Origin of the sequence: Levilactobacillus andaensis (assembly GCF_016861695.1) — a bacterium.
GTDB classification, from domain to species: domain Bacteria; phylum Bacillota; class Bacilli; order Lactobacillales; family Lactobacillaceae; genus Levilactobacillus; species Levilactobacillus andaensis.
Genome location: NZ_BOLP01000004.1, coordinates 402543 through 460213, shown reverse-complemented (window position 1 = coordinate 460213; position 57671 = coordinate 402543). Strand labels below are relative to the sequence as shown.

At 51.7% G+C, this 57671-nt stretch carries 51 protein-coding genes (2 of these 51 cut by a window edge); 29 read left to right on the top strand and 22 right to left on the bottom strand.

From position 1 onward, the window contains the following. The 9 genes from JUF10_RS04650 to JUF10_RS04610 all read left to right on the top strand — a co-directional run. Positions 1–1106: the 3' portion of a phospho-sugar mutase gene (locus tag JUF10_RS04650; RefSeq protein WP_203641067.1), read on the top strand. The gene continues 628 nt to the left of window position 1, outside the view; the window shows 1106 of its 1734 coding nt (coding positions 629–1734); its start codon lies off the left edge, out of view; the stop codon is at positions 1104–1106. Positions 1107–1867: 761 nt separating this feature from the next. Beyond that, complete coding sequence (locus tag JUF10_RS04645) at positions 1868–2113, top strand: hypothetical protein (protein WP_048734971.1); 246 nt, start codon at positions 1868–1870, stop codon at positions 2111–2113. A 58-nt stretch (positions 2114–2171) separates the two neighbouring features. After that, positions 2172–3596 carry a glycoside-pentoside-hexuronide (GPH):cation symporter gene (locus JUF10_RS04640; RefSeq protein ID WP_203641066.1) on the top strand — a complete coding sequence of 475 codons (1425 nt, stop codon included), beginning with the start codon at positions 2172–2174 and terminating at the stop codon, positions 3594–3596. Between the two features lie 662 nt (positions 3597–4258). Then, positions 4259–5428 (top strand): galactokinase, encoded by a 1170-nt coding sequence (locus JUF10_RS04635; protein ID WP_203641065.1) that lies wholly within the window; start codon positions 4259–4261, stop codon positions 5426–5428. Positions 5429–6086: 658 nt separating this feature from the next. Then, the gene (gene galE, locus JUF10_RS04630) at positions 6087–7091 is read left to right on the top strand and encodes a UDP-glucose 4-epimerase GalE (protein ID WP_048734977.1); all 1005 of its coding nucleotides are present in this window, start codon (positions 6087–6089) and stop codon (positions 7089–7091) included. A 3-nt stretch (positions 7092–7094) separates the two neighbouring features. Continuing rightward, a complete protein-coding gene (locus JUF10_RS04625) occupies positions 7095–8558 on the top strand; it encodes a UDP-glucose--hexose-1-phosphate uridylyltransferase (RefSeq protein ID WP_203641064.1) in 1464 nt (487 codons plus the stop codon). 555 nt (positions 8559–9113) lie between these two features. Beyond that, positions 9114–10139, top strand: a complete 1026-nt coding sequence (locus JUF10_RS04620) for a LacI family DNA-binding transcriptional regulator (RefSeq protein WP_203641063.1) — start codon at positions 9114–9116, stop codon at positions 10137–10139. Positions 10140–10994: 855 nt separating this feature from the next. Continuing rightward, complete coding sequence (gene nrdJ / locus JUF10_RS04615; RefSeq protein ID WP_203641095.1) at positions 10995–13244, top strand: ribonucleoside-triphosphate reductase, adenosylcobalamin-dependent; 2250 nt, start codon at positions 10995–10997, stop codon at positions 13242–13244. Between the two features lie 584 nt (positions 13245–13828). Continuing rightward, on the top strand, positions 13829–14431 hold the full coding sequence (locus JUF10_RS04610; protein WP_203641062.1) for a cob(I)yrinic acid a,c-diamide adenosyltransferase: 603 nt from the start codon (positions 13829–13831) through the stop codon (positions 14429–14431). Positions 14432–14738: 307 nt separating this feature from the next. On the opposite strand, the gene JUF10_RS04605 is transcribed toward JUF10_RS04610, so the two are convergent. The 4 genes from JUF10_RS04605 to JUF10_RS04590 all read right to left on the bottom strand — a co-directional run bounded on the left by JUF10_RS04605 (position 14739) and on the right by JUF10_RS04590 (position 19935). After that, the gene (locus JUF10_RS04605; RefSeq protein ID WP_203641061.1) at positions 14739–16694 is read right to left on the bottom strand and encodes a M13 family metallopeptidase; all 1956 of its coding nucleotides are present in this window, start codon (positions 16692–16694) and stop codon (positions 14739–14741) included. Between the two features lie 840 nt (positions 16695–17534). Next, positions 17535–18038 carry a MarR family transcriptional regulator gene (locus tag JUF10_RS04600; protein ID WP_203641060.1) on the bottom strand — a complete coding sequence of 168 codons (504 nt, stop codon included), beginning with the start codon at positions 18036–18038 and terminating at the stop codon, positions 17535–17537. A 187-nt stretch (positions 18039–18225) separates the two neighbouring features. Further along, positions 18226–18732, bottom strand: a complete 507-nt coding sequence (locus tag JUF10_RS14085) for a hypothetical protein (protein WP_236008156.1) — start codon at positions 18730–18732, stop codon at positions 18226–18228. A 318-nt stretch (positions 18733–19050) separates the two neighbouring features. Further along, a complete protein-coding gene (locus JUF10_RS04590; protein ID WP_203641059.1) occupies positions 19051–19935 on the bottom strand; it encodes a hypothetical protein in 885 nt (294 codons plus the stop codon). A 215-nt stretch (positions 19936–20150) separates the two neighbouring features. Here JUF10_RS04590 and JUF10_RS04585 point away from each other — a divergent pair, with 215 nt between their 5' ends. The 3 genes from JUF10_RS04585 (at position 20151) to JUF10_RS04575 (ending at position 24100) form a co-directional block, all read left to right on the top strand. Then, entirely contained in the window at positions 20151–20576 is a 426-nt protein-coding gene (locus JUF10_RS04585; protein ID WP_203641058.1) for a universal stress protein, read from the top strand. A gap of 1629 nt (positions 20577–22205) precedes the next feature. Beyond that, positions 22206–23324 carry a YibE/F family protein gene (locus JUF10_RS04580; protein WP_203641057.1) on the top strand — a complete coding sequence of 373 codons (1119 nt, stop codon included), beginning with the start codon at positions 22206–22208 and terminating at the stop codon, positions 23322–23324. After that, positions 23321–24100, top strand: coding sequence for a YibE/F family protein (locus JUF10_RS04575; RefSeq protein WP_203641056.1), 780 nt, complete (start codon positions 23321–23323; stop codon positions 24098–24100). Before JUF10_RS04580 ends, JUF10_RS04575 begins: the two co-directional genes overlap by 4 nt. A gap of 96 nt (positions 24101–24196) precedes the next feature. On the opposite strand, the gene JUF10_RS04570 is transcribed toward JUF10_RS04575, so the two are convergent. From JUF10_RS04570 to JUF10_RS04560, 3 genes are all read right to left on the bottom strand, one after another. Continuing rightward, entirely contained in the window at positions 24197–24379 is a 183-nt protein-coding gene (locus tag JUF10_RS04570) for a PspC domain-containing protein (RefSeq protein WP_203641055.1), read from the bottom strand. Positions 24380–24837: 458 nt separating this feature from the next. Beyond that, positions 24838–25932: a peptidoglycan recognition protein family protein gene (locus JUF10_RS04565; RefSeq protein WP_203641054.1), complete on the bottom strand. Its 1095-nt coding sequence runs from the start codon at positions 25930–25932 to the stop codon at positions 24838–24840. A 979-nt stretch (positions 25933–26911) separates the two neighbouring features. Continuing rightward, positions 26912–27400 (bottom strand): Fur family transcriptional regulator, encoded by a 489-nt coding sequence (locus tag JUF10_RS04560; RefSeq protein ID WP_203641053.1) that lies wholly within the window; start codon positions 27398–27400, stop codon positions 26912–26914. Positions 27401–27689: 289 nt separating this feature from the next. On the opposite strand from JUF10_RS04560, the gene JUF10_RS04555 reads away from it, so the two are divergent. The 5 genes from JUF10_RS04555 to JUF10_RS04535 all read left to right on the top strand — a co-directional run bounded on the left by JUF10_RS04555 (position 27690) and on the right by JUF10_RS04535 (position 33426). Further along, positions 27690–28376, top strand: coding sequence for a VIT1/CCC1 transporter family protein (locus tag JUF10_RS04555; protein WP_203641052.1), 687 nt, complete (start codon positions 27690–27692; stop codon positions 28374–28376). A 13-nt stretch (positions 28377–28389) separates the two neighbouring features. After that, positions 28390–29094, top strand: a complete 705-nt coding sequence (locus JUF10_RS04550; RefSeq protein WP_203641051.1) for a VIT1/CCC1 transporter family protein — start codon at positions 28390–28392, stop codon at positions 29092–29094. Between the two features lie 220 nt (positions 29095–29314). After that, positions 29315–30904: an APC family permease gene (locus JUF10_RS04545; RefSeq protein WP_373301274.1), complete on the top strand. Its 1590-nt coding sequence runs from the start codon at positions 29315–29317 to the stop codon at positions 30902–30904. An 897-nt stretch (positions 30905–31801) separates the two neighbouring features. Continuing rightward, positions 31802–32698, top strand: coding sequence for a hypothetical protein (locus JUF10_RS14080; RefSeq protein WP_236008155.1), 897 nt, complete (start codon positions 31802–31804; stop codon positions 32696–32698). Positions 32699–33231: 533 nt separating this feature from the next. Beyond that, the gene (locus tag JUF10_RS04535) at positions 33232–33426 is read left to right on the top strand and encodes a hypothetical protein (protein WP_203641050.1); all 195 of its coding nucleotides are present in this window, start codon (positions 33232–33234) and stop codon (positions 33424–33426) included. A gap of 167 nt (positions 33427–33593) precedes the next feature. On the opposite strand, the gene JUF10_RS04530 is transcribed toward JUF10_RS04535, so the two are convergent. Further along, positions 33594–34043, bottom strand: a complete 450-nt coding sequence (locus JUF10_RS04530; RefSeq protein ID WP_203641049.1) for a GNAT family N-acetyltransferase — start codon at positions 34041–34043, stop codon at positions 33594–33596. A gap of 139 nt (positions 34044–34182) precedes the next feature. Here JUF10_RS04530 and JUF10_RS04525 point away from each other — a divergent pair, with 139 nt between their 5' ends. Next, positions 34183–35223 carry a lactonase family protein gene (locus JUF10_RS04525; RefSeq protein ID WP_203641048.1) on the top strand — a complete coding sequence of 347 codons (1041 nt, stop codon included), beginning with the start codon at positions 34183–34185 and terminating at the stop codon, positions 35221–35223. A gap of 224 nt (positions 35224–35447) precedes the next feature. On the opposite strand, the gene JUF10_RS04520 is transcribed toward JUF10_RS04525, so the two are convergent. The 4 genes from JUF10_RS04520 to JUF10_RS04505 form a co-directional block, all read right to left on the bottom strand. After that, positions 35448–35702, bottom strand: a complete 255-nt coding sequence (locus tag JUF10_RS04520; RefSeq protein ID WP_203641047.1) for a hypothetical protein — start codon at positions 35700–35702, stop codon at positions 35448–35450. A 248-nt stretch (positions 35703–35950) separates the two neighbouring features. Beyond that, on the bottom strand, positions 35951–36868 hold the full coding sequence (locus tag JUF10_RS04515; RefSeq protein ID WP_203641046.1) for a sce7725 family protein: 918 nt from the start codon (positions 36866–36868) through the stop codon (positions 35951–35953). After that, positions 36865–37557 (bottom strand): hypothetical protein, encoded by a 693-nt coding sequence (locus JUF10_RS04510; protein ID WP_203641045.1) that lies wholly within the window; start codon positions 37555–37557, stop codon positions 36865–36867. Before JUF10_RS04510 ends, JUF10_RS04515 begins: the two co-directional genes overlap by 4 nt. Beyond that, positions 37554–39917 (bottom strand): ATP-dependent DNA helicase, encoded by a 2364-nt coding sequence (locus JUF10_RS04505; RefSeq protein WP_203641044.1) that lies wholly within the window; start codon positions 39915–39917, stop codon positions 37554–37556. Before JUF10_RS04505 ends, JUF10_RS04510 begins: the two co-directional genes overlap by 4 nt. Before the next feature lie 730 nt (positions 39918–40647). Here JUF10_RS04505 and JUF10_RS04500 point away from each other — a divergent pair. After that, positions 40648–40911, top strand: coding sequence for a PTS sugar transporter (locus JUF10_RS04500; protein WP_203641043.1), 264 nt, complete (start codon positions 40648–40650; stop codon positions 40909–40911). Positions 40912–41028: 117 nt separating this feature from the next. Continuing rightward, a complete protein-coding gene (locus tag JUF10_RS04495) occupies positions 41029–41232 on the top strand; it encodes a hypothetical protein (protein ID WP_203641042.1) in 204 nt (67 codons plus the stop codon). A gap of 134 nt (positions 41233–41366) precedes the next feature. On the opposite strand, the gene JUF10_RS04490 is transcribed toward JUF10_RS04495, so the two are convergent. Continuing rightward, positions 41367–41717, bottom strand: a complete 351-nt coding sequence (locus JUF10_RS04490; RefSeq protein WP_203641041.1) for a hypothetical protein — start codon at positions 41715–41717, stop codon at positions 41367–41369. Between the two features lie 281 nt (positions 41718–41998). On the opposite strand from JUF10_RS04490, the gene JUF10_RS04485 reads away from it, so the two are divergent. The 4 genes from JUF10_RS04485 (at position 41999) to pstB (ending at position 45618) form a co-directional block, all read left to right on the top strand. Then, positions 41999–42892, top strand: coding sequence for a phosphate ABC transporter substrate-binding protein PstS family protein (locus JUF10_RS04485; protein ID WP_203641040.1), 894 nt, complete (start codon positions 41999–42001; stop codon positions 42890–42892). A gap of 79 nt (positions 42893–42971) precedes the next feature. Next, a complete protein-coding gene (gene pstC, locus JUF10_RS04480; protein ID WP_203641039.1) occupies positions 42972–43925 on the top strand; it encodes a phosphate ABC transporter permease subunit PstC in 954 nt (317 codons plus the stop codon). After that, positions 43915–44802, top strand: a complete 888-nt coding sequence (gene pstA / locus JUF10_RS04475; protein ID WP_203641038.1) for a phosphate ABC transporter permease PstA — start codon at positions 43915–43917, stop codon at positions 44800–44802. Before pstC ends, pstA begins: the two co-directional genes overlap by 11 nt. A 12-nt stretch (positions 44803–44814) precedes the next feature. Beyond that, complete coding sequence (gene pstB / locus JUF10_RS04470) at positions 44815–45618, top strand: phosphate ABC transporter ATP-binding protein PstB (protein ID WP_203641037.1); 804 nt, start codon at positions 44815–44817, stop codon at positions 45616–45618. Positions 45619–46035: 417 nt separating this feature from the next. On the opposite strand, the gene JUF10_RS04465 is transcribed toward pstB, so the two are convergent. The 4 genes from JUF10_RS04465 to JUF10_RS04450 are packed head-to-tail and all read right to left on the bottom strand — an operon-like array spanning position 46036 to position 49817. Further along, complete coding sequence (locus JUF10_RS04465) at positions 46036–47106, bottom strand: ABC transporter substrate-binding protein (RefSeq protein WP_203641036.1); 1071 nt, start codon at positions 47104–47106, stop codon at positions 46036–46038. Then, positions 47103–47906: an ABC transporter permease gene (locus JUF10_RS04460; protein WP_203641035.1), complete on the bottom strand. Its 804-nt coding sequence runs from the start codon at positions 47904–47906 to the stop codon at positions 47103–47105. Before JUF10_RS04460 ends, JUF10_RS04465 begins: the two co-directional genes overlap by 4 nt. After that, positions 47903–48727: an ABC transporter permease gene (locus JUF10_RS04455; protein ID WP_203641034.1), complete on the bottom strand. Its 825-nt coding sequence runs from the start codon at positions 48725–48727 to the stop codon at positions 47903–47905. Before JUF10_RS04455 ends, JUF10_RS04460 begins: the two co-directional genes overlap by 4 nt. Next, on the bottom strand, positions 48705–49817 hold the full coding sequence (locus JUF10_RS04450; protein WP_203641033.1) for an ABC transporter ATP-binding protein: 1113 nt from the start codon (positions 49815–49817) through the stop codon (positions 48705–48707). Before JUF10_RS04450 ends, JUF10_RS04455 begins: the two co-directional genes overlap by 23 nt. Before the next feature lie 686 nt (positions 49818–50503). Here JUF10_RS04450 and JUF10_RS04445 point away from each other — a divergent pair. The 4 genes from JUF10_RS04445 to JUF10_RS04430 all read left to right on the top strand — a co-directional run bounded on the left by JUF10_RS04445 (position 50504) and on the right by JUF10_RS04430 (position 53574). Beyond that, complete coding sequence (locus JUF10_RS04445; RefSeq protein ID WP_203641032.1) at positions 50504–51496, top strand: ABC transporter ATP-binding protein; 993 nt, start codon at positions 50504–50506, stop codon at positions 51494–51496. After that, positions 51489–52271 carry an ABC transporter permease gene (locus JUF10_RS04440; RefSeq protein ID WP_203641031.1) on the top strand — a complete coding sequence of 261 codons (783 nt, stop codon included), beginning with the start codon at positions 51489–51491 and terminating at the stop codon, positions 52269–52271. The genes JUF10_RS04445 and JUF10_RS04440 overlap by 8 nt, the downstream gene beginning before the upstream one ends. A 2-nt stretch (positions 52272–52273) precedes the next feature. Continuing rightward, on the top strand, positions 52274–53062 hold the full coding sequence (locus JUF10_RS04435) for an ABC transporter permease (protein ID WP_203641030.1): 789 nt from the start codon (positions 52274–52276) through the stop codon (positions 53060–53062). Between the two features lie 182 nt (positions 53063–53244). Continuing rightward, complete coding sequence (locus tag JUF10_RS04430; RefSeq protein ID WP_203641029.1) at positions 53245–53574, top strand: ASCH domain-containing protein; 330 nt, start codon at positions 53245–53247, stop codon at positions 53572–53574. A gap of 57 nt (positions 53575–53631) precedes the next feature. On the opposite strand, the gene JUF10_RS04425 is transcribed toward JUF10_RS04430, so the two are convergent. The 5 genes from JUF10_RS04425 to JUF10_RS04405 form a co-directional block, all read right to left on the bottom strand. Next, the gene (locus JUF10_RS04425; RefSeq protein ID WP_203641028.1) at positions 53632–54354 is read right to left on the bottom strand and encodes an MIP/aquaporin family protein; all 723 of its coding nucleotides are present in this window, start codon (positions 54352–54354) and stop codon (positions 53632–53634) included. Between the two features lie 210 nt (positions 54355–54564). Further along, positions 54565–54984 carry a GNAT family N-acetyltransferase gene (locus JUF10_RS04420; RefSeq protein ID WP_203641027.1) on the bottom strand — a complete coding sequence of 140 codons (420 nt, stop codon included), beginning with the start codon at positions 54982–54984 and terminating at the stop codon, positions 54565–54567. A gap of 141 nt (positions 54985–55125) precedes the next feature. Further along, positions 55126–56283, bottom strand: a complete 1158-nt coding sequence (locus JUF10_RS04415; protein WP_203641026.1) for an MFS transporter — start codon at positions 56281–56283, stop codon at positions 55126–55128. A gap of 6 nt (positions 56284–56289) precedes the next feature. Next, complete coding sequence (locus JUF10_RS04410) at positions 56290–56715, bottom strand: MarR family winged helix-turn-helix transcriptional regulator (RefSeq protein WP_203641025.1); 426 nt, start codon at positions 56713–56715, stop codon at positions 56290–56292. Between the two features lie 80 nt (positions 56716–56795). After that, positions 56796–57278, bottom strand: a complete 483-nt coding sequence (locus tag JUF10_RS04405) for a GNAT family N-acetyltransferase (RefSeq protein WP_203641024.1) — start codon at positions 57276–57278, stop codon at positions 56796–56798. 144 nt (positions 57279–57422) lie between these two features. On the opposite strand from JUF10_RS04405, the gene JUF10_RS04400 reads away from it, so the two are divergent. Continuing rightward, on the top strand, positions 57423–57671 hold the 5' end (the start) of the coding sequence (locus JUF10_RS04400) for a LysR family transcriptional regulator (RefSeq protein ID WP_203641023.1). 642 nt of this gene lie beyond the right edge of the window; the window shows 249 of its 891 coding nt (coding positions 1–249); its start codon is at positions 57423–57425; the stop codon falls past the right edge of the window.

The following is a 57671-nucleotide window of genomic DNA, read 5'->3' as shown; positions in this document are numbered from 1 at the left end:
CTTACCTGAAGAACGTTGAGAGTGTCACCATCAATGCCGACTTAGTTCACAGCGTGGGGAAGACCATGAAATTGATCTACACGCCACTGCACGGGACGGGGAAGGTCATTGGCGAACGTGCTTTACGGGGTGCCGGGTTTGAAAACTTCACCATGGTTCCCGAACAAGCCATTGCCGACCCCGAATTCCCAACCGTTCCGTTCCCGAACCCCGAGTTCTCGCAGGCATTTGATATGGCGATTGCCTTAGGGAAAAAGGAAGGCGCCGACTTGTTAGTTGCGACCGATCCCGATGCCGACCGCTTGGGTGCCGCCGTTCGTGAACCGAATGGGGACTACCAACTGTTGACGGGGAACCAGATTGCCTCGATCCTGTTGGCTTACATTTTGAAGGCCCGCAAGCAAGCTGGGCAGTTGCCAGCTGACGGCCGCGTGGTCAAGTCCATCGTGTCGACCGAACTGGCCACCAAGATTGCGGCCGCTTATGGCGTTGAAACGAAGAACGTGCTGACCGGATTCAAGTTTATCGCCGAACAGATTCACCAGTACGAGACCAACCATGACCACACCTTCCTGTTTGGTTTCGAGGAAAGTTACGGTTACCTGATCAAGCCATTCGTGCGGGACAAGGACGCTATTCAATCGACGGTCTTGTTGGCCGAAGTCGCTGCGGACTACAAGCAACGGGGGATGACCCTCTATGACGGTATCGAAGAACTCTACGCGACCTACGGCTACTTTGCCGAAAAGACCACGTTCGAGGAATTCCCTGGCGTTGACGGTGCCGACCAGATGGCCCACCTGATGAGTGAATTCAGAGAAAACGCGCCGAAGTCCTTTGCCGACACCACGATCGATGCCGTCGAAGACTTCTCGACTGGCGTGAAGACGGCGGCTGACGGGACGACCACAACGATCGACCTGCCACAGTCCAACGTCTTGAAGTACTGGCTGAGCGATGGGACTTGGATCTGCATCCGGCCTTCAGGGACCGAGCCTAAGGTCAAGTTCTACATCGGGACCAGCGACAAGACGGACGCGGCTGCCCACGCACGCTTGGACCGTTTCGAACAAGCCTTGAAGGACTATGTCGGTTCTGTGAAATAAGGTTTAAATTTTGTCGCACTGCGGCTGCCAGGGATTCCGCCTGCTGTGGGGAACGCCTCCAGCCTGGGGTGCGGGCTTCCGGCTCGCCTGAAAGCCACGAAAATCGCGTGTCTCTCAGGTCGTCCCACGATGTAACCCGGGAAAGAACCCCGGCTAACATCGTTGACACAGCTGGCTACATCCCTGGCCGCCTCCGGCTCAGACTGGTTTTTCCTGCAGCTGAAGTGAGGTAAGGCTTGTTCAAACTGGTCAGTTGGTGGCAGGCCTTGTAGTCTAGTTGCCAACTGTTTAGCTGGAATGGGTCAGTCGTGTGACCGCTAATTGTTAAATTAAAATTCGTAAGAGCTCGTCTAACCAGAATATGGTAGGCGGGCTCTTTTCATATCCTTTATGAAAACAGCGATGATGGTTAATAGTAAATATCGTCCAAATATCACTTGCCAAATATGTATTTAGTAAACTTTTAGTCAATAAAATACAACCGTTTGCAATACTGATACAAAGCATGATTAGAAAATACTTAGTAACTATTTACACAATAAAAAAGGTTGCAACTTATGGTCCAGACCGTTATTATTACCAATGTGAAGCGCTTACATTTAAGTAAAACGTTAAGCGTGACTTTACTAGATTAGTTAACTAACAATCAGGATTTGGGTTTAGATCGAGTTGGCGGCGTTTGTACAATCGATTGTATTCGCTGAGCGACAGGGTCGTTAACCCAAGTGGCTGATGAGAAAAAAACTAAGGAGTGTTTCCAAATGGCTAAGAAGGACGAGAAGATTACTTTAGATCCCAAAGAATTTGCTGCGGCTGTTTTGGGTGGCAACGCACAGCGACCGGATGAGGAAAACAAGTTGTACATTAAGCGGCAACTGACCCTCTATTTGGAAGCCACGTTACTTGCACAAGACTTTAACCACCTCGAAGAATCACAATTCGATATGGCTAAGGCCAAGCAACGGGAAGATGTGCTTTCCAAAATCATCGAACACCGGTACCACTAAACATAGTGGCTACTGGGTCGTCAGTTAGGTTTCCCCGTTGAAAGGTGTGGAAAAAATAATGTTTAAGCAATATATCTCATATGCGCTAGGGGCGTTCGGACACGACGCGTTCTACGCAACTCTCAATACTTATTTTGCAATTTTCGTCACGAGTGCCTTGTTCGTCGGCGATGGCGCGGCTGCCGAAGCCGGTATCGTCACCACGATGGTCGTGGTCATTCGGTTGATTGAAATCGCCTTTGACCCAATGATCGGGGGAATGGTCGATAACACCGATACCAAGATTGGAAAATTCAAGCCATGGCTGCTTGCCGGGGCCATCGTCAGTTCCGTGGGAATCATCCTGATGTTCTCCAGCATGTTTGGACTGGCGGATTCCAACAAGACGCTTTACTTCTTACTCTTCGGTATCGTCTTTGTCATTATGGATATTTTCTATTCGTTTAAAGATATTTCGTTCTGGTCCATGTTGCCTGCCTTGAGTGTTGATACCAAGGTGCGTAACAAGTTTGGGACGGTTGGTCGTTTCGGGTCTACCCTGGGTTCTCAAGGGGTTATCATGGCAGTGACGCCATTGGTCATCTTCTTCTCCCAGAAATTCTCTGGGACGCATGGCAGCACGCAGACCCGTGCCGGCTGGTTAGGGTTTGCCATCGTCATTGGGGCCGTTTCCCTGTTGGGGGCCTTAGCGACCTTCTTCGGAACCAAGGAAAATAAGAGTTTGATTCGTGAAAATACTGAAAAGACGCGTTTCCGCGACGTCTTCAAGGTTATCGGTGAAAATGATCAGTTGATGTGGTTGGGGTTGTCTTACCTGTTATTTGCCCTCAGCTACGTGGTCACCAACTCACTGTTGATCTACTACTTCCGTTACGTGATTGGTAACGCCAATGCCTACACCGTTATTGGTGGGGTCACGGCCCTCTTAGGGGTGCTTTCCGTACCATTGTTCCCAGTGATCGTATCCAAGCTTACCCGGCGCGGTGTTTACGTCGGCGGTATCTGCATGATGCTGGTCGGTTACATTTTATTCAACTTTGCTGGGACCAACATCCTCATGATGTATATCGCCGATGCCGTCTTCTTCTTCCCATACCCCATGATCTTCTTGGCCGCTTTGATGACCATTACGGACAGTGTGGAATATGGCCAGTACAAGAATGGTACGCGGAATGAATCCGTGACGTTATCCGTTCGGCCATTGATCGATAAATTAGCAGGGGCCTTCTCAACCGGGATCGTGGTTATCGCCGCTGTCCACGCTGGGATGACTGGGAACGCCAAGCCAAGTGACATCACGGCACACGGCATGTTCATCTTCCATTCCTTTATCTTCTACATGCCAATGATCTTGCTGGTCTTGGCTGCGCTGATTTACCAATTCAAGGTCACCTTGTCAGAAAAGAAGCACGCGGAGATCGTCCGTGAACTTGAAAAGAAACTTGAGACTGAACAGGCTGAGGAAAAAGCTTCGGCTAAGTAAGTCAGCACTAGGGGCCACGGGCAGAAATTGTCTGTGGCCTTTAGTCTAGGGTAAAATTTGCGCACTGCGGCGGCCAGGGATTCCGCCTGCTATGGGGAACGCCTCCAGCCTGGAGTGCGGGCTTCCGGCTCGCCTGAAAGCCACGAAAATCGCGCGTCTCTCAGGTCGTCCCACGATGTAACCCGGGAAAGACCCCCGGCTAACATCGTCGACACAGCTGGCTACATCCCTGGCCGCCTCCGGCTTAGATTGTGTCCTAACCTAATATGAGAATCAGTGAAAATTGCTATCATGATGTCATGTCAGTTTAGCAATCTAACAGACACTCTTTGATGTTGCCATTGACCACCAACGTAAGCCGAGAGGTCGCCAGATATGGGCCCAGGCGCGTCGTTCTACTTAGACAGGGGGTGACCTTCCCACTGACTTAGTAGAAGACCAAGCTTGAAGACTCGTGGGTTGCGAGGCTTCAAGTTGTGTCCGCACCGTTCCGGCCCATATCTGGCGGCCGGTAAGGCGAAGGCAAAGACTATCTTTGCACTGATAACTGAGATGTGGCGTGAAGGAAAGCGCTTTATTAAATGATTGACATAACGGCTAAACGCGGTTATGATGGCTGTAGTAAAAACTTTACTAAAAAATTTATTAAGGAGTTAATCGCCATGGATTTCGCCAGCTTAGCAACTGAATACCAAGAAAAGTTTGATGTCGCCCCCCAACGGGTGTTCTTCTCACCAGGCCGTATCAACTTGATCGGTGAATACACCGACTTTAACGGTGGTCACGTTTTCCCAGCCGCTATTAGCATGGGAACTTACGCCGCATTTTCAGCGCGTGATGACCGCAACTTCCGCGTTTATTCTGCCAATGTGCCGGATGCCGGAATGCTAACGTTCTCACTGGATGATTTGAAATTTGATAAGGCTGATAACTGGGCCAACTACCTTAAAGGGATGTTGTTCGAGCTGGCGAAGCAGAATCTGACCATCGACCATGGCTTTGATCTCTTCGTTCACGGAAACTTGCCAGATGCTTCTGGCCTGTCCTCATCAGCCTCAATGGAAATGTTGATGGGAGAAATTCTTCACGCCGGTTATGGCATGAAGCTCGATGAGGTCGAAATGGTCAAGGTCGGCCAACAGGTTGAAAATGACTACTTCGGTTTGAACACCGGGATCATGGATCAATTTGCTATTGGGATGGGGAAGAAAGACCAAGCCATCCTGCTCGACACGAACACCCTGGATTACCAATACGCACCGCTTGCTTTGGGTGACTACGTGGTCGTTATCATGAACACCAAGAAGCGCCGTGAGTTGACGGATTCCAAGTACAACGAACGCCGCGCCCAATGTGAAGAAGCCCTCCGTCGTTTACAAACGAAGCTGGACATCAAGACGTTAGGCGACCTGAGTGAAGACGAATTCGACGAAAATGCTTACCTGATCAACGATGACGTTTTGATCAAACGGGCCCGTCACGCCGTCTTCGAAAACCAACGGACGTTGAAGGCCTTCGAAGCCTTACAAGCCAATGATTTGAAGCGCTTTGGCCACTTGGTCAACGCCTCCCACGTGTCCTTGCACTACGACTTTGCCGTAACCGGTAAGGAACTCGACACGTTGGTTGAAACGGCTTGGGAACAGCCAGGCGTCCTCGGTGCCCGGATGACCGGTGCCGGCTTCGGTGGTTGTGCGATTGCTTTGGTCAAGAAGACCAATGTCGACGACTTCGAAAGTGCTGTCGGTAAGGTCTACGAAGACACTATCGGCCACCCAGCCGAATTCTACGTCGCCGAAATTGCGGACGGTCCTAAGGAAATCCAAGCTTAACATTTGTGTTAGATTGCTCGCACTGCGGCTGCCAGGGATTCCGCCTGCCATGGGGAACGCCTCCAGCCTGAGAAGCGGGCTTCCAGCTCGCCTAAAAGCCGCGAAAATCACGCGTCTCTTAGGTCGTCCCACGATGTAACCCGGGAAAATACCCCGGCTAACATCGTCGACACGGCTGGCTACATCTCTGGACGCCTCCGGCTTAGATTGTTGGCTGCCATTATGGGCGTTGAGTTCTAGGAGCATCCGCAACTTAGCTGGAGGTAGTCGTAGCAACTTCGCTGGTTGACCTCTCGATTGATATCACATTTCAACCGAGCTATCAGCGTCCAGTTTGACTATAGCCTAACTGGACGCAGCAATCGCATTAGAGATAAGATAAATATAGTAGTAAACGTTTAGTGTTGCCATAGCCGGAGGGGGTCAGGTGCGTAACCCCGTGTCGGTGTTCTTAGACCGGCGGGTTACCGGCCTTAGAACACGGGCCGAGCTTTGAAACTCGGTTTATGAGGTTCAAAGTCGCCCTGAAGCCCGTACCTTGGCTTCAGGTCTGCCCCACCGGGTGGAGCACCTGACCACCGCAGGCGACAAACAGCGACAACCACTAAACATAAAAATAGTAAATGTAAAAAACATTAATTTGAGGAGGAATTGATCAATGACAGTTTTAGTCTTAGGTGGTGCCGGTTACATCGGCTCACACGCCGTCGATCGTTTAGTTGAGAAGGGTTACGATGTTGCCGTCGTCGACAACTTGGTAACGGGACACCGGGCCGCAGTGAACAAGAAGGCGCGGTTCTATGAAGGAGACGTTCGTGATCAAGACTTCCTGAACGGTGTTTTTGATAAGGAAGATATCGAAGGGGTTATTCACTTCGCTGCCTTCTCCGTGGTGCCTGAATCCATGAAGAAACCGCTGAAGTACTTCGACAACAACACGGCTGGGATGGTTTCCTTGCTGGAAGTCATGAACAAGCACAACGTGAAGCGCATCGTCTTCTCATCAACGGCCGCAACTTACGGCGAACCTAAGCAGATTCCAATCAAGGAAACTGACCCGCAGATTCCAACCAACCCATACGGTGAAAGCAAGTTAATGATGGAAAAGATCATGCATTGGTCTGACGAAGCTTACGGCATTAAATTTATTGCCTTACGCTACTTCAACGTTGCCGGTGCCAAGGAAGACGGCAGCATTGGTGAAGACCACCATCCAGAAACCCACTTGGTCCCAATCATCTTACAAGTGGCTGCTGGCGAACGGAAAGAATTGTCCATCTTCGGTAGCGACTACCCAACTAAGGATGGGACTAACGTGCGGGATTACGTCCACGTCGTTGATTTGGCCGACGCCCACATTTTAGCGCTGGAATACCTGAAGGCGGGTCACGACAGCGATGCCTTTAACCTGGGTTCTTCAACCGGATTCTCCAACAAGGAAATGCTGGAAGCCGCACGTAAAGTTACGGGCAAAGAAATTCCCGCAACGATGGCGCCACGGCGTGCTGGTGACCCAAGTACGTTGATTGCCGCTAGTGACAAGGCACGGAAAGTGTTGAACTGGAAGCCACGGTTTGACAACGTTGAAGACATTATCCGGACGGCTTGGAACTGGAAGCAAACGCATCCACAAGGCTACAACGACCGGACTGAGGAGAAGTAAGCTATGGCTGAAGATACAATTCAAAAATTTATTGATCACATCGTGTCTTCACCGGCACCTTACACGGAACTCGACCGGCAGTACGTCACGAACCGCATCTTCGCTTTGGTCGGCGACGGTGAGGCCCAGGCCGCCACGGCGGATACGCCCATCGACCTGGTCAACGCCCTGATTGCCACGGCGATTGCGCACGGCAAGATCGAGGATTCCCCCAGTCCTAAAGAAATTTTGGAAGCACAACTGATGGATCTGATGACGCCGCTTCCTTCCGCGATTAACCGCGGTTTCTGGGACCGGTATCAGGAGAGCCCATCCAAGGCGACCGACTGGTTCTACCAGTTAAGCCAAGACAACAACTACATTAAAACGCGTAACATTGCGAAAAACGTGGTCTTCCCGGCCAAGACGGCGGCTGGTGAGTTAGAGATCACCATCAACCTGTCCAAACCAGAAAAGGACCCCAAGGCCATTGCGGCGGCACAGACACAGAAGCAGACGAGCTACCCCTTGGATCAACTGTGCATGACGAATGAAGGGTACTTGGGCCGACTCGGCTATCCCGCTCGCAGCAATCACCGGATCATCCGGTTGATGTTGGGCGGCGAAACCTGGGGCTTCCAGTACTCGCCATACGCCTATTTCTCAGAACACGCGATTTTCCTTGCCAAGGAACACCGGCCAATGGTCATCAACCAACACACGTTTACCAACCTCTTGGAAATCGTGCGGACGTTGCCGACCTACTTTGTCGGAAGCAATGCCGACCTGCCAATCGTGGGTGGTTCCATGCTGACCCATGATCATTATCAGGGGGGCAAGCATACCTTCCCAATGATGAAGGCGCCGATCGACCGACCAGTCGACTTAGGTGTCGCTGGTGTCACGGCGGGCGTTGTTAAATGGCCAATGACCGACATTCGGCTGACCGGGAGTCAACCGGAAGCGCTGATCAATGCGGCCACGAAGGTCTTGAACAGCTGGATCGACTACTCCGATGAGTCCGTCGATGTGCGGGCCTACACAGACAACGTGCGGCACCACACGATTACGCCAATTGCGTACCGCGATGGCGACGACTACGTCCTGGACCTCGTGTTGCGGGACAACCAGACGTCTGCCCAGTATCCGGATGGCATTTTCCATCCGCATCAGGACGTTCAACACATCAAGAAGGAAAACATTGGCTTGATCGAAGTCATGGGCCGAGCAATTTTACCTGCCCGTCTCAAGACAGAAATGGCCGAAGTCACTAAGTACTTGCTGGATCAACCGAACCAAATGGCTGACATGCACAAGGCTTGGGCCGACAGCATCAAGCAGGATCACCCGTTGACGGCAGAGAACGTCACGCCGGTCTTACACCAAGCAATTGGTGACGTTTTCGCACGGGTCTTAGCCGACGCCGGCGTCTTCAAGCGCGACGCCAAGGGGCAAGCGGCATTAGACAAGTTTATCGCACAAATCTAGTTGTATTCCGTCGGCGGCTGACAGGAACTCCACCCGGTGAGGCAGACCTGGGGCCTGAGAAGCGGTCCCCAGGGCGACTTGAAGCCTCAAAGATCGAGTCTCCAAGTTCGGCCACTCCTCTAAGGCTGAGAAATTCGCTCAGTCTAAGAGGACCAACACGGGGTTCCGTTCCTGTCAGCCGCCGACTACAGCTAGTTCTGGCAATGAATTTATGAATGTAAATGATATTTGCAGGCTGACAGTTTCTGTACAACGTGTAGTTAAGTTTTAAAAAGCTATCAGTCTACAGTAAAGTTCGGATGGCTTATTGGTTTCAGCATATGAAATTAGTGTACACAATCTGAGCCGGAGGATGTCAGGGATGGAGACGGCTGTGTCGACGATGTTAGGCGGGGTTCTATCCCGGCTTACATCGTGGGACGACCTGAGAGACGCATGGTTTTTGCGGCTTTCAGGCGAGACGAAAGCCCGTTCTTTGGCTGGAGGCGTTCCCCATAGCAGGTGGAATCCCTGACAGCCGTAGTGCGGCCCAGTTAGACTAATTTAAAGGAGGTGATGGCAATCGCAGCCACGTTAAAGGATATTGCGAAGTCGGTTGGCGTTTCGCTGGCCACGGTGTCGCGGGTCTTGAATTATGACCGCACACTGTCCGTCAGTGACTCGACGCGCAAGCAGATTTTCGAGGTCGCCGAGGAGTTGAACTATAGTAAGCTCAAGCACCGGGCGGCCGCACCAACTAAACAGCTTAAGATTGCCATCGTTCAGTGGTATTCCAAGACCAAGGAACTAGATGACTTGTACTACATGTCGATTCGCTTAGGCCTGGAGAAGCGGAGTGATGAGCGCCACTTCTTAGCGACCAGAACGTTTCAAAATGACTTGCAGGCCATTGAGCCCGATGTTGACGCCATTATTGCCATCGGTAAATTTAGTGACTCACAGGTTGCGGCGATGGCCCGCCTGACACCGAATTTGGTGTTTGTGGATCAAGACCAGCTTTGCCACGGGTATGACAGCGTCGTCACGGACTTTCGATTTGCGGTCCGCCAAGTCATTGATTTCTACTGGCAACGCGACCAACGAAAAATTGGCTTGTTGTACGGGACGGAATGGACGACGGATGGGCAGCTAGAAGTCGTCGACCCGCGGTATCAGGTGTTTAAGCAGGAAATGGAAGCGCGAGACGCTTTTGATGACCGCCTAGTTTTTGCGGGCGACTATACCAACCACTCCGGCTACCAGCAGATGCAAACGGCGATTGCGGAATTGGGCGACGACTTGCCGTCCGCGTTCTTTGTCACCAATGATCCCATGGCGGCTGGGGCGTTGAAGGCGCTCCACGAGAACAACATCGACGTGCCAAGCAGAGTTAGTCTGTTCAGTTTCAACGACACGACGATTGCCAAGTACGTGTTCCCCGAGTTGAGCAGCGTGCACGTCAACACCGAACTTCTCGGCTCAACGGCCGTGGACCTGGTGGAAAATCGTCTCCATACGGGCCGCACCACGCCCCAACTGGTGACAATTGGCACGGCGCTCGTTCCCCGCGAGAGCACCCAGCCAGCACCTGATGAAAAATAAATGAATCGACAAGTACGTTGTCCCCAGGGCAACGTACTTTTTATTTGGGCAACCTAGTGTGACCGTCGCCTTACCGGTCGGCAGATATGGGCTGGAACGGTGCGAACACAACTTGAAGCCTCGAAGGTCGCGAGTCTTCAAGCTTGGTTTTCTGCTAAGCCGGCCAGAAACGCCGACTAAGCAGAACGACGCGCCTGAGCCCATATCTGCCGACCTCTCGGCTTACACAGTAGTTTTATGGCATCGTCTCCATTGTAGTTTGTAAGCCAATTTAATTTATCGGGACGACAATATTTAGCCGGAGGAGGCCAGGGATGTAGCCAGCCGTGTCGACGATGTTAGACGGGGTTCTTTCCCGTCTTACATCGTGGGACAACCTGGGAGACACGTGATCTTCGTGGCTTTCAGGCGAGCCGGAAGCCCGCACTCCAGGCTGGAGGCGTTCCCCATGGCAGGCGGAATCCCTGGCAGCCGCAGTGCGGAAATCAGATGCTATATCTAGTGGGCCGCTAAGTTAAGATTTACTAAATCTGAGGCGGAAAAAATAATTTAAAAAAGTTGCGGTAACCAGCGAAATTGTGACCCGTTTAATTGTGTTCAAGACAGGTCGTTTACTACTTAGGGGAGTTTGCGTTTGGGATGGCATGAGCTGGCCGGTTAAACGGATTTATCATTTTTTATCCACTTACAGTTAACTGCTAGGGAGGAAAACTTGTCGCGCACCTGTTAACTATGTTACATAGCGGCTCGATTTGAAATGTCTAGGGGGCAATCCAAATTTTCTACATATTGTATTCAACTCTCGTTTTTGATACCATATATGGTGCATTCTTATGGACGGGAGCGATTGATATGATGAATACAACAACGGCCGCCACAGTCACGTTGACGGCAGATTTTATTGAAAAAACGGAACAAGAGGTTACCCCACACTGGGGCGAGCTGGGCTGGGTCACCTACAAGCGGACCTACGCACGCTGGCTGCCTGAACAACAACGCAGTGAAGAATGGCCCGAAACGGTCAAACGAGTCGTTGAAGGGAATATCAACCTCGACCCCCGATTACATACGGACAACGTTGATGGTCAAGTGGTTGCCGACCTCACGCAAGAAGCACAACGGCTCTTTAAACTGATCTACGGGTTAGCCGCGACACCTTCTGGCCGGAACCTCTGGATCTCCGGGACCGACTACCAACACCGCAACGGGGACGCCTTAAACAACTGCTGGTTCGTCGCCATTCGGCCACAAGCCTACGGGGATAGTCACATTGTGCCCAGCTACTTGAAACCCGACCAGGTTGTGGCGTCCATGCCATTCTCCTTTATGTTCGACCAATTGATGAAGGGTGGCGGCGTTGGTTTTTCCGTCACGCCAGATAACGTTAAGCAAATGCCTAAGGTCGACCAAAATGTGGACTTGACCATTGTGATTGACGCCGACAGTGCCTCTTACGACGCCTCTGTGGCCTTGGGTGCGGTGGACCGGTCAACGTGGATGCACAGTCATTCCTTGGCTGACGCGCGCTACTACCGACTACCAGACACCCGTGAAGGCTGGGTCCTGGCCAACGCCAACATGATCGACGCCCATTTCAACGGCAGCAATCCTGACCATAAGACTCAAGTCGTCCTGGATATCAGCGACATTCGTCCTAAAGACGCACCGATCCACGGCTTTGGCGGAACCGCTTCTGGCCCGATGCCGTTAGTTGAAATGCTCTTTGACATCAATCAGATTCTAAACGATGCGGTGGGCCGGAAATTGACCGCCGTGGACTGCACGGACATGGGTAACATGATCGGTAAGACCGTCGTTGCGGGGAACGTCCGGCGTTCGGCCGAGCTCGCCTTGGGTGGTGCCGAAGACGATGACTTTATTACTATGAAGCAGGATAAGGACAAGCTCTACCATCACCGTTGGGCGTCCAACAACAGTGTCGCCGTTGACAGTCAATTTAACGACTATCAGCCCATTGCCGACTCCATCCAACATAACGGGGAACCCGGCATCGTCAACCTGGAGCTGTCGAAGAACTACGGTCGGTTAGCCGATGGCCGGCAAGAGGGGATTGACGGCGCCGTTGAGGGGACCAATCCGTGTGGGGAAATCTCACTGAGCAACGGCGAACCCTGCAACCTGTTTGAAGTTTTCCCTAGCGTTGCTGAAGAACAAGGCTGGGACCTGGAAGATGCCTTTGGTTTAGGCGCCCGGTATACCAAACGGGTCACGTTTAGCCACTACGACTGGGAAGTTTCCCGCACGGCCATCCAGAAGAACCGGCGAATTGGGGTCTCCATGTCCGGGATTCAGGACTGGATTCTAAAGACCTTTAAGCAACGCGTGGTCACGGGATTCGCGGCCAAAAAGGACGCCACGACGGGCAAGACGGTCATGCAGCCCATTTACAATCAGGCGGCCGTGAAGCGCGTCAACGACCTGTATCAGGCCGTCGTGCAAGCCGACAAGGACTACTCGGAAACGTTGGGTTGCCAGCCTTCAATTAAGCACACCACGGTCAAGCCGTCCGGAACGGTGGCCAAATTGGCTGGGGTGTCCGAGGGGATGCATTTCCACTACGCGCGTTACCTGATTCAACGGATTCGGTTCCAAGACAGTGATCCCTTGTTGCCCGCCTTAAAGGCCTGTGGCTACAAGGTCGAACCCGATGTGTACAGTCAAAATACGATGTGCGTGGAGTTCCCAGTGAAGGCCGCTCACGCCGATGAGGCCGCCTTTGCGTCCGCCGGTGAGGTGCCAATGGCGGAACAATTTGCCACCCAGGCCTTTCTACAGACGTACTGGTCCGACAACGCCGTTAGCTGCACGGTGACCTTCCAACCCGAGGAGGGCAAGGACATCAGCGGGCTTTTGACGCAGTACCGCAACACAATCAAGTCCACGTCCTTACTGCCATATAGCGGCGCCGACTTCAAGCAAGCACCGAAGGAACCCATCGACGAGGAAACGTACCAGCAACACCGCGCGCAGATCACGGGCGACGTGGCCACGACCTTTGCCGCAATGACGGGCAACCATGACCAGAAAGACATCGAGCTGGTCGACCAATCCGACTGCGAAAGCGGCGCCTGCCCTATCCGGTAGATTGATTCGTGCTGTGACGCTTCGCCAGTCAGGTGCTCCGTCCGGTGGGGACCGCGTGAAGCCGAAGAGCGGTCTTCACGCTTGGTTTCAAGCCTTACAGAAAATCGTGTAAGGCTTGAAACGCATCCCGTGGTGGCAGGCCGGGAAGTCGCCGGTCTGCCACCACCGACACGGGACTACGCACCTGACTGGCTTCAGCTCAGACGGATGTCAATCTGACGGATAACGCGTTGTCGCTTACGATATTGGATTCTCTGAAAATATAATTATGAGACATGGAAGCATTGACTGTAATTGGGTCAATGCTTCTTGTCGTATCTGGGTAGACTGGATTGCGCTTGTGGTTACGCCAATTAGCAATTCGGCCCAGAATATTTGGTGGTGTGCATAGTCAGTCGGCTATTTTACCGGAAAGTAGGCTGCTTTTGGGGACTAGCCGCTTGCTGCGGAGTAAACTAATTTGGGCCAGAGCATAGCAATTTCCGACTAATTTTAGACTGGACTATTCCGCCCACATGGGTCAGAATGCTAGGAGAGGGTTAATGATTTAGCGATACATAGATAGTTCTGAAAATGAAGGGATGATGGGCATGAAGATTTATACGCGAGTCGGGGACCAAGGGATGACGAAACAGGTTAGTGGCAAGATGGTTTCCAAGACGGATGCACAGATTGTGACGCTGGGGGACATCGACGAACTCCAGTCTTACCTAGGGGTCGTGGTTGCCAGCTTGAAGCCGGAACAAACCGACCTGATTGATGAGCTGAGTGAAGTTCAGCGGAAACTCTACGTGGTGGAAGCCGACATTAGTGTGAAACGCCATCAGAAAATGACGCCAGCCGACACGACTCATTTGGAAGAACGGGTCGACTACTTCATTGCCAACGCCCCCGAGTTAAAAGAGTTCATCTTACCCGGCGGCTCACCAGCAGGCGCCAACATCCACTACGCTCGCACGGTGGCTCGGCGCGCAGAACGCTCGGCGGTCGCCCTCAACGCGGAGCAACCCCTAGAGCCAGCTATCCTGACCTACCTCAACCGGTTGTCAGATTACTTCTTCGCCATGGCCCGCTACGTCAACCATCAAGACGGCTACGAAGAAATCTTAAGCAACAAGGAAAAGGCGGACCGCAAAGCAGCCAGAGACGCCAAGCGCCAAGCCAAATTAAACGAAACGACCGACTAATTGAATGCTCAAAAAAACTCCCAGCAATCGTCATGACTGCTGAGAGTTTTTTAGTAAGACTGTTTAGAAATTTAAATAACAGAGTTAGCGAGAAAGCTGGGAAGACACAATCACCAGCCGGAGGAAACCAGACAGAATACTGTGCAGGTGATGTTAGTCGAGGTTCTTACTCGGCTTACATCACGGGCCGTGTTTGAGACTTGCGGGTTAGGCAAGGCTCAAGCACGAACCCGAAGACCGCTTCTCAGGCTTCGGGTGTGCCCCACAGTATGGTGTCTGGTTGCCGCAGGCGGCAATGGTGAGTGGTTTACCAGATTTTGACGCGGTCGGCGGGGGCGAGGTACATGCCATCTCCCGCCTTCACCCCAAACGTCTGGTAGAAGTCGTCTAGGTTCTTGACCTGCACGTTAGCCCGCAACTTAGCTGGGGCGTGCACGTCGATCGACAGCAGTAATTGCATGTATTCCGTCGTGGCCTTCATCCGCCAAACGTTGCCCCAGTTGATGAAGAAGGCCCGCAAATCGACATCGGCTTCGGACTTAGCGGCTTCTAGCGCACAGCTCAGGCCCCCACCATCGGCGATGTTTTCGGAAACGGTCAGCTTACCATTCACCTTTTGACCAGCAAATTCGATCCCGTCGAATTCCTTGATCATGGCTTGGGCGAGGCCCTTGAAGTGGTCGAGGTCGGCGTCAGTCCACCAGTTGTTCAGGTTCCCAAATTCATCGAATTGCGAACCGTTGTTGTCAAAGGCGTGAGAAATTTCATGGGCGATAACGGCCCCGATTCCCCCGTAGTTGGCGCTGCTGGATTGTTCCAGGCTGTAGAATGGTGCTTGTAAAATGGCAGCGGGGAAGACGATTTCGTTGTTCGATGGAGAGTAGTAGGCGTTGACCGTGTCAGCGCTCATGTCCCACCGTTCGCGGTCGACGGGATGCCCCCAACGACTGAAGTGGTTGTCGATGATGATTTCGGTAATCGCCTGTAAGTTGTCAAAGAGGGACTTGGTTTCGTCGATCTTAAACTTACTGAAGAGGGCGTCGATCTTGTCAGGGTAGCCCACCTTGATGGTCAGCTTCTGTAACTTGACGATGGCCTTTTCCCGGGTTGCAGCGCTCAACCAATCGTTGGTTTTGAGCCGTTGTTGGTAAACGTTGGCCATCTTCAGAACCATTTGGCGAACGTCGGCCTTGGCCTTTTCACCAAAGTATTTGCGGCCGTAGTAGTCACCAACGACTTGGCTAAAGGTGCCGGTTGCCAGGTAGAAGGCGGCCTTTTCGCGAGATTGTGCCTGCTTTTGTCCGGACAAGGCTCGATTGTAGGTCCCACCAACTTGCCGGAATTCTTCGGTCAGTGCGCCTCTAGCACCCAGCGCGGTCTTAACCAGCATCCAGCTCTTGATGAGGTCGAAGTTGGCTGGTGACAGAATGTCGTTAGCGGCATCGAAGAAGAGTGGTTGGGGCAAGATGACTTGGTCTGGCGTGTCGTTGATGAGGCCCTTAACGACAGCGGTCAAATCAATGTGGTCGAGTTTAGCATCGACGTCGGCCAGTGGGAATGGGTTGTACATTTTAACGTAGTCGGCGGCTTCTTCGGACGACTTCACGTGCGGTGCGATTTGCGCATCAAATTGCTTGGCTTGTTCGACAACGGTCGTGGCCTTGTCCTCGGAGTAACCGGCGAGTTCGAGCAATTTAACAGCGGTCTGCGTGAAAATCGGCAGGAGTTGCTTAGCGGCCGGATTGTCCTTGGCATAGTAAGTCTTATCGGGCAGGAAGAGGCTAGGCGCGTCTACATAAAGGGCGTATTGGCTCGTGTTCTTCATGTCGGCGTCGACCCCGATGTCGAGTGGCGTTGGCAGGTCCGTCTTGAACCATTCAACTAAGTGCGCGTTGAGGTCAGCGAAGTCTTTGAGCGCTTCGATCTTGGCTAAAACGGGCTTGAGGGGCGCAGTGCCCACCTTTTCCCGTTCGTCAGCATCGCTGGTGAGGGTGTAGAGCTTTTTAAACTCTGCCATCTCAGGGTTAGCTGGTTCGAGCTTCCCGGCAAGTAAGTCGGCAAAGTCGTGCATCAACGTCTTTTCAATGTTGTCGGCCAGGTCACGGAAGCCCCCAGTCGTCGCATGGTCGCCAGGAATCGTGGCCTGTTCAGCCCACTTGCCGTTAACGGCCTCATAGAAATCTTCGGTAACTAGAGACTCGTCGACGGGAAACTTATCGGCACCACCAGCTGGTGAAACAGTCATTAAATGGTTAAGTCGCATACGGAATCCTCCTTAAAATAATCGTTACAAACAGAGTAACTCTTTTAACGGCAAAAGGGAACTTTTTTATCATCAAAATCTAATAAAAGTGGAATCGGCGTCTTTAAATGCTGATAATCAAGCAGTTGAAGAGTTGTTGGAAGTGGGAATCAGCGAAGAAACTTGGGTTGGCAGTGGGCAATCTCGCCAGACTGGTGTCCCTGCTTAATGGTTATGCCACAACTGAGTGAATTGAATTCACTATTGGATGGGCTAAAGCATATGAAACAGATAATGTTGAATGGAAAATCTGTGCCATCATGGCAAATGGGACACCCAATCAGTGGCCGCAAATCAGCGGCAAGTTCAGTCACCAAACAAATATCAGCCGTGAGGGCGGTCAAAAATAGGCTCAGCCGTGGCACTGCCTTAGCGAAGGGGGCTGCTTCGGTTAGGCAGAACCGACCTTTGAGACCTGGTCTATGGGCTCAAAGTCGCGTTCACAGCGTTCCAGCCTATTTTTGACCGCCCGGTAAGGCGTCGTGGACTAGTCGGTGACCATTAGACAGGCTAGTTAATTCAACAGGGAATCATAGCCAGTTAGTCCGGAAGACTCCTAGTCGTAGGCAGTCAGGCACGTAACCCCGTGGAAGTACTCTTAGTCCGGCCGAACTTGCCGGGGTTAGAGTACTGGCCGAGCTTGAAGACTCGGTTTTTGAGGCTGCAAGTCGCCCTGAAGACCGCTTCTCAGGCTTCAGGTCTGCCTCACCGGGTGGAGTGCCTGACTGCCGTAGACGGTTGGAATGCTTCCGGACTAAAAATGGGGCGCTGACGATTGGGTCAGGGTCCCATTTGACAGCGCTAGTCTTCACCGAGAACCTTCTTCTTGGCATGCAGAACGGGGCGCCGGAACTTCGGCCGGGTCCGATCCCAAATGGCAATGTTTTGCTGGTACTGGGTAAAGAAATCGTTGATGTTTTCGGTGGTCAGATTAGTTGGAATCTGGTCCCAGGCCTCGGCACTTTGCAGAAAGGCTTGGCGGATGTCGTGTTCAACGTTGGTCCCCTTGGTCGTTAACCGCAGATACTTCACGCGGCGATCATCCAACTTGGCTTCTTGCTCAACGAATCCATCAAGGAGCAGTGCGCGTAACTTGCGGGCTGCAGCGGAACGGGTCGTGTGGGTTGCATCTGCCAACTCACTTAGCGTAATGTTGCGTTGCTCATGAATTTGTTTCAGCAGTAAATACTGTTCGAAGCTTACCGAGTACTGCCCCGTAATTTGTTCGGCGGCGTTGATCAACACCCGAAAAATTTCCCGGTACTGGCGTAAGAACGCTTCAAATACTCTCTCTTCATGTTGCATGAAAACTCCCCCCTAGGAAAAACATGGTCTGCTGGTTTAGTGAAGTTCGCCAACAAAATAACGGTCACTATTCACTACCTCAGCATACCGTTATTATGCCGCCTGATTGGTGGGGATAAAAATGATTGCGCTTGGAGACGGTGGCTAAGATAAGTCACCTTGTATTCTAAGGAGTAAAGGTAAGCATTTATTGCGCGGGTTGAAGGAAGGCGAGGGTGTCGCTTGGTTGCCAAACGTAAAGGTCGTCACACCGGTAACCGCGCAGCCAAAGGGTGTCGTCGATGTGCCGCAGATAGAAGCCTTTAGGCAGATTAGGGTCGTCATCTTCAATTGGCGACATCACAGTAATTGCCCCCTGAGGCGCTTCATGTTTGCTAAAAATGGAATTGGTGCTCTTAACTTGCGTTTGCCACTGCAGCCGAAAGTCGACAGCTAGGGCCAAAGGACAAGGCTGTAAACCAAGCGTCCGTGCTCGTTGAAAAATGGCGGGCAGGGTAGCAGGCACGGTCAACGCCAACTCACCAACGGTCAGCACTCGCAAATATTGCGTTTGCCCGGCAGGCGTGGACTGAAAACGCGGGTCGGTAAATAAATCTTTAGCGTGGGGATTCAAAGAAATCTTTTGCGCGGCAAGTTCGGTTTGAAATTGGTCAGCGGAAAACCCACTAGTCGTTAAAGTAACAGTATAAGCCATGATAAACTCCTCCTTAGGGTGAAAGAAAGGACCTAACTACCAACGAAAGCGGGCAATTAGGTCCTAGAATGTTTAACTAAAAATGTTCGGATTAAATATTGGCATCAGCATGAAGCTAGATTAGTGTAGCCGGAGGAGGCCAGATACGTAGTCCAGTGGTTGCGTTCTTAGGCTGGGCGATTTTCCCAACCTTAGAACGCTGGCCGACCTTGGAAACTCGTCCTTTGAGGTTCCAAGGCGCCCTGAAGACCGCTTCTCAGTCTTCAGGTCTGCCTCACAGGACGGAGAATCTGGCAGCCGCAGGCGATGAACACTAATCTATTTCGTCATGTAGATGTAGAGGTGGTCGGTGGAGAAGCCGGTGTTGAACCGAATCCCATTCGAATGAATCGTCTTCGTGGTCGTCGACGAACTGTTCTTCTTAGCGTCCTTCAAGACCTTTTCAAACTTGTTGATGACGTATTTCGGCTTAGCACCTAAAGTGGTTCCCAACAGGGCAAAGGTGGTCCCAAACTTCTTCTGACCGGACTTGGTCTTCATTTGCTTAGTGGGCACGATCATAGCGAGGCCCATCAACTTGCCGTCCTGAACGTTACCGCGCACCGTGACGTCCTTGGTGTCGATGAGATTCTTGAGACCGGACTTAGCGGTGGCTGGGAGTAAATCGTCTTTGGCCTGCTTCTTAGCCGTGGCCATTTCAGCTTGAAGTTTCTTCGCAGCGGCCTGTTGTTGCTGCATGGCTGCGGCAGCGGCGGCTGGATTGGTCTTGGCTAAGGCTGCCATTTTTTTCTTCGTGGCGGCTTGGTTCTTTTGGGCCGCTTGAAGTTGCTTTTGAACCTTAGTTGGGAGATAGCTGCCGATGACCATCTGGTTGTATTTGGCGGCAGTCTGCTTGTAGTTGCCTAAGGACTTGACCTTCTTCACGGTGACGGTCTTAGTCGTACTACCGGCCGTGATCTTAACTTTCTGGTCGGTGGTTGCGGCGGGCACTTGGAAGAAATAGGTGCCTCCCTTAACCTTCGTGCTGTGCTTGGACCCGTTGGCAATTTGATAGCTGACCGTCTTGGATTTGGCGCTGCCCTTGATGACTGCGGTCAAAGCAGTTGGGCGGTAGCTGGTCTTGTTCGTGGTGAGTGCGTTATTCGAGCAACCGGCAAGGGTCAAGGCTAACAGACCCAGGGCGCCCAACAAAAACTTCTTCAATTATATCCATCCCTTTAGTGATTAATTTACTTGATTCATCTTACCACAATCTACCAAAGAAGCCAGAATGAGAATTGCCTAACATTTTACCGGGAAGCCTAAAAATCTCGTGAAAAATGACGCAATTAGCTTTCCCTGGCGCGCTAGAATTGTTATCATGAAGTTGTTGAAAGCGATACCACATTGATGGTTTACTATGGGAAGGACGGGATATTATGTATGAACGGATCTTAGTACCGATGGATGGCAGCAAGAATGCCCACGCAGCTCTGGTGGAGGCCACCAAATTAGCCCAAAAATTAGGCTCAAAACTGTTCATCGTTTCCGTCGCCAGTGATCAGACCTATGCCCACTACGGCGCGGAATTCGGTAGCGAAATCATTACCCACTTTAAGGATTCGGCGACGAAATTTCTGGAAAGTGCCGTTGAAGAAGTCAAACAACAGGGTGTCCCCGTTGAGACGAGCTTCAAAGTAGGCCTTCCTAAACCAACCATTGCCAAGACTTTACCGGCGGAATTGCACACGACGTTGACCGTCATTGGCCGTTCCGGTGTTCACGGTTTAGGCAAAGCAATCATGGGGTCCACCACCAACTATGTTGTTCAAAATTCAGAGACGAGCGTTCTGGTGGTTGATTAGGTTAATTTAGCAATTATCGAGAGGTGCGGTCCTGGTGGCCGGGCCTCTTTTCGTTGTGTCAAAAATTGATGAGAAATGGCCGCACTGCGGCTGCCAGGGATTCCGCCTGCTGTGGGGAATGCCTCCAGCCTGAGAAACGGGCTTCCGGCTCGCTTTGAAGCCGTGAAAAACACACGTCTCCAAAGTCGTCCCACGATGTAACCCGGGAAAGAACCCCGGCTAACATCGGCGACACGGCTGGCTGCATCCCTGGCATCCTCCGGCTCAGATTGACTATTGCCAGGACAAACGTTAAGAATGTGGTCACGTGCTACCTCACTACGCATGCAGCTTGGCACGTAACGCCAGATATGCTTGCTACTCTGTGTTGCCATCAGATACTTGTGTAAGCCGAGAGGTCGCCAGATATGGGCTCAGGCGCGTCGTTCTGCTTAGTCAGTGGGTGGTTTCCCCGCTGGCTTAGCAGAAGACCAACCTTGTAGACTCGTGTTTTTCGAGGCTTCAAGTTGTGTCCGCACCGTTCCAGCCCATATCTGGCGGCCGGTAAGGCGAAAGGAACACAAGTGTCCAAAATGGAAATGAGCGCAAAAAAACACACCGACAGTATCGGTGTGTTTTCAGTAATGACTTCAGCTTACTTCTTGTTCTTTAACCAACGTTGTAAGTCTGAAATTTCGTCGCGGCGCTTCCGGTCCTTTTTACGGTTAACCTTCCGACGGCCTTGGACGCCATTTGGATGTGCTTTTCTCATTGTAAAAACCCTCGCTTAATTAAAATAACAATCGACTGTAAGTTTACTGGTTTTCCTAGCAAAATGCAAGCTCTATACAGGATTAACTAGTTTTAAACCACCCGGAAGCGTTGACAGGGCAACGTTTACTGTGATTTGTTTAAAATTTTTATTGGGGTCCGACCAACCTGTCAGAAAGTGGTATATTGGAATCAATTCGCTAAAACGGCGAACAGAATGTTGTCCATTGATGGCGTGATTCGAGCGCTTTACGTGCGTTGTTTTCATTGGATAAACCGTGATGCAACGCGGATGTAGGGCACATCATTTGGAAATAGACGTTGCGGCCACATGCCTGTAGCGGAGGGTTAAGCCACCCGCAAAAACCACGTTCTGTTTTTAATCACCCAATCATCAATTGTAGCGCCAATAGTTTTACATAGGCTTTAGTGTAACCGAACGAAATAAGCGGCATTAATCCCCATTGTGACTTAATATTTAACTGGGGTCAACGGTTCGGTGAAAACTGAAACGTAACAGTTAGGGCATGATAACGCTCTGAGCTGTATTTGGCAAGCTTTTGTGTAGGTTGCGTCATTGTTAGGTGCAATCTCGGCGTATGTTCTGGAGTTAGTCCTCCTTAATGTGAATGCACAATCAGAGCCGGAGGAGGCCAGGGACGGAGCCAGCCGTGAAAATGGTGTTAGCCGGGGTCCTTTCCCGGGTTACAGCATGGGACGACCTGAGAGACGCGTGGGTTTCGCGGCTTTCAGGCGAGCTGGAAGCCCGTACTTAGGCTGAAGGCGTTCCCCACAGCAGGCGTAGTCCCTGGCAGCCGCAGTGCGGCCATTTTTACACAATTTTATTACTTAAGAGAGTTAAGGAAAGGGACGGCGAGAATGCAAGTTCTAAAGACGAAACGTGGACTGCTCTGGGCGTGGCTGATTGCCATGGTCGTGGGCGGCATCCTGGTATGGGGGACCGCTCACGATGCGGCGCTATACCGCGACCCCATCATGCAGGTGACCAGCGTTAAGACGGGCAAGGCGACTAAGGAGACCGATGACTTTCACAACGTCGATAGCCAGACGAAACAAGTCTTGTCTGGGAAAATTTTAAATGGCAAATATCAAGGCCACCAGCTGACCGTCAGCAATGTTTACTCTTACTCGCGGGCGATGGACCAGAAGTATCACGTGGGTAGCCAACTCTTTGTGGTCGTCCATGACCGTAACGGCCAGCAATTGACCGCGACCGCTAAAGACAGTAAGCGTGACACCACGTTAGTCTTCATGGTTTGGCTGGTCGTGGCGTTGTTACTATTGATTATGCAGTTCAGCGGCTTCATGGCCTTCCTGAGTGTGGCGGCCAACGGGGTGCTCTTCTTCCTGGCCATCGTCCTCAATGGGTCGACGCAGGGGGCGCAGGTTCTCTGGATCTTTGGCAGTCTCGCCGTGGTCTTTGCGGCCCTTACGTTGTGGCTGGTCATCGGGGCCAACCGGCAGATGGTGATCACGTTAGCCACCACGCTGGGGGGGACGGCGTTTTCCATCATCGTGGCGCTACTAGTCTTTCACGTGACCCACGAGCGCGGCATGTACTACGAATCCATGCAGTACGTCACGCAACTCCCCCGGCCGTTGTTTTTAGCGGAAACGTTACTGGGGTCGTTGGGGGCGGTCATGGATGAGTCGACCGACATTATTTCGTCGCTATTTGCCCTGAAACGGGAGCGCCCGGAGCTGTCGGCCAATCAGGTCTTCAAGTCCGGCCGCCAGATTGGGTCGACCATCATGGGACCGCTGATCAACGTGCTGTTCTTCATCTTCGTGGCCGACACGTTCCCAATGGCCATGCTGTATTTGAAAAATGGGAACAGCTGGGGCTACACGTTCTCGATGAACATGTCGATGGGTGTCGTGCAGAGCCTGATCAGCGGTATCGGCATTGTCTTGGCGGTCCCACTTGCTAGTTTCCTGGCGAGCCGCTTCATGGATAAGAAGAAGGTGACGGCATGAGTACGATTACGGTATTGGGATTGGTCTTGCTGGTCCTCATGGTGCTGGTCGGTGGCAAGGCCGGCGCGCAGTCGTTTCTGGCGTTGATTTTAAACTTTGGCCTGCTGTATTTGGCCATCGTTCTGGTCGCGTTTCACTTCTCACCGCTGATCGTGACGCTGGTCGTGGGGATGTTGGTGCTTGCACTGACCATCTTTATGAGTAGCGGCGATGACCTGTCAAGCACCGTGGCATTCATTGCGTCGGCGGTGGTGTTGGTGGTCTTGGTCCTGTTGATCGTGCCGGTGGAAAATTGGGCGCTAGTCCAGGGCTTCGGCCCCGAAGACAGTGAGGACTTGGAAGGCCTGTCGGTGCTGGTTGGGATAAAATTTGTGCAAGTTACGACCGCCACGGCCATCCTGAGCACGCTGGGTGCCATTGCGGAGGCCGCTATGGCCATTTCGGCCGGCCTCAGTGAGATTCTCGAGCAACACCCGCAAGTGAGCACCAAGGCCTTGTTAGGGGACGGTATCGCCGTGGGTAAGCAGATCATTGGGACGACGTTTAACACGCTGTTCTTTGGCTTCTTCGGTGGGTTCTTGGCCCTCTTCATCTGGTTTACGGGCGTTCACTACTCGTTCGGTGAGATTTTAAACGATAAAATTTTTGTGTCGGAAATTCTGATGATTCTCTTTGCCATGGTCAGTGTGATCTTGACGGTGCCGATTACCACGTGGGTCATGACCCGCGCGGTGGCTGGGCAACGGAAGCGCGCAGATAAGCAGGGAGATAACTAAAAAGTGTGGTGCTGGCGGGCATCACACTTTTTTGGTATGGTCAGAGTAAATTGACCACATTATTGCTATGGTTATTCGGTACAGTTTTCGTAAAAATCAATTCAAAAAGTTCTGGTTATCCCAGGGCAACGTCAGCCCAAGAATCACGTACAACCAGTCCAGCCCACCGAAGAAAAAGATCAAACGAACAACATAGTTAGGAATCACAAAATAGTGAGCGATACCACTGCAAACGCCAGCGATAACGGCATCTTGACTTGAACGCGTTAAGCTTTTCATGGGGGAGGACCTCTTTCTGAAGGATGGCGTTACTTGATAGGTCAAGTATATCATGGGGGGATGGAATTATGCGGAAAGTGGGATGCAGATCACTTATGTTGTGTGGGACGGGTGGCGGTGAAATAGCCATTTGTAAATGACATGTGCTTTTAGGGGTTCAACGCTTGTTACGGTAGAAGCTCAATCAGAGCTGGAGGCGGCCAGGGATGTAGCCAGCCGTGGTAATCCTGTTAGCTGGCCGCTGGCGAGCTAACAAGATGGGCGACTTTTAAGACGCGTGTTTTCCGCGGCTTAAAAGCGAGCGATAAGCCGGGTGTTTTTCCAGGCTGAAGCGTCCCCACAGCAGGCGGAATCCCTGACAGCCGCAGTGCGGACATTTTCATCTATCCCTAAGGTTTTCAAAGCACAAAAAAACGGCTCCCCATACAACTTATGGGCGAGCCGTTTCACATTAGAATTTAGTTGCTACTGCTAGCACTGCTGGTACTGGTTGCGCTACTTTCAACGGCACTGCTACTGGAACTAGCAACGCTGGAAGAAGTGGCAGCGGACTCACTAGAGGCGCTGGCGCTCGTGGCGGTCGCCGTCACAACGTTAGCGATGTTGGTCAGGTTGCCGGAGTAGACCCAGTAACGCTTGGCACTGTTCTTCGATGGGCGAATCCGGTACCACATGGACCCGTTGCTCTTCTTGGCGGTCATGTCGATGTAGTAGGTCTTACCAACCTTAGGCGAAATCTTGGACCAACTTTGACGCTTGGCGTTCTTGTTGGAGCCCTTGACGTGGTTGTACAGGTAGTACTTCTTGTACGTGCTGCTCAATTGGGCCTGTTGGTTGACAGAGGTGTAAGTTGCGGACATTAACTTCGTGTGACTCAAGTTAATGCTGTTGTAGTACTTCTTGACCATTTGATAGAACATCGCCATGGTGTACTTTTGACCGAAATACTTGCTCCCGGCGCTAGCGTAGTAGCCAACGGGATCGGTATGCGTAGAACCACCGAGGTACTTCGCAACGGAACCGTGGGACCAAACCGTTCCCTTACCGTCGTAAGCGGCATCGTTAGGCTTCAAGTTGTATTCGTCTAACAGATAAGCGGTATACCATGCGGCGTTCGCAATTTCATGGGCGAAGGCAGACTTGCTGTGGACTTCGACCTGTTCAAATTGAACGAAGCGCGCGTTCCCGGGATAGCCGACACCCCATGAGAGGTAGTCGGTGTTGGCGATGTTGATGATGCTAGAAGCATCGACGAAACTGTGAACGAAGGCGTTGTTGTAGTTACGCTTCATGTAGGCGATTTCGTTGTAGATGGTTGAGGAAGGGTTGGCCGTTTCATGAATAACGACACCTTCCGGCTTAGCTTTACCATTTCGATACTTGTATTTTGGAAAACCACTCCAAACATTACTCGTGACTTTCGCCGGCGTAATGTCCTGACTATTAATATAATCATTGACGTTGGAGCTGGCAGCTGAAGCCGTGGTCGTTGACAAGCCGAAGATTCCGGCTGCCCCCAGTGTGGCCAGTGCGGTTAAAACTACTTTATGCATTTTCACCCTGATCATCCCTCATATCTTTCTTCTAGTTTAATTACGACAGCCGTGCTAGCGGTTGCTCAGTCGATAATATCCGTTATCAACTATATACATGATTGGTCCTGCCGACAACCGCCAGATTGGGCCTTTTGCGTAATATTACGGTGGTAATAACGAGCGCCATGGGCTTTACTGGCGGTGTTTGCAAATAGATTAAATGTTGGTGACCCCTGTAACTTATCTGTAATATTAAGTGTCGGGGTTTATACATTTTGACTTGGTTGTTAATTTTGGTGGCATTTAATCGGTTAAAAAGTGGTGCTGAAGATTGCCGATAACACTGGTATGATGGCGTTTTCCGGACGCTTCTGGAAACACCACAGACCTGCCAGTAGCCACCACAAAAATGGCCCAACTTGTCATCCTGCAATCTATTTAGTCCAACAAACATTTAGTGGGAACGTACACCTGAATTCACAGTTGGCAGCTCCGCTAGTCGATACCCTCTACTGAAAAGGGTAACACCTAATGGCAACGGAACGGAAGAATCTGCTTTGTTGTGCAACCAACTTACCAAACGCCGGACAACCTAAAAAGCATGCGACTACTAGAGTTCAGCAGGGCACGCTATTTTTGAGAATTTGCTAACGGTTAGTGCCGGTGAAACGCATTTGTAAATTGAAAAGCCATCTACGAACTGCCCAACGACAATGACAATCCCAATCGAAATTGCAGTGCCCCAACTTGAAATCCAGAGCCGGGGCTAAACGTCAGTAAAGTTAGCGCGCAATGTGAGCCGGAGGAGGCCAGGGATGCAGCCAGCCGTGGAAATACTGTTAGCTGGCCGCTGGCTAGCTAACAGGATGGGCGACTTTTAAGACACAGGTTCTTCGTGGCTTAAAATCGAGTCGGAGGACCGCCCCATAGTCCGGAGCGTCCCCACAGCAGGCGGAATCCCTGGCAGCCGGAGCGCGGCCATTTCACGCAAGTATAACTACTCTGCAGTAGCCCAGCTCTGCCGTTTCCGGTCGATGTGCAGTTTCTGTTGGCATTCGGGGCAGAGACCGTACACCTCAACGTGATTGCTCGTCACCAAGTACCCGGTTTGCTTGCTGGCCTGGTCGTTCAGTTCCTGTTCGATCTCGTCGAAGTCGGGAGCGAAGACATCGGTAATCTTACCGCAGTTCTCACAGATGACGTGGTAGTGGGGCCGCCCGTAGAAATCGTAGCGAATCCCACCGTTGTCGTTCGGCAATTCAATGACGATACCCAGGTCCACTAAGAGGTTAAGCGTGTTGTAGACGGTCGCCATGCTAAGGTTAGGAAGTTGGTCCGATAGCGCATTAAAAATGGTGTCGACCGCCGGATGGTTATGGTGGGTCACCAAATAAGTTAAGATAATTTGTCGTTGTGGGGTCACCCGGACGTGGTGCTCCTTCAACGTCTTCAAGGCTTGGTTGAGAAGTTGTTGCTGACTAGCCATTGGGAATCCCTCCTTTAATTTATAATCAGTCTAGTTTGACTCTATTAAACCACATTTTGGCGACACGTCCAGCATTCCGCTCTACTTTAGAATAAATCGTGATTAAAAATTAAAAAATGCCAAATTGACGTTTACTTTTTCCGGGATAGTGAGTACAATGGATTCGTTAGCAGATAATAATCATTCTAAATTAGCTGAGATTAATTAGATACACCTAACTTTTGTTTCTAACTAGTGTTAAACTATAATATGATTGAATTATCGGAAATCTTTTGGGGGCGAAGTAGTTATGAAAAAGGTAAAAAAGCAGGCCACGTTGGCGCAACGGATCAACGTGCTGCGGGCTAGTGTGATGGGGGCTAACGACGGGATTCTTTCCGTTGCTGGGATTGTTATTGGTGTCGCGGGGGCGGCCACCAGTAGTTACGCCATCTTTATTTCCGGGATTGCCGGAATGATTGCCGGGACAGTCTCCATGGCGATGGGCGAGTATGTCTCGGTCAACACGCAAAAGGACGCGCAACGTAAGGCCATTGAAACTCAGACGGTCGCGTTGGATGACAATTATGATGATGAGTTTTCCTTTGTCCGTGACAAGTATGCGGCGACCGGCATCAAACCGGAGCTGGCGGAACAGGCCACGAAAGAAATGATGGCCGAGGATCCAGTGAAGACCACCGTCCGTGAGCGATTTGGCTTTAACGCTGGTGAGTACACTAATCCATTTTCCGCAGCGATTGCGTCAATGATCTCCTTCCCAACCGGGTCGATTCTGCCACTGTTGTCGATTACCCTGTTGCCAGCAAAATGGCGCATCCTGGGGACCTTCTTGGCCGTGGTCGTGGCGCTGTCGATTACCGGTTACGTGGCGGCGATGCTGGGGAATGCGAACCGTCGAAACGGGACGGCGCGTAACGTCATTGCCGGAATTTTAACGATGCTGGTCACCTACGGCATCGGTAGCTTATTCGCTTAGGGGAGGCTCAACTATGGTTGCAAATCGAGAATTGAAGAAAGCTAAAAAGCAACATCAAACAATGGAAGAAAAGCTCAACACGTTGCGGGCCGGCGTTCTGGGCTCAAATGATGGGATTTTGACGGTTGTCGGGGTCCTGTTCAGTGTCGCCGCCGCAACGAACAACCAGTTTACGATTTTTATCGCCGGTTTATCCGACCTGCTGGCCTGCGCCTTTTCCATGGCGTCTGGCGAATACGCCTCCGTCAGCACGCAAAAGGATACCGAAAAGGCGGCCGTGGCGAAGGAAGAACGGTTGCTGGACACGGATTATGCGGGTCAGCTGAAATCCGTCCAACAGTTTTACCTGGACCGCGGGGTCAGCGAGGAAACGTCACTGGCCATCGCCAAGGACCTGATGAGTAAGGACGCGCTGGGCACGGTCGTCAACGTTAAGGAAGACATTCAACTCGGCCACTACATGAACCCTTGGGACGCCGCCTTTTCCTCACTGTTCGCGGCGGCTTTGGGTGGGACCTTCCCACTGGTTGCCATGACGCTCTTTCCAGCCGCAACCCAGTGGCCAGCGACCATTGTGGCCGTGCTGTTGTCCGTCACGTTGACGGGTTTTCTGAGTGCTAAATTAGGCCATGGACTGGTGAAGACAGCCATTATTCGGAACCTGATTGTCGGCATTATTACCATGTTTATTCACTACTACGTTGGTCAGTTCTTCTAAGCAGATTATTCCCACTTTCTTATGGCATTGCCAGAGAGCAAGTGTAAAATGGGCCGAACACGTCAGATTGGGTCGTTGTTGAAATCGACGAGGTGTTCGGTCCTTTTGTATCCAGTCTTTGCTTAGAGTGAGGCTGACCGAACACGGTGGCGCAGGTGAACTTGCCGGCGCCCACCTAAGAACAACTGACGAATCATTTTTTGAAAGTGGGGAATTTGGCTTGAAGCGCAAGATGAGTTTATACTCTCTAGTCATGTTAACGCTGAGTGCCATCATTGGCTCGGGGTGGTTGTTTGGGGCCGGGATGGCCGCACAAATCGCTGGTCCAGCCGCAGTTTTATCATGGATCTTAGGGGCCGTTGTCATTGGCCTAATTGCAGTGAATTATATTGAATTGGGAACGATGTTTCCCACGAGTGGCGGGATGAGCCAGTACGCCGCCTTCTCCCACGGCCCCTTATTGGGGTTTGTGGCCGGGTGGTCGAATTGGTTGTCCCTCTTAACGATTATTCCGATCGAAGCGGTGGCGGCGGTCCAGTACATGAGCTCCTGGCCGTGGTCCTGGGCCAATTGGACGCGCGGGTTCTTGCGGGACGGCAACATCACCAATCAAGGATTAGTGATCGTCTTCCTGTTCATTCTGGCCTTTACCCTCCTGAACTTTTGGTCGGTAAAGCTGTTAACTCGATTTACGAGTTTTATTTCGATTTTTAAATTAGCCATTCCCACGTTGACCATCATCGTCTTGATCTGGACGGGTTTTGAGCCGCAAAACTTTGCGCACACCGCGGGCTTCATGCCGGCCGGGAGCGCATCGATCTTCTCCGCGACCACGGCCGCCGGCATCATCTTTTCCTACAACGCCTTTCAGACGACCATCAACATGGGTAATGAGATCGAGCACCCGGAGCGCAACATTCTTTGGGGCATCGTCATCGCCTTTGGAATCAGTACCGTGATCTACACGATGCTGCAGGTCGCCTTCATTGGGGCCGTGCCAGCGGGGATGCTGCAACATGGCTGGCGGGGCGTCAACTTCCAGTCGCCATTTGCCGACCTCGCCATCCTGTTGAACTTGGGCTGGCTGTCGACACTGTTGTATTTGGACGCCTTTGTGTCACCATTTGGCACCGGGGTCTCCTTTGTGGCGACGACGAGTCGGGCCCTGGCCGCCATGACCGGGACCAAGCACGTGCCGACAAAATTGGGGGAGATCAACCGGAAATACCAGACGCCGCGGCGCGCGATGATCGTCAATATGCTGCTCGGTGTCGTATTGGTCGCGGGCTTTCGTAATTGGAGCACGCTGTCCAACGTGATTTCGACGTCCACGCTGATCGCCTATCTGACCGGACCGGTCACGGTGACGGCGCTCCGCCAGCAGGGACCTAAGTTTGTCCGGCCATTTCGACTGCACGGGCTGAACTGGTGGGCACCGCTGGCCTACGTGCTGGCAAGCCTGGCCATCTACTGGGCCAAGTGGCCGACCACGATTGAGGTCTTCGGCGTGATTGCGCTGGGGCTGGTCTGCTACGTGTATTATGAGATCCGAAAACCAGCGGGGTGGCAGTCACTACGGGCGAGCCTCAAGGGCAGCCGGTGGTTGTTAGCCGAAATGGTCTGGCTGACCATCATGTCGCTGATGGGGAGCACGGAATTCGGTGGGCTGGGCACGATGCCTTATCCGCTGGACTTCGTGTTCGTGGCGGCCGGGAGCTTGGCCTGCTACTACCTGGGCGTGCACGACGCTTACTACAGCGAGTCGTTCCGCATCGCTGAGGAGTTGAATCAGCGAGTTAATGAGGACTAGTGGGATTGTGTTAGAATTGCCGCACTCCGGCTGCCAGGGATTCCGCCTGCTGTGGGGAACGCCTCCAGCCTGAGGTTCGGGCTTCCGGCTCGCCTCAAAGCCACGAAGATCACGTGTCTCCGAGGTCGTCCCACGATGTAAGCCGGGAAATAACCCCGACTAACATCGTCGTCACGGCTGGCTACATCCCTGGCCTCCTCCGGCTCTGACTGTGCTCTGTCATGGTAACTAGCGGAATTTTCGGCCTACAATGTCATGGTGTGATCGTTAAAGATCCATGTGGTCATTTGCCTAATTGACAGGAAAACACAGTGCAGGCCAAGAGGTCGTCAGACATGGGCTCAGGCGTGCCGGTTCAATCCATAGATGGCCGGTCGGTAAGGCGAAGAAGCTCATTTACACGACAATTAAAACGATACTAAAACAAGTCTCCCACCCATTAATTTGGCGGGGGACTTTTTCATAGGGGCAATTCGAAAGGACTCGTAACTGTCGCTGGGGATATGCTACGCTGAGGGCAGCTTACAGAGGAGGTTGGCAGGTTAAATAGATTTGACAACGCGTTGCTATGACCGTTGCGGTGGTTGGTCTAGCGTCAACGGGGATGACGGTGACCGCAGCGGCGAAGGCTCAGTATTCGGCACAACGGTCAAATTCAATCAGGTTAATCCGGCGGCGGTCGATGGGCCGACACGCGGTTCATGCGACGGGTAAAGGTGCTCGCTATTCGAAGCACTTGGGTTATGGCTACGGGGATTTGAGCACGCTGACCGCTTTTTCGTGCGGCCAGATTAATTGAGGGCCGAACCTTTACTATCAGCGACTGTGCTCACCGTTTATGTGGCCGAGAAATAGCGTTCTGACTAAACTAGGTGCAATGAGAGGAAGGCAATTAGAATGAAAAAAATTGTCAAAGGTATTATTGCCACGAGCGTTGGTTTAGGACTAGTTGGCGGCACGCTAACTGCTTCGGCGAGTTCACAATACTCCGCCAGTCGGTCTAACTCGGTGCGCTTAGTTTGGCGGCGGAGTATGGGCAAGCACGCATTGGTAGCGACTCAGGGCGCGCGCTATTCGGAACATCTAGGCATTCGGTATGACTACAATAGCAACACGCCAGATATGGTCTGGTATACGAATGCCCATGAAGAGTTGTACGACGTGGATTCCGGGAACTACTTGATTTATTACCATGTGAACAGTGCGGATGGCCAGCACGGTGGCTGGATTTGGCGAGGGTATTTGAATGATGCTAGTTCGACGCAGAAAGCGAAGACTAGTGTGCCGGTTGCAACGCCATCGACGAGTACGACTGGAACTAGCTCAACTACTACGAGTGATAACACAACACCAGCAACAGCAACAACTTCAGCGATGGATTGGACGCCGTATATCCCCAAATATGATTTGCAACCGGCAGATATTAATTTGATGAAACAATTCCCCAACACAGTTTATGATGAGGGCGTAGAGGATGCAGCAAATCAATTTTTAGGAAGAGATGCTCAGTATATTTTAGAAAGTAATAATGATAGTGAAGAACAGCAAAAATTCAGTACACTATTGACTGCTGATGGTGTAACTTTTAAAGACTTTCGAGTAATCACTTTCGTTGTTAAAGATCCAGATAGTAATGCAGAGGTAACACAGGCCTTGGCAAATGCAGGATATGATTTAGCAACGCGTCTTCAATATGATAAAGGCTGGCGCATTGGTGGTGGGATTGAGCCGATTGATTCATACAACGAGAAGGCTGTAGACGGTCAATCAATAGTGATTTTGGTTGAAGAGTAACTTATCAAGACTGATAATCTCAACTAAAATACAAGATGGAATTAGTCTTAAAATAAGTAATTAAGATATTTCCAACAGCGAATTTTAAACATGGGTTCTTTACAATTTGCGTATACTTTTTATTTAGTATGTGAAAAATTGTGAAAATCGTCCATTTTTAACTCCCCCTAAGCACGAAAGACCCAAGATAATTTCACCTCTCCCCAGAGATGAAATTGGCGGCTTGAAGCATGTATATAAACTGTTTCCTAATAACAACGGTTTGCTAAGATACTGTTGCTACCAAGTATGGTTCAGTGTATTAGCTGGTGATTGTCGATTAGAATGGTCGTTAAAGGTACCCCCCTAGTATTGAATAAGATAAACAACATTCAGCGAAAGTAACCTGATTGGTCACACCCTGATAGTCCATTGAGACTTGAAGGTGTGACCTTTTTTCGTGTCATTTCGTACAAAGGGGACGAAAAAATCGAGTTAGTAAGTAAATTAATTTAAGTTTTATTTGAGTTGATCTAACGAAAGGAATGATAGTGATGTTAGAAGAACGGGCTACGGAAGCATTTAAAAAGTACGAGCAGGAGCTTAAAAGACGTGCCAAGAGTTATTGCTATCGTGAGCAAATTGCTGGTTTGAATTGGCAAGATTACTATAGCGAATTCTTGATAACTTTTGTGAAGTTAACTCAAGAGTTCGAAGCAGATGGTCCTGAGTTTGAACGAGGCGGTTAGTCAATGAGTGTTAACCCCGATAGACGAATAATCCCGGTTTTGGATTGTTTGTCTATCGGGGTTAAGCGGAGTTGACTGCCTTTTGTCCCATGTTTCGGCGATATAAATTCGGAGACACCAAAAAGAGTCTGGGAGGTTTCCCAGACTCTTTCGTTTACAATTTGAGGTTACCGACGTAGCGTCCAGCGCCACTGCCCGTCCGTTTGGACAAAGCCAGCGGCAAGCAGAACGGCATCGTCCAGTCGAGTGGCATCTGGTAAGGTCAGTTTGGTCAACTGAAGTTCCTCACGCCCAAAGTTAACTAAGCGGTCAATGATTTCCTGTTGTTCGGCGGCGGGGAGGCGTTTCCCAGTCAAGCAGGCCTGCCCCTTATGCGCGATTAGATCAAGGTCAGTGAAGCCGCCCCAACCGATCAACTTGTGGGTGCGGCGCCGCTCGATGCCCCAAGTCAAGGCGGTGCGGCTCATGGTGTTACGCATGGTGGTGTTGACCCAGTCAGCCGTTTCACCGAGCTCCTGACTAGTCAGGTCGGCAACGTTTTTTAACTTGAAGCGGGTGAGCCAGTCGAAACGAAACGTGGGGGTTAAAAGGGGATGATACCCTTCGAAGCTAGACATGTGCGGTGATTCCTTTCTGAATCTGTTTAGCCCTATTGTACCGGTAAATGCCGCTGAACGCTAGTGACTTCCTCGGTGTTAATCGGTCAGCTGTGCTATACTTGAAAGTGATATTGGCAAGTTGAAAGGGGTAGCACACATGACGGAAGATTTTTATATTGGAACTTACACCAAGCGGATTAGTCGCGGCATCTACCGGGTCAGCGTGGACACCAAGGCACCGAAGTTAACGGATTGTGAATGGTTAGCATCAGCTGGGAGCCCAACCTACATCGCAAAGGCTGCGGCTAAGCGGTTGTATGTCATCAACAAGAAGGAAACTGACGGGGCTACGCACGGTGGATTGATCATCTACGATATGAGCGAAGACAAGCCACGGGCCATTCAACAGGTCTTGGCGACCGGTTCTTCACCAGCCTATGTCGCGGTTGACGAAGCGCGTCAATTGGTCTACACGGCCAACTACCACACCGCTGCGGTTCAGGTCTACGCCATCGCTGCTGACGGCACGTTGACGGAAACGGACGAAGTGATCGACCAAGATCCAGTTGGTCCAGCACCCGAACAAGCCGACGGTCCTCACCCCCATTTCGCTGACTTGACCCCCGATAACCGGTTAGTCGTTTGTGACTTGGGTTCGGATAGGGTTTATCTGTACGATGTCTCTGACGCTGGCAAATTGACGCCCGTCAGCCACGTTGATCTCCCAGCTGGCTACGGTCCACGGCACATCGTCTTTGACGCCAAGAAGGGTGTCGCTTACTTGGTCGGTGAATTAAGCAGTAACGTGGCCACGTTAGACTACGATGCCGCTGCCGGCAAGTTCACGGTGAAGTCGATCATCTCGACGATTCCTGACGACTGGACGGCGCACAACGGTTCCGCTGCCATTCGGATGAGCAGTGACGGTCGTTTCATCTACGTGTCCAACCGCGGCAACAACTCCATCACGGTCTTCGCGACCGCCGAAGATGGCACGTTGACCACGGTTCAACGGATCTCCACGGAAGGTGACTTCCCCCGTGATTTCAACTGGACTTCAGACCAGAGCTTACTCCTGGTCGTTAACCAAAACTCCGACAATGCTAGCCTGTTCCAACGCGACGCCCAGAGCGGGAAGTTGACCTTGGTTCAAAAAGACTTCATGGTTCCGGAAGGCGTTAGTGTTTTACCGGCATAAAGAATAGAGTGGGCTCAAGGGCGGTTAGCTGGTGAGCATTAACGGCGGTCGGCGAATAATCCCGGGTTTGGATTGTTTGCTGACCGGTGTTAAGCGGAGCCAGCTGCCCTTGAGCGCACGTTTCAACACCATAAAATCAAAAATAGCGTTTGGAAAGGCTGTGTGTAACCACAACCAGTCCAAACGCTATTTACGTGTCTAAAACATTTAAAAATAAGATTCCCCTAATGCTGATCATCCCGGTAGGCTATCCGAATGAGGTCAATAGCAAATGACGGCACGCTAATCAGCAAATAAAGTGCCGCCAGTCCGTTCACCAGCAACGTCCACCACACGTTGCCACCAACGAACCACGCAATAGCTTCCAGCGCGGCAATTGGCCAAAATAAGTAGGTGAGCACTCGGCACCATTTGGAGTAATGCTTGGTCACCTTGTTGTAGCCGAGCCAATGAAAAATGAACTCCCGGTTGATTTTCATGAGAACTTCCCCTTCCCCTAACGCTATCCAGTATAGCACAACGGGTGAACGATTTTGGGGCGTTGGGAATGGGGAAAATCAAGAGTGAGGTATTGCGCCTAAACATGTACTTACTGGTCTGAGACAATAAGCATTGCGGTGAGAATCCAAATTACAGAATTGCTAGAAATTCGGTCTAAAAGTTAGAAAGTCATCGTTATCTTAAGCTTTGAACTGGGAAAGCACAGTCTAAGCCGCAGTGCGACCATTTAGCAGGGATAGTGTTCTTTAAAGTAACCCGCCATCGTCTGTAAATGGTGTTCCAGACTGAGGCGTTTGACGACGCCCAGTCCGGGGAAATGTTGCGTCACGTGATAGTCGGCGAGGGCCAGGGCAGCCGGTGTCTGGACCGCCGCTGGTTGTGCTGGTAACCATGCCGCTAATTTGGCCACGGCTTGGAAAAACTTCTCCTTGGGATGGCGGTAGTCGTCGCGGTCGTCGGACACGAAGCGGTGAATCCGCAGTTGGTCGCCGGCAAAGTAGGTCAGGTGCAGGGTGACCGCGCGGGACGGATAGCCGTGCTCGCTGTAGTGGGCGCCGCCAATCGTATAATCGCTGACGCTGGTGTAGCCGTCCCAAGTGGCCGCTTGCCAGTCCTCACTGAAAAAGCCGTCCTCGATATCGGCGTAACTGCGGTCGTGTTCGGGAATCCAGGCGTGGTCGAACAGACTCCCCGTCGGCCGCGTGAGGAGTTGGCGAATCCGGGCTTCCGGCGGCACCAGCAAATAGGTCGGGTCCGCTAGCCAGCCAGCGTGCTTGGCGGCGACCAATTCGTCGTATTGCCGCGCCACCAGTAGCGTTTGCTGCGTTGGGGTGGCGTGCAGGTCGCTGGGAATCGTGGTCGGCGTCAAGATGTGACCGACAATGAGGTTGGGATTTTCGGCGTACGGTCGCCAATCGTAGAGCTTCTGCTGGGTCAGTGCGTAATCACTGACGGTCGGATTGGCGATGACGACCAGCGGCTGGTCATGTTCCACGAAGGCCGCCACGGTCTGGGGAAGCGCACGAATGTCGCGGACTGGCTCAATAATCGGGATAATATTTCGTGGCAAAACATGTTGTTGGGCAATGTTTTTCAGGGCTAGTAGGTCATATTGACGACCACGAAAGTAAGGAAAGTAAATCATGGGCGGCGCTCCTTGAGCTGGTCTTGGAGTTCGTGGCGTTCCAGGTTGAGCGCGTCGATTTCGCTCTGGAGGGCCGTGACCGCTGCGGATTGGGTGTCGTCGATGAATTGGTCGTAGAAATTAGCATCGGGATCGTAGACGTCATAGTGTTGGTGGCGTTTTTTCAATTCCTGATAGAGGTGTTCCGTGCTGTACTGTTTGAGGCCGGTCGCCATCTGCTTGGCCTTGCCGACTTCTCGAGCCTGTGAGGCGATGAAGCGGGTGGTCAGCTCCGATTCGGGCACCTGTAAGTCTTGCCGGCGGGGTGGGCGAGTAACGGTCAGATAGCCCGGTGTGGTGGGCGCCTCGGTTGCCGTGGCCAACATTTCCGGGTCAAATGGGCGGTAGATCAACACGCCAATGTGCGCGGGAATCTCGTCGGCGACCTCCTGATACAGCTTTAATGGTAGGACGAAGTAGTTGTAGTGGCCAACGAAGGAGAGCTTGGCCTTGGAGTGGAAGTCGCTCTTGGTGACCTTCAGCTCGTAACAGCGCCATTCGATGGACTTGTCCGCCAATTCCTGATAGCTGAGTGTGTCGACGATGCCGGCATCATCGGGCATGGTGACTTCCTCGACGGCAAAGGCCCCGGCTTCGCGGCAGTAGGCGTAGAGGGTGGCTTCCATGGCTAACGTTAATTTTGTCTTCATTGTGAGACCTCCTGATGCCAAAAGTTTTGAACGGCAATCGGCAACTGTTCCGGTCGGTAGAGACGGCGGAAATGCTGCCAGTGGCGGGGATAGAGCTGGGTGTAGCGCGGACTGGCGAAACGCTGGTCCATTAATAAAATGATGCCAACGTCGTGGGACCCACGGATCAACCGCCCGGCCGCCTGAAAGACGTTGTTTAAGCCGGGCAGTTGGTAGGCATACGCGAAGCCGTTGTGGGAATCCTGGTCGAAGTAGTCGCGAATCAGGTCGGTCTCGGGATTGATCCCGGGCAGACCAACGCTGACGATGCCGACACCAATCAAGCGGTCGGCCTTCAAGTCGATCCCTTCGGCGAAGATGCCACCGAGCAGGGCGAACCCCACTAAGGTCGTGTCCGGATCAGCTTTGAAATTAGCCAGAAACGCCGTCCGGTCTGCCTCGGCCATCTGGGCTTGCTGGCTGACGGTGTGGATGTGCGGATAGGCCATGGCGAAGGCCTGACTGACATCGAGCAGGTAGTGGTACGACGGCAGAAAAATCAGGTAGTTGCCGGTCTTGCCATCGACCAGCGTTTTAATGGCCAGGAGGATGTTGGCCAGGTTGGCGTCACGCTGTTTGTAGGTCGTTTGAATGTAGGTCGTGACCAGAATCTCTTGGTGTTGCGGTTCAAAGGGGGAGTCGAGGCGGTAGGCCAGACTGTCCTGATCGCCACCCAGCACCGTTTGGTAGTAGTCCATGGGGGAGAGGGTCGCGGAAAATAAGACGGCGCCGTGTCCGAGGGCCAGACTGTCGGCGAGAAAGGCGCTGGGGTCCAGGCAGAGTTCCTTTAGCGTGATGTTGCCGTCGTCAATCTCGAGGCGCATGCGGTAGGTATCATCATAGTAGTCGCCGATGCGCTGGTAGCTGATGGCGTCGAAGTAGTAGTCGAGAATGGCCTGGGTGAAGGGCGTCTGCGGCTGGTCGACCAACCAGTCGTGGATGGCTTCGACTAGGCGGCCGAGGTCGTGTTCGAAGTTCTCGGGTGGCATCAGAAAGGTGCTGTCGGTCCGACCGTCCGCGAGCAGTGGCGCGCAGATATCGTCAAAGGTCGCGCGCAGATCGGCCAGTCGGCGGTGTAATTTCTTGCTGGCTTGCGGCAGGTCGCGACTCATTTCAACCAGGTGGTCGAGCGGCTGACTGCTGATGGCCGCGGAGTACATGTCCCGCGAGCGACTGACCAGGTTGTGGGCTTCATCGATCAGGAAGAAGTTGTCTGGGTCCTCGGTCGCAAAGAAGCGTTGCAGGTGGACTTGTGGGTCGAACAGGTAGTTGTAATCGCCGATGATGACATCACAAAAGAGACTGGCATCGAGTTGAAATTCAAACGGATCCAGCGTGTGTTTGCGCGCATACTCTTCGATGACCGGCCGGGTGAGCTGGTCGTTATTTTGAATCAGATCCAGCAGCGCCGGTTTGAGCCGGTCGTAGTAGCCAAGCATGTACGGATTTTCTTCGGGTAACAGGTCGGCTTCTTCGGGAAAGGCAATCTTCGCCTTGGCGGTGAGCGTGATACTCTTCAATTTGAGCCCCTGACCGGCCATGAGCGTGATGGCCTCCTCGGCGACGCGCCGGGTGCTCTGCTTGGCGGTCAGGTAAAAGATGCGCTGAATGACGCCCTCACCAACGGCTTTAATGGTAGGAAAGAGGGTCGAAATGGTCTTCCCAGTCCCGGTCGGTGCCTCGGCGAAGAGCCGTTTGCTGGTGAGAATGGTCTTGTAGACGGCCACCGCTAGCTCCCGTTGACCCGGCCGGTAGTGGTCGAAGGGAAAGGTGAGCTGCTTGATGGTTGGGTCGCGGCGCTCACACAGGTCGGAGCGAAATTTGAGCCAGGTGACGTACTCGGTGATGACGGTGTTGAAGAAGTCCTGCGCCTCGGCCCGGGTGATGGTCTGGTCAGTCTGCGTGGTGGTCTCAGTGTTGGTCTGAAAGTAGGTCAACGTGAGGGTCACGGCATCGAGGTCGGCTTCCTTCTCCATTAATAGGTAGGCGTAAATTTTGACCTGCGCCCAGTACAGGGTCAGGGTGTTGTCGCTGAGTTGGTCGAAAACGGTCTCCGAAGTCTTGATCTCTTCAATGCTGGCGCCGTCCGCGGTCAGCGTGACCCCATCGGCGCGGCCGTGGAGCAGGTAGTCATTACCGTTTAACGTGAGGTCCTTGTCGAGATAGTATTCCTTCTGATAGTCGGCACCGCGTTGCTTCTGCAGGCGACGGTGAATCTGTGCGCCGAGCAGCGCCGTATTCTGGCTGCCGGATGTGCTGCTGAGGTCCCCGGTTCGTAAGGTGAACTCCACCAACTCCCGCACGCCTAATTTAATGGTCATCACTCGTCGCCTCACTTTCTATTTTATGTTGGGTTATGTTGTGCGTAAATGTCCGCACTGCAGCTGCCAGGGATTCCGCCTGCTGTGGGGACGCTTCGGACTGAGAAGCGGTCCTCTCGCTCGCTTTTAAGCTACGAAAATCACGTATCTTAAAAGTCGCCCGTGGTGTAAACTGGCAAAAATCACCAGTTAACACCACCTCCACGACTGGCTCCATCCCTGGCCGCCTCCGGCTATTGATTGTGTGCTGCTACAATAAATGTTGCGGTAGCGATGATGTCAATTATGTAATGGGGTGGTCCATGTCTTGTGGTAGGTAGTCAGGAGATGATACTATTTCTCGATTGCATAGATGGAGAAATAGCAGGTGAAACTAAAATCGGATGTTGCAGTCGAGGCTGGCGGACATGGAACCCCGTGTCGGTAGTCTTAGACCGAGTGGGGTTCTCGGCCTTAGACTACGGGCCGAGCTTTGAGACTCGGTTTGTGAGGCTCAAAGTCGCCCTGAAGACCGTTTCTCAGGCTTCAGGTCTGCCCCACGGGGTGGAATGTCTGCCAGCCGAAGACGAGGGGCAAAGTTCAATCTGGTTTGTTTCACACAACCGGTATCATACCATAGATTGGGCGAAGTTTGAACGCGCGTTCGGCTCGAATTATTTATTGTGATTTTTTTATAAAAGTCTTGGCACCAACTATGTAATCGCTTACAATAGAGCTAGAGGTGATCACGATGAAAACAATTGGCTTTCCTTTATATGAAGTAACGCCCCCAGTTGACGAAGCAGTCGCCCTGAAGCAAATCTGTTCACGCTACACGGGCACGGCAACCATCAAGGTTCGCGACGTCGAACTCAACCCGCAACTCCAACATGAAGTGGCCCAGCTATCAAAGTATGGCGGAAAATTCATTCAAGTGGTTGCGGATGGTCCGGACGAAGCGCAATTAGCAGCCGCGATTCATCAACAGTTGGCAAAGGATCAATTTTGCTATTAAAAGAGATTACGTTAGAGGGCTAGGCCGAGACCTAACTCTTTTTTAGTTGGTGGCGCTTGACGAGTGGCAGGGGATTCGCTAAGCTCAATTTAGATTGCGTGAAGGGAGTCACCACATTTGGACGAAGCAAAAATCACACGGCTATGTCAGATTGCCCCCAAGTACGGCCTGACGTTGGAACACGAGGGACTGGTTATTACTAAGGTCAACGGCAAGGCCACGAGCCTGGATACGACCAAGTACATGCCGGACCAATTTATCGACCTGTTGGCGCAGATCATTGCAACGAATATGAAGGCCGATTTGTGGCAGTGGCAGTAACGACAAGTGGGGGTCATTTTAACACAGCAAGTTATGTTGGCCCTCAGCTAAAAATACGAGAGAAAATTTCGGGTCACCGCGATGGCGATTGGAAATTTTCTCTCGTATTTATTTTGATTTTAATTAGATTGACGCTAGGCTTCTTCCCAACGGTCGAAGTCCTGCGCGTGGTTGGCCAGGTAGGCAATGGCTTCATTGCCCAACGTTTCGCTGGCGGCCGTGAAGTCGTGTTTTTGGTCATCCTCGTCGGCATCCGCTTCATCGCGTAAAAAGCCCGCGGCTAAGTCGAGATACTTGGTCCGGCGACCAACACCGTCGTCCTTAAATAATTGATCCAAGCCGGTCAAATCGGCCTTGGCTGCCGCTGCAACCTTCTGGGCCAAATCGGGTTGCTTCCCCAATTTTTCAGCTGCATAATCCATCAGAAAGTCATTCATATCAACGATAATAGCGTGCCGTTCAGCGCGTTCATTTTTATTTGCCACTTCTGGTCACCTCTCAATTCTAATTCTAGTCATTTACCGGGTAAGACGCAATTAATCCCCCATAGTTGTTGGAACAATCGTGTTTGGGGGTTAATTATCAGAAATATCAAAAATAAATCAGAAATCCGGCAACATTTACCGAAAATTTACACGAATGCGACGAAGAATATATATTCATCGCTTAGAATCAAGGTTGTAAGTTAAGGGGAGGCACCACGAAGATGCTTAGCTTACGAAGTGGTGGTTCTACTATACTTAAAAAAAGACATGGAGTGACAGAGATGAATAAGGGATCAAAGTTAGCAATGGGGATTGTAGCAATTAGTTTACTATTAGTGGGTTGTGGCAAGGCCACGAGCTCATCCAGTAGCAAGGGCAGTAGCAGCGAAGCACTATCCGGCAAGGTGACAGCGGTTGGCTCAACTGCCTTACAACCATTGGCAGCAAAGGCCGGCGCCAACTTCACCGCTAAGAACAGCAAGGTGACTCTGACGGTTCAAGGTGGCGGTTCCGGGACTGGGTTGAGCCAAGTTCAAGCCGGTGCCGTTTCTATCGGGGACTCTGACATTTTCGCTGAAGAAAAAGACGGAATCAAGGCTGACAAATTAACGGACCACAAGGTTGCCGTTGTGGGGATGGCCCCAGTTGTCAACAAGGATACCGGTATCAAGAACCTGAAGATGGCGCAATTGAAGCAAATCTTTACGGGTAAGATCACTAACTGGAAAGAAGTCGGTGGTAAGGACCAAAAGATCGTCATCATCAACCGGGCCCAAGGTAGTGGGACTCGAGCAACGTTTGAAAACGCCGTTCTTAAGGGCACGGACGCTGTGAAGTCTCAAGAACAAGATTCTAACGGTGCCGTTCAAAAGATCGTTGGCTCAACGCCAGGTGCTGTCAGTTACTTAGCCTTCTCCTACTTCACGAACAAGTTACAAGCCGTTTCCATTGATGGTGTTACACCAACGGACAACAACGTTGAAACCAACAAGTGGAAGATCTGGTCTTACGAACACATGTACACTAAGGGCACGCCTGACAAGGCCACGACTGCCTTCCTGAAGTACATGGACTCCAAGACGGTTCAAGATAGCTTGGTTAAGGACATGGGTTACATCAGTATTCACGACATGAAAGTATCCAAGGATGCTAAGGGTGCCGTTACGCAAAACTAATTTTTAAAAGCAGTTGTTTGTCACATGGGTGGAGGTGCGGTCGTAGCGCCTTCATCTTTTTTTAAGGGGGAGTCAACTTATGGAACAAACCAATTTTCAATTGAAAAAACAAGACGCCCAATCCCACGAATGGGATGCCCGCCTGCATCGGGCAACCCGCGCAACCCGTGAAGATTGGATTGGGCGCGGCATCAGCTACCTCTGTATCGGCGTGATTATCTTGGTGGTCGCGTCTATGCTTTGGTTCATTACCTCTAAGGGGATTGCCACGTTCACGCAGAACCATGTGAGTCTGTGGAAGTTCCTGTCAGGGACCAACTGGGCACCTGATCAGGGGAACATCGGGGCCTTACCAATGATCGTTGGGTCGTTTGCCGTGACTTTTGCCGCGGCCATCGTGGCGACACCGTTTGCGGTGGGGACGGCCATCTTCATGACGGAAATCTCACCTAACAAGGGCCGGAAAGTCTTACAACCCGTTATCGAGCTGTTGGTCGGAATTCCTTCCGTCGTTTACGGATTCATCGGTTTAGCCGTCGTTGTGCCATTCATGCGGCATTTAGTTGGTGGTTCCGGTTTCGGGATTATTTCGGCGACCTTCGTGCTCTTCGTCATGGTCTTACCGACGATTACCACGATGACGGTCGACAGTTTACGTGCCGTTCCGCGGCACTACAAGGAAGCGTCATTAGCTTTAGGGGCGACCCGTTGGCAAACTGTTTCGCGGGTGATCTTACGTTCCGCCACCCCCGGAATTTTGACCGCCGTTATCTTCGGGATGGCGCGGGCTTTCGGTGAAGCTTTGGCCGTTCAAATGGTCATTGGGAACGCGGCTATCATGCCCAAAAACCTGATTTCACCAGCCTCAACTCTGACCAGTCAGTTAACGACTGGAATTGGGGATACCATTGATGGGACGTTGCCTAACAACGCCCTCTGGTCCTTAGCGTTGATTCTGTTACTCATGTCATTATTCTTCAACGCACTGGTTCGATTCATCGCTAAGAGGGGGCAATTAAAGAATGGGCGCTAAACGTACAGATTTTATCGCAACGGTCATCATTGATTTAATTGTGGCCGCGGTGGTTGGTATTCTGGCCTTCCTATTGGCCTACATCTTAATTTCGGGATTGCCTCACGTGAGCTGGTCCTTCTTAACCGGAACGACCGATGCCTTTAGTGGTGCCGGTGGTATCGGCGTGCAACTCTTCAACTCCTTTTACCTATTGGTCCTGACAATGTTGATTTCCATCCCAATTTCTTTGGGTGCCGGCATCTATTTGGCGGAGTACGCAAAGGATAACTGGCGGACGAGTTTGATTCGCTCTGCAATTGAAGTTCTGAGCTCACTGCCATCCGTTGTCGTTGGGTTGTTTGGCTTCCTGTTGTTCGTGGTGAAGTTCAAGATTGGTTTCTCCGTAATCTCCGGGGCCATTGCGCTGACGTTCTTCAACTTACCGTTGTTAACGCGGAACATTGAAGAATCACTGAGTGCCGTTCCCCGTAACCAACGGGAAGCTGGATTGTCACTGGGCTTGTCCAAGTGGAAGACCGAAATCGGCATCATCTTGCCGGTAGCTCTGCCAGGAATTGTGACCGGGATTGTGTTGAGTGCTGGGCGGGTCTTTGGTGAAGCCGCTGCCTTAATCTACACGGCCGGTCAAAGTGCGCCCGTCACGAACTTTTCGGACTGGAACCCGATGGATCCGGCGAGTCCGCTGAACCCATTCCGGCCCGCCGAAACGTTGGCCGTTCACATCTGGAAGGTCAACACGGAAGGACTGGCCAGCAATGCGGCACAATTGTCCGCTGCCGCTTCGGCCGTGTTGATCATTGCCGTATTACTGTTCAACCTAGGTGCCCGGGTATTGGGGAACTTCCTCTACCGGCGCGTCACAGCCAGCAAGTAAGGAGGAACTGCCATGTTAAAACAATATTCATTTGAAAAAACTGCCGTGCAGACCTTCCCCGATAACGTGTCCTTAGCGATGCGGACGGAAAACTTGCAGGTCTTCTATGGTGCGAACCATGCGATGCACGATGCCGACTTGGGCTTTCCCAAGAACCAGATTACTGCGTTGATCGGAGCTTCTGGTTCCGGGAAGTCGACCTATCTGCGTTCGTTGAATCGAATGAACGATAACATTGCTACCGTGACCGGAAAAATCTGGTATCACGGGGTCGACATCAACGAACCGAACGTGAACATTTACGAGATTCGGCGCCACATCGGGATGGTCTTTCAACGACCTAACCCATTTGCCAAGTCGATTCGCGAAAACATCGTGTACGCGTTGAAGGCGAACGGTTTCAAGGGTAAAGCAGAATTAGAAGGACGGGTCGAAACGAGCTTGAAGGGGGCCGCTCTGTGGGACGAAGTCAAGGATAGCTTGGACAAGAGCGCCTTGGCATTATCTGGGGGCCAACAACAGCGGTTATGTATTGCCCGCTCGATTGCCATGGAACCCGACGTTTTACTTTTGGACGAACCTTGTAGCGCGTTAGACCCAATTTCAACGGTGAAGGTCGAAGAGACGCTGTTGGAATTACAAAAGAAGTATTCCATCATCATCGTGACCCACAACATGCAACAAGCGGCGCGGGTCAGCAGTCAGTGCGCGTTCTTCCATCTTGGCCACGTGATGGAGTACACGCCAACCGCCACGATGTTCAGTAACCCGCAGATCCCGGTAACCCAAGATTACATCTCCGGAAGCTTCGGGTAGTCGTTTTAAAATCAAGTACCATGAGGGAGTCGAGGCGTCATGCTCGGCTCCTTTTTACGTACAGCCACGCTAATTAACTTAGAAGATGCCAAAAATGGCACTGACAATCTCTGAAAATCAGATGATGTCAGTGCCATTTAAGTTGTAATGAGACAAGTGTTGGTCATCAGTTAAGCGGTATCAGCGGACTTCAACATGTGTCATAGCAGAGCACAATCAGAGCCGGAGGAGGACAGGAATGTAGCCAGCCGTGGTAATTTTATTGGCTGGCGAAGCTAGCCAATAAAATGGGCGACTTTTAAGACGCGTATTTTGCGGCTTAAAAGCGAGCGAGAAGCCTGGTGATCTTCCAGGCTGAAGCGTCCCCACAGCAGGCGGAATTCCTGGCAGCCGCAGGCGAACCAGTTTGCGCTAACCCTAATGGTGCATCTTGAATTCCAAGTAGCGGTCGTTGTAGAGTTCGACGATATTTGGTGCTAAGTCGCGGTAGACCTGCAGGTGGTCGACAGTCTTTTGATCTGGATAGAATTCTTGATCATCGCGCACCGACTTTGGCAACAACGCCTTGGCCTTCTTGTTCGGTGTGGCGTAACCGATGTATTCCGCATTTTGGGCGGCGTTTTTCGGTTCGCTCATGAAGTTCAGGAAGGCGTAGATGGCGTTGTAGTGCTGAGCCGTCTTGGGGATGACCAGGTTGTCGAACCACAGGTTGCTGCCTTCACGCGGCACAACGTAGTGGAGGTGACTATTGCCGGCCAGCATTTCGGCCGCCTCGCCGGACCAGTCCACGGCCAACGGTGCTTCGTCCTGAATCATGTACATCTTGATTTCATCGGCGACCACGGCTTTGACATTGGGCGCCAGCGTGTTCAAACGCTTTTCAGCGGCCAGTAACGTCTGCGGGTCGGTCGTGTTCATCGACTTGTGTAGCGTGACCAGCGACATGCCCATGATGTCTCTGGCCGAGTCAATTAGCATGATCTTGTCGCGGAACTTCGGTGACCATAAGTCGTCCCAGTGTTGGACCTCGCTGGCCTTGACCATTTTGTCGTTGTACACGATGCCCAGCGTCCCCCAGAAATAAGGCATGGAGTAGCGGTTGCCGCGGTCGAACGACTGGTTCAGAAATTGCTGGTCAAAGTTGCCCCAGCCGGTCAGTCGGCTCTTGTCCAGCGGCTGTAACAGGTGCGCGCGTTTCATCTTCGACACCATGTACTCGCTCGGCACAGCCAAGTCGTAGTGGGTGCCACCTTGATTGATCTTGGTGTACATCGCTTCGTTGCTGTCAAAGGTCTCGACATTCACGTGGTAACCCGTTTCCCTTTGAAACTTGGTCAGGAGGTTGGGGTCAATGTAGTCGCCCCAATTGTACAGGTTAAGCACTTTGCTACCGGTACTCCCACTGGATTTTTCCAGCGACTGGCTGGTGTAGGCCAAGAGTCCACAGACGGCGAGTAACCCGATGATTAAGCTGAGTAAACGTTTCATGAGGCCACCTCCCGCTTGCGGTGCTTACGTTTCTGGCTGGCCTGTTGAATCCAGTAATAACCGCCGACCAGTAACAGTGAGAAGAGGAACATGACGCCGGATAGCGCGTTGATCTCCAGGTTGATGCCTTGGCGGGCCCGGGAGTAAATTTCCACGGACAGCGTCGAAAAGCCGTTCCCGGTGACGAAGAAGGTGACCGCAAAGTCATCTAGCGAGTACGTCAGCGCCATGAAGAAGCCGGCAAAGATGCCGGGTGAAATGAAGGGGACGATGACCTGCGTCAAAAGTTGGCGGGTCGTTGCGCCCAGGTCTTCCGCGGCGTCCAGCATGGAAGAAGACATTTCACGGAGTCGGGGGAGCACCATCAGGACCACGATGGGAATCTCAAAGGCAATGTGGCTCATCAGAACCGACCCAAAGCCCAAAGGAATCTTTAGCATCGTGAAGAAAATCAGGAAGCTGGCCCCAATGATGACGTCGGGCGAGACCATCAGCACGTTGTTGAGCGTCAGGAGGGATTCGCGCGTCACCCGTTTGGTCGTTCGGTTGATCCCTAGCGCGCCCCACGTGCCAATCAAGGTCGCAATCAACGATGACAGCAGAGCGACTAACAGCGTGTTGGCAACGATGGCCAGCATCCGCGCGTCACTGAACAGCGTTTGGTAGTGGCGCCACGTGAAGCCATGGTAGTTGGTCATCGTTTCGCCCTGGCTAAAGGAGTAGACGATCAGAAAGACGATGGGGGCGTACAACACGGCAAAGACCAAAATCAGGTAGGCATTCGCTAATTTTTTACTCATCGTGGCGCGCCTCCCTTCGGTTTTTTATCGCCGGTCAAGGTCATGACGATGATCATCGCGACGATTAGGATGACCCCAATCGTGGAGCCCATGCCCCAATTCATGGTGGTCAAGAAATGTTCCTCAATCGCGGTCCCCAGCGTGATGACCTTGTTGCCGCCAATCAGACGGGTCAACATGAAGAGGGAGAGCGAGGGGATGAAAACGGCTTGTACGCCGGCCTTGACCCCGGGAAGCGTCAAGGGAAAAATGACGCGCCGGAACGTTTGCCAATTGCTGGCACCAAGGTCACGACTGGCATTGACGAAGGCCGGATTCAAATCGTCGATCGAGTTATAAATAGGCAAAATCATAAAGGGAATCTGAATGTAGGTTGCCACGAAGATGAAGCTGGCGTTGGTGAACAGAATCTGCTGCGGACCAATGCCGATGAAGGTCAAAAATTGATTGGCCAGGCCGGCCTGACTGAAGATACCGATGAAGGCGTAGGCCTTGAGCAAAATGTTGATCCACGTGGGCAAAATGACGAGTAGTAACCAGAATTGCCGATGCTTGAGCTGGTGTAAGAAATAGGCCGTGGGATAGCTGATGAGCCCGGTGAACAGGGTGATCAGAAACGCGTACCACACGGAGTTCAGTGTCATTTTAAGATAAGTTGCGGATTGAAAATAAGTGCTGTAATTTCCCAGCGTGAAGTGGTGGCCGAGGTCAAAGAACGATTGGTAAATGATCAGTGCGACCGGGGCGACGACAAATAGCGCCAGCCACAGGCCATAGGGGATGAAGTACAGCCAAGTTCTACGTTTCGTCACTGCTCTCATCCTCCTCCCCCTCGTAGGTTTCTAGGCGGGCGTCGAATTCGGCTTCTTTTTCGCCGAAACGCATGACGTGGAGGTCTTGTGGCCGGAAAGTAATGCCGACACTCTGACCGTCTTCGGCCGGGTTGACGGAATGAATCAGCCAGTCGTTGCCGAGGTCGTCGGTCGCCGCGATTTCGTAGTAGTCACCACGGAACAATTGGGTGTCGATGGTCACAACGAGTTTGGCGTTGGCGGGTTCCGTCAGCGTCAGGTCCTCGGGCCGAATCACGATTTCAACGGCTTCATTGGCGGGAATTCCGGCATCGGCGCATTCAAATTGGCGACCGCCGAAGGCCACTTGGAAGTCATCGAGCATTTTACCGGGTAAAATATTGCTTTCCCCAATGAAGTCGGCAACAAAATGGTTGATGGGCTCATCGTAAATATCGACGGGCGTACCACTCTGGAGAACTTCCCCCTGATTCATGACGAAAATCTCATCGCTCATGGCCAGGGCTTCTTCCTGGTCGTGGGTCACGAACAAAAAGGTAATGCCGAGCCGTTGCTGCAGGTCGCGCAGTTCGTACTGCATTTCGCGGCGCAGCTTAGCGTCCAAGGCGGACAGGGGTTCGTCGAGCAGCAAGACTTTCGGCTGCATGACGATGGCCCGGGCAATGGCGATCCGTTGTTGTTGGCCCCCGGACAGTGCGCTGATCTCACGGTCGCCATAGTCGGCGAGCTGAACCAACTTGAGGGCGTTGGCAACGCGGGTGGAGATTTCCTTTTTCGGGGTCTTTTTAAGCGTCAGCCCAAAGGCCACGTTTTCCGCCACGGTCAGGTGGGGGAACAGTGCGTAGTCTTGGAAGACGGTGTTGACGTTGCGCTTGTTGGCGGGAACGTCGTTGATCCGCTTGCCGGCGAACAGGACATCGCCGGTGGTTGCATCGGTAAAGCCAGCGATGGTCCGTAAAATGGTCGTTTTACCGCAGCCTGACGGTCCGAGCAGCGTGTAAAATTTGCCGGACTCTAGCGTAAGGTCAATATTCTTTAAAATGGTCGCGTCGCCATAACGTTTGGTGACGTGGTGAAGCGCGATGATAGGTTGAGTCATCAGGCTACCTCCTCTGGATAATAAATTTAGTTGTAAATTGGATTGATTTGGCTGGTCGCACTGCGGCTGCCAGGGATTCCGCCGGCCATGGGGAACGGTCACAGCCTGAGGTGCGGTCTGTGACCTCGCCTGAAAGCCGCGAAGTTCGTGCGTCTTTCAGGTCGTCCCACAATGTAAGCCGGGAAGGCCCTCCGCCTAACGTTGTCGACACGGCTGGCTACACCCCTGGCCGCCTCCGGCTAAGATTGTGCTCGCAATTTTACATATAGTGACCAGCACGTTCATTGTTTTTCTAGTGCTGGCACGGTTGATTTTTGTCAGGTCGCATTGAATTGCAACGAGTATCGGTCGACGATTGACAAGACGGATATTTTACAACCCAAAACGTAGCTGTATTTCCCATCGTAAAAGCCGAAAATTAGGCATCAATTTTCGCGAGTTTGAAATGCAACAGGACTTGTTGCAACTCCATTGATTATAGCGGGTTTAGCGGCAAAAGGAAATGAAAAAAGATGACGAACAGCGTAGATGATTAAGGCAGGAAATTAACTGTGAAAGGTTAGCAAATTAACTACGCCGAAAGGGAGCGATTTTTAAAAAAGTTATTGACCTCCAACCCAGTAAGATTAAAATCAAATTAGAACTTTATCTATTTTTAATGCAAGCAAGATTGAAGGGCGACAACGATGGGTGAAGAGCACGTGATTCAGGTATCAGAGTTAACCATGACATATCAGGTGAAGGAAAATCAGACGACGACTTTTCGCGACAGCTTGACTGCTATGCTTCACCCCCACTACCGCCAGATTCCGGCGTTAAAGGGAATTTCATTTCAAGTCGCCCGGGGTGATATTCTCGGGTACGTTGGGGAAAATGGCGCCGGCAAGTCAACGACCATCAAGTCCTTGCTGGGCATTCTCAAGCCGACCTCCGGAACGATTACGGTGTTAGGGCACGATCCCTTTACGCACCGCAAGGAAAATGCGCCCCGAATCGCGGCGTTGATGGGGCAGAAGTCCCAACTGTGGTGGGAACTGCCGCTGATGGACTCGTTCAAATTCTTACAGAAAATGTATGGCAACGTGGGGCCAACTGAGGACCAGTGGCTGACGACCATGATCGAGCGACTGGAAATGACCAGCTTTGTCCATCAAAGTGTACGCGAGTTATCTCTGGGCCAGCGCATGCGGGGGGAGTTTGTGGCGACCTTTTTACATCATCCCGAGTTGGTCTTCTTGGATGAGCCAACATTGGGATTGGATGTGCCGACGCGCAAACGGGTGTTGGACTTCTTGCTGGAAATTAATCAGCGCGAGCACACAACTATCGTCTTCACCTCGCACGAGATGGCAGACATTGAAAAGGTGGCTAACCGGCTCCTCCTATTAAATCACGGGACGATTGCCTATCGCGGCGATGTTCAGGACTTCGTCGGCCAGTACCGGACGCTACGGGACATTCAGGCGGCCGGCCACGTCGATCCGAGTCGAGTCCTGCAACCCGGCGTGACGATTTTTCGGCGCAATAAGGAGTCCGTGGAGTTCCTGGTGGATACCACCAAGGTCAACGACCAGCAGATGTTGACGCAACTCAGTCAACTGCCGGATGTGACCGGGGTTCAATTCTTGCCGGTCAACCTGGAAACAATTTTGGCGATTCGAGGTGAGCGGCATGACTAAGTCTCTGGGGCCGGCGTACCTGCGCGCCCAGTTCAAGCGGCAATCCTATTACCGGTTTAATACGGTGATGGCCGTGGGTGGGGCCTTTCTCGCCGCCATGGTGCAGTACTTCATCTGGCGGTCGGTCGCGCATACCAGTGCCAGCAGTGTCGAGCAAATTTCGACGTACGCGATTGTGGCAACGGCGTATGCTTTGCTGATTCCCACGACGACCGTGGCGAACCGCATCGGTAATCAGGTGCTCAAAGGGACCATTTCGTATCAACTGCTACGTCCTACGTCATTTTTTTCGTTGAATTTATGGACGCAGTTGGGAACGACCCTGTTCTTATTTCTGACGACGGCGGTGCCACTGAGCATTGCCTACGGGTGGTTATTTCACGTGCGGCTGATGTTGAATTCACCGGTGGCTGTACTGTCGGTCCTACTGTCGGCGGCGTTGGGCTACTTAATTGCCTATCAGATGGGCTTTCTGGTCGGTCTCATTGCCTTTCAAACGGTGAACATCGGTGGCTTTATTTCGCTGTATGAAGGAATCATGACCTTCTTTGGCGGCACGATTCTACCGATCAACATCTATCCGCAGATTCTGCAGCACATCGTGGCGGTCACGCCGTTTTACGCGATTCAATACGTGCCGTTGCGCGGACTGACGACTAATGGCGTGCGCCCACTGGACCTGTTGATTCAGGCGGGCTGGGTGCTAGTATTGGCACCGGTGATTGGCTGGTTCTTCCGAATTAATATTCAGAAGATCGACGTGGCGGGAGGCTAGGTATGAAAAAATTACTAAGGCTATACGGCGCTTTTTTCAAAATGGACGTTCGCCGGCTACAAATGTACCGCGCCAACCTGTTAGCCAGCAGTTTCGGCTACCTGATCGACAGTCTGGCCACGATTTTCACGGTGTGGTTGATCGTCCGGCAAACGGGCACGATTGGTGGCTGGAATCCGGCCAGCATTCTGGCCTTGTCGACGTATGCGCTATTCTTGATTGTGACGTGGGAATTTTTCTTCGTCAATACGCTGGAGATTCCAACGTTAATCAACAATGGCCAACTCGATATCTTCCTGACGCGGCCGGTGGGTGACCTGTACCAGTTCATCATTTTCGAGCTGGACGAGGAGTCTGTGTTTGAAATGGTCTTCTCGCTGATTCTATTTATAATCGCGGTGGCCTACGCACACGTTCAGGTGACGTGGTGGAGCGTGGTCCTGCTGATTCTGGGAACCGTGTCAGCGGAGATGGCGTTGGAAGCCATTTACCTCGCGATTTGTTCGACGGCCTTCTGGTTTCAATCCACGACGGGGCTGCAGCATATTGTCTACGATATTTTGCAGCTGACTCGCTATCCATTGACGCTGTACCCGAATCCAATCAAGGGAGCGCTGACCTTGCTACCATTTGGACTATACGGTTTTTATCCGCTGGACGTGTTTCTCTTTCACTCGACCAATTGGCCAGAGGTCATCTATGTGCTAGTGGCCGGGCCGGCGTTCTTGTGGCTGGCATACCAATTTGTGTGGCGCCGCGGTTTGAAGCACTATACGAGTTCGGCAGGATAGGAGTGATTAGATGAAGAAAAGTAAAGTAAAGTTGTTGTGAGTAGGGTGACTGGCGGTGGCAAGACGACTTTGGTTACGGTCCTGATGCAGGTTTTATCGGATTGTGCGGTGATTTCCTTTTATTGACGCCTTGCCGGCTGCACCAACGATTGACACACCGGTACTGAAAGTGGGGGATTAGCTTGGAAATGGGATTGAATCCGGATCAATTTGCCCTGATTCGCGCGGGCAGTAAGACCATTGAGATTCGGTTAAACGATGACAAACGGCGCGGCCTGCAGGTGGGTGATGTGATTACCTTTCGCAATGTGGCGGACGGGACGCAGCGACTGGTCAAACGGGTGAAGAGCCTACACCAGTTTGCGACCTTTGCCGCACTCTACAGTCAGTATTCGCCAGTCAGTGTGGGTAGCGCGCCAACGGCCGATGTTGCCCAGATGGTCGCCGACACGTATACCATTTACACCCCGGAACAGGAGCGCCGGTGGGGCGTGGTGGCGATTGAAATTTAGAAAAATTGGGATGAAAAAAGCCATGTTCGCGTTGAACATGGCTTTTGTGCGTTTAGATTAACTAAAGACGTATTTCCACAGAACGGTGGCCGCAATCGCACCGGCAATTGGTGCCACGATAGGAACCCAGGCGTAACCGAATTGTGAGCTACCCTTGTGTTCAAAGGGCCAGATGGCGTGGAGAATCCGGGGCGCAATGTCTCGTGCGGGGTTCAGAGCAGGGCCGGTGGCACCACCAAGGGAGACCACTAAACACATGACCAGGAAGCCCAGACCGATAAAGTCGGCCCGGGAGTCGACCTTGTCGGCGGTCATGGCAACGGCACCCAGAACCAGTAAGAAGGTCCCCAGAAATTCGTTGACGAACCCGTTGAGGCTACTGCCGGCAGCGTCAATCGTGGAAAAGGTCCCCAGAATGGCTTCGGCGTCGGTCGTGCGGTCGTAGTAAGGCTTGTAGGCGATAACGACGGCCAGTTGACCGACAAAGGCGCCCAGTAATTGAGCGATTATGTAAGGCAGAACTTCGTGCCAGGGAAAGTTACCAACGACGGCAGCGCCAATCGTCATGGCAGGATTAATTTGCGCGCCGGAAATGGTGGCAAACATCAAGGCCGGAATCATGACCCCAATCCCGTACCCAAAACCGATGAGGACCCAACCGCCTTGATACCCTTTGGTGCCCTTTAACTCAACGTTGGCAACGGAACCGTTACCTAGACCGACCATGATGGCTGTCCCAACAAATTCGGCAATACACCGAATAAATAATGAATAATGCATAATTTCAACTCCACTATAATTTCTGTCATTGTTAGTTTAGCCATCAGATAACTGGCAGGCCTAAAAAACAACAGTATTACAATCATACGCCACTAATAGCTTGTTTTCAGCAGTATTTTCAATTTAAGCCATAATTGATGGAAACTATCAGAAAATACTTGTAAATTAAAAGAGCCTGCCAGGTTTCGGCGGACTCTAGCAAAATCGAATTTAAAACCGTCGTTCCAAGACGAACGCACGGCCGTAGGTTTGAGGCGTAATCTGTAGAAAGTCGAGGGACTCGTAGAACTTGCGGGTCCGTTCCTCGGGGTCGGTGATGAGCACCGTCTGGCCGACATTTTGGTAGTGGTCGAGCATCTTTTTCATGAGGGTGGTCCCAACGTGCTGTTGCTGATGGGCCGGGTCCACGAGCAGGTCTTGGATGTACAAGATGGTGTGGCCATCCGTAACACCACGAATCAGGCCGACAAGGTGGTCGTCCACTGTCGCCCAGAGGACGGTGGAGTTGGCAAGCGCGTCCAGGGTATTCTGGGGATGCTGTAGGTAGGCGGACCAGTCAACACTGCGATACAGGTCCAAGATTTCTTGATTGGTGACGGCTGCGCTTTGCGTAAAACTATAGGTTATCATGGCGTTCTCCTTTAAAATTAGTTGAAATTTGGAGTGAGACGCCGGGCCCAACGTTTGACCATCTGAATGCCCCCTTAGTGACCAAGGTTCGTGGTTAAGTAACTACGAGATAGTCAGGTTAGGAATCATTATACGCCAAAATTAGGCTAATAGTCGGCGATTAGCCAGGTAAACGACGACAGTCACTGGTAACGTCAGTGCCATGACCGGGTAGAGCCACGTCCAGGGTAAGACGGACGTGATAATTCCGGCTAGCACCGGTCCGCCTGACATACCGATATCCACGCCAATGTAGAAGGTACTATTCGCTAAGCCACGGTCTGACAGGGGGACTAGGGTCAGCGCCTTAGCCTGGCAAATGGAGAACATTAGGCCATAACCGGCCGCGAAACCAAATGCGCCTAGCAACAACATAAACCAATTGGTTAAATCAGTGAGACCAATTATTCCCAACAGGTTAAATCCTAGACACAACCAGAAGAATTTTTTGAACGGAATGTGATCAAAGGCATCGCGTAACAGCAGTCGCATCACTAACAGGATAATCGCGTAAGCGGGAAAGAAAGCGCCCGCCGGTACGTCGAAGTGACAATGGGCAATATAGCTTACAATGTAGGTTTCTGTAGCGAAATAGGGTAATGAGATCAAAAGTAAAATTAGGGCTAAGGGAACGACTTTAGGCTGAACCAGTTGAAACTTTTTTGCTGTCGTTGACCGCGTGGCGTGGGGCTGGTTAGGAAGCCCCCGGTTGCCGACGAATTGAATGACAATCAACATTAAGACGCTAAATAAAGATGCGACCCAAAAGACGCTTTGATAGCTGTAATGTTGGTATAAGTAGACACTGAATGCTGGGCCCACAGCCATGCCAAGGGCGCTGGATAGTCCGTAAATGCCCATTCCAGAACCGATTCGGTCGGCGGGTAATAGATCTGCTATCCAGGTCGCCATGCAGACTGAACACAAGGTATAGCCAAGGCCACTAACCACGCGGAAAAACAGAATTAAAGCGACATTAGTGGTGAAAGTATAGCCTAGGCTGGCCACCAAAAGGGAAATACCGCCAATTAGAGTTAGGCTGTATTTAGAAATACGATCGGTTAAATTTCCCGCTAGCGGCCGTAATACGAGTGCGGTTAGGTTCATTGCGCCGGCAATCACTCCGGCTAAAATACTGCTGGCACCACTGTTTGCTGAAAAGCCAGCAATGACCGGATTGATCAACATTGGACTCATTAAATAAAAGAAACTTGATACTAAAACTAACATTACATCCTTACTATATAAGCGCGTGTGCACGCCAAATCATTTCCCTTCTAAGTTTGCGTTAGCGCGTCGAGCTAATGCTAAAAATTGGTGTTGCTCTGTGGCTGTGAAGCCGGCGAAGAGTTCTTCGCTCGTTCGCCAGCCATGCTCGCTCAACTGGTCATATTTGGTTGATCCGAGCGGTGTGACCACCACTAATTTTGACCGGCCATCTTGCGGATTAGCCGTTAAAGTGACGACTCCTAAGGCCACCATATGTTGGACGATCACCCGAGCCGTCTGATGAGTGATTCCCTGATAGTCTTTAAACATCGCAATTGTCTGGTTAGGATGTTCTGCGAAGTATTTTAGGGCATCACCTTGTCCGGTCGTCAAATTTAAATCTTGAATATGCAGATTTCGCCGTTGTTTGATTCTACGGGCCAACTGTAACAACTGCCGCGCAACCATGTCATCATCAATCATTTCATCACCTCATGATTAAAGTGTACAGCACACTGTACATTTTTGTAAGGCTTAATTTAAAATTCGGTGGGACCTATGATTTACAGGTCCTTAACAAAGAAAATTGACTCCCGGTCCGGAAAGTCATAGCGCACGGGGACAGCCGCACGCGGGATTTCTGCAAAGCCGTGCTTACGATAAAAGTGATGCGCGCGATGACAGGCTGCGGGCGTATCTAGCAAAATGTGCTGAAGCTTTCGCTGGTTTGCCGTGGCAATCAGCGTCGCAAATAGTTGATAAGAAACGCCGGCTGCCGTTCCACGATAATCTTGATGGACAAAGAATTTCTTGAGCACACCATACTGATTGTTTTCGACCAGCAAGCCAATGGTACCCACCACCTCGTCTTGGTCGTTGATGGCTAGCCAAAACCCACCTTGACCGTTCAAGTAGTGGGCGGGGATGTCTGCCATATCCGGCTGTTCTTCCAACGAGAGATCAACCTTGTTGTCATAATTTTGGAGATAGAGAATTAGGGCAATCACCTGATTGCGGTACTTCGGCGTGTAACTTCTGATTTTCAATGTAGGACTTCCTTTCCGTAGCGTGAAATTGACATTCACTTGATTGCTATTTATACTAATTCAAAATAATCATTCGGTCTAATTGAAACAATCAATATAATCATTCGATATTTTCGATGGGTTAAGGGTTAGAGAGGGGACAACATGGACATTAAGTATTTAAAAACGATTCGGGCCATTGCCGAGACGGGGAGCTTTCAGGCGGCAGCGAATCAATTGAACTACGCGCAGTCCACGGTGACGTTTCAGGTCAAGCAGCTAGAACACGAATTATCACTACAGTTATTTGAAAAGGTTGGCCGCAAAATGGTTTTTACGCCGGCTGGCAAGCAGATACTGCCAGATATCGAGCGGATTCTGGGAACGGTTGCCGAGATGAAAAATTACGGCAAA

Bases quoted from the DNA above. Each gene is read 5' to 3' on its own strand.
- JUF10_RS04645 (WP_048734971.1), top strand. From the start codon at position 1,868: ATGGCTAAGAAGGACGAGAAGATTACTTTAGATCCCAAAGAATTTGCT.
- JUF10_RS04640 (WP_203641066.1), top strand. From the start codon at position 2,172: ATGTTTAAGCAATATATCTCATATGCGCTAGGGGCGTTCGGACACGAC.
- JUF10_RS04635 (WP_203641065.1), top strand. From the start codon at position 4,259: ATGGATTTCGCCAGCTTAGCAACTGAATACCAAGAAAAGTTTGATGTC.
- galE (WP_048734977.1), top strand. From the start codon at position 6,087: ATGACAGTTTTAGTCTTAGGTGGTGCCGGTTACATCGGCTCACACGCC.
- JUF10_RS04625 (WP_203641064.1), top strand. From the start codon at position 7,095: ATGGCTGAAGATACAATTCAAAAATTTATTGATCACATCGTGTCTTCA.
- JUF10_RS04620 (WP_203641063.1), top strand. From the start codon at position 9,114: ATGGCAATCGCAGCCACGTTAAAGGATATTGCGAAGTCGGTTGGCGTT.
- nrdJ (WP_203641095.1), top strand. From the start codon at position 10,995: ATGAATACAACAACGGCCGCCACAGTCACGTTGACGGCAGATTTTATT.
- JUF10_RS04610 (WP_203641062.1), top strand. From the start codon at position 13,829: ATGGGCATGAAGATTTATACGCGAGTCGGGGACCAAGGGATGACGAAA.
- JUF10_RS04605 (WP_203641061.1), bottom strand. From the start codon at position 16,694: ATGCGACTTAACCATTTAATGACTGTTTCACCAGCTGGTGGTGCCGAT.
- JUF10_RS04600 (WP_203641060.1), bottom strand. From the start codon at position 18,038: ATGCAACATGAAGAGAGAGTATTTGAAGCGTTCTTACGCCAGTACCGG.
- JUF10_RS14085 (WP_236008156.1), bottom strand. From the start codon at position 18,732: ATGGCTTATACTGTTACTTTAACGACTAGTGGGTTTTCCGCTGACCAA.
- JUF10_RS04585 (WP_203641058.1), top strand. From the start codon at position 20,151: ATGTATGAACGGATCTTAGTACCGATGGATGGCAGCAAGAATGCCCAC.
- JUF10_RS04580 (WP_203641057.1), top strand. From the start codon at position 22,206: ATGCAAGTTCTAAAGACGAAACGTGGACTGCTCTGGGCGTGGCTGATT.
- JUF10_RS04575 (WP_203641056.1), top strand. From the start codon at position 23,321: ATGAGTACGATTACGGTATTGGGATTGGTCTTGCTGGTCCTCATGGTG.
- JUF10_RS04570 (WP_203641055.1), bottom strand. From the start codon at position 24,379: ATGAAAAGCTTAACGCGTTCAAGTCAAGATGCCGTTATCGCTGGCGTT.
- JUF10_RS04565 (WP_203641054.1), bottom strand. From the start codon at position 25,932: ATGCATAAAGTAGTTTTAACCGCACTGGCCACACTGGGGGCAGCCGGA.
- JUF10_RS04560 (WP_203641053.1), bottom strand. From the start codon at position 27,400: ATGGCTAGTCAGCAACAACTTCTCAACCAAGCCTTGAAGACGTTGAAG.
- JUF10_RS04555 (WP_203641052.1), top strand. From the start codon at position 27,690: ATGAAAAAGGTAAAAAAGCAGGCCACGTTGGCGCAACGGATCAACGTG.
- JUF10_RS04550 (WP_203641051.1), top strand. From the start codon at position 28,390: ATGGTTGCAAATCGAGAATTGAAGAAAGCTAAAAAGCAACATCAAACA.
- JUF10_RS14080 (WP_236008155.1), top strand. From the start codon at position 31,802: ATGAAAAAAATTGTCAAAGGTATTATTGCCACGAGCGTTGGTTTAGGA.
- JUF10_RS04535 (WP_203641050.1), top strand. From the start codon at position 33,232: ATGTTAGAAGAACGGGCTACGGAAGCATTTAAAAAGTACGAGCAGGAG.
- JUF10_RS04530 (WP_203641049.1), bottom strand. From the start codon at position 34,043: ATGTCTAGCTTCGAAGGGTATCATCCCCTTTTAACCCCCACGTTTCGT.
- JUF10_RS04525 (WP_203641048.1), top strand. From the start codon at position 34,183: ATGACGGAAGATTTTTATATTGGAACTTACACCAAGCGGATTAGTCGC.
- JUF10_RS04520 (WP_203641047.1), bottom strand. From the start codon at position 35,702: ATGAAAATCAACCGGGAGTTCATTTTTCATTGGCTCGGCTACAACAAG.
- JUF10_RS04515 (WP_203641046.1), bottom strand. From the start codon at position 36,868: ATGATTTACTTTCCTTACTTTCGTGGTCGTCAATATGACCTACTAGCC.
- JUF10_RS04510 (WP_203641045.1), bottom strand. From the start codon at position 37,557: ATGAAGACAAAATTAACGTTAGCCATGGAAGCCACCCTCTACGCCTAC.
- JUF10_RS04505 (WP_203641044.1), bottom strand. From the start codon at position 39,917: ATGACCATTAAATTAGGCGTGCGGGAGTTGGTGGAGTTCACCTTACGA.
- JUF10_RS04500 (WP_203641043.1), top strand. From the start codon at position 40,648: ATGAAAACAATTGGCTTTCCTTTATATGAAGTAACGCCCCCAGTTGAC.
- JUF10_RS04485 (WP_203641040.1), top strand. From the start codon at position 41,999: ATGAATAAGGGATCAAAGTTAGCAATGGGGATTGTAGCAATTAGTTTA.
- pstC (WP_203641039.1), top strand. From the start codon at position 42,972: ATGGAACAAACCAATTTTCAATTGAAAAAACAAGACGCCCAATCCCAC.
- pstA (WP_203641038.1), top strand. From the start codon at position 43,915: ATGGGCGCTAAACGTACAGATTTTATCGCAACGGTCATCATTGATTTA.
- pstB (WP_203641037.1), top strand. From the start codon at position 44,815: ATGTTAAAACAATATTCATTTGAAAAAACTGCCGTGCAGACCTTCCCC.
- JUF10_RS04465 (WP_203641036.1), bottom strand. From the start codon at position 47,106: ATGAAACGTTTACTCAGCTTAATCATCGGGTTACTCGCCGTCTGTGGA.
- JUF10_RS04460 (WP_203641035.1), bottom strand. From the start codon at position 47,906: ATGAGTAAAAAATTAGCGAATGCCTACCTGATTTTGGTCTTTGCCGTG.
- JUF10_RS04455 (WP_203641034.1), bottom strand. From the start codon at position 48,727: ATGAGAGCAGTGACGAAACGTAGAACTTGGCTGTACTTCATCCCCTAT.
- JUF10_RS04450 (WP_203641033.1), bottom strand. From the start codon at position 49,817: ATGACTCAACCTATCATCGCGCTTCACCACGTCACCAAACGTTATGGC.
- JUF10_RS04445 (WP_203641032.1), top strand. From the start codon at position 50,504: ATGGGTGAAGAGCACGTGATTCAGGTATCAGAGTTAACCATGACATAT.
- JUF10_RS04440 (WP_203641031.1), top strand. From the start codon at position 51,489: ATGACTAAGTCTCTGGGGCCGGCGTACCTGCGCGCCCAGTTCAAGCGG.
- JUF10_RS04435 (WP_203641030.1), top strand. From the start codon at position 52,274: ATGAAAAAATTACTAAGGCTATACGGCGCTTTTTTCAAAATGGACGTT.
- JUF10_RS04425 (WP_203641028.1), bottom strand. From the start codon at position 54,354: ATGCATTATTCATTATTTATTCGGTGTATTGCCGAATTTGTTGGGACA.
- JUF10_RS04420 (WP_203641027.1), bottom strand. From the start codon at position 54,984: ATGATAACCTATAGTTTTACGCAAAGCGCAGCCGTCACCAATCAAGAA.
- JUF10_RS04410 (WP_203641025.1), bottom strand. From the start codon at position 56,715: ATGATTGATGATGACATGGTTGCGCGGCAGTTGTTACAGTTGGCCCGT.